Consider the following 55105-nt stretch of genomic DNA (forward strand, 5'->3'; position numbering starts at 1 on the left):
CCGGCGGCCAGAGCCGTCATGCCGAGCCCGATGACCGCGTGCGGGCGGGCGTCGGCCAGGCGCCCGGCCAGGGTGACACCCGCGAACGAGCCGACGCCGAACAGGGCGAGCACCACGGGCACCCAGCCGGCGCCGAAGCCGGTGACCCGGGTGACCAGCGGTTCCAGGTAGGAGAAGGTACAGAAGGTCGCCCCCTGCACGAGTGCCATCACCAGCAGGGTCCCCAGCAGCCGGGGCCTGGCCAGCGCGCGCAGTTCGCTCCGCGCGCTCACCTGCCGCGGTGCGTCGTCGGGCCGGCCGCCGGGGACGGCGACCAGCAGAGCGACGGCGGCCGGTACGGAGACGAGGGCCACGGCCCAGAACGCCGAGCGCCAGCCCCACAGCTCGCCGAGCGCCGCCCCCGCCGGCACACCCACCACGCACGCGACGGTGACCCCGCCCACGACCACGGCGGTGGCCCGCGCCCGCCGGTGCGGGCCGGCCATGGCCAGTGCGGTGACCAGCGCGACCGCCCAGAAGCCGGCGTTGGCCAGCGCCCCCACGACCCGGGTGGCGAGCAGCACCCCGTAACTGGAGGTCAGCGCGCCGACGACATGGGCGGCGACGAAGACGCCGAGGAAGAACAGCAGCGCCCGGCGCCGGGGCCAGCGGCGGCCGGCCAGTGCGGTGAGCGGCGCGCCGACCACCATCCCGACCGCGAAGGCCGAGGTCAGCAGCCCGGCTGCGCCGAGAGAGACGTGCAGGTCCCCGGCGATGCCCGAGAGCAGGCCGGAGAGCATGAACTCCGAAGTGCCCTGGGCGAAGACCGCCAGCCCGAGGACGTAAACAGCGAATGGCATGAGAAGGGAACCCCTTGTACGGAACCGTCGGAGGAACGAGCGGTGTGCAGGGGGATGCGGGCCGCGCCCGTCGTCACGCGCGGAGGGCGCGAGGACGGAGACACGGTGGAGTGTCCGGTATTCGTACGGGACATGAGAGCCGGCCCACACCGCCGCGGACGATCCGGCGATGGCCGACGACGCGACGGGGCGAAGCCCGGTGACCGCTGGGGCCGGGGCTTACGGCGTCACGGACGGGGCCACCGGCGGACCGGCGGCCGGAGTCTGTCGGACTCGGGGCTGGACATGCGTGAGAGCGTACCGCGTCCGTCGGAAGCGGCGGGCGCTCAGAGCTGCACGCGGGCCGCGATCGGGAGGTGGTCGCTGTCCGTCGCGGGGAGGGTCCAGGAGGCAAGGGGTTCGACGCCCCGCACCATGATCTGGTCGATCCGCGCCATCGGGAACGCCGCGGGCCAGCTGAAGCCGAAGCCGTCGCCCGCCGCGCCCTGGGTGGAGCGCATCTGGGAGGTGACCGCGTGCAGCGAGCGGTCGTTCATCGTGCCGTTCAGGTCGCCGAGCAGGACCACCCGCTCCAGCGGCTCGTCGGCGATGGCCTCGCCCAGCGCGTCCGCGCTGTCGTCCCGCTGGTTGGCGGTGAAACCCGCGTTCAGCTTGACCCGTACGGAGGGGAGGTGGGCGACGTACACCTTGACCGGGCCCTCCGGGGTCGTGACCGTGGCACGCATCGCGCGGGTCCAGCCCAGCTTGATGTTGACGGGGCTGGAGTCCGTCACCGGGTACTTGCTCCAGAGACCGACGGTCCCCTGGACGGAGTGGTGCGGGTAGCGGTCGGCGAGCGCGTCCTCGTACGCCGCCACCTTGCCGCCCGGCAACTCCTGCAGGGCCACGATGTCCGCGCCGGAGCCGGCGACCTGCTGGGCGGTGCCCGCGGGGTCGGGGTTGCCCGCGTTGACGTTGTGCGTGGCGACGGTGAGATCGCCGCCGGTGCCCGACTTGTCGTCGAAGAGCAGGCCACCGAAAAGGTTGAGCCAGACCGCGACGGGCAGGACGAGGGCGATCGACGCCGTCGCGGAACGCCGGACGAGACCGAGGACGAGCAGCAGCGGCACGGCCACGCCGAGCCAGGGCAGGAACGTCTCGATGAGGCTGCCCAGGTTGCCCACGGTGTTCGGGATCTCGGCGTGGAAGACCATCACGAGGGTCAGGAGCACCGAGCAGAGCGCCAGGATGATGCCGCGCCGCCAGATGCCCCGGTCGGAGGCCAGTCTGTGACGCAGGGCCCGGAGCCGGGAGCCCGGCCGCGCACCCGCGCCGACGTCTTCGGTGTCCGCCCTGTACGCCTGCACCATTGCGCTCGTCCTCACTGCCTTGCCGTACACATCACCGCGCCTGTCGACCCTAGGCGATGAGCGACGCGGTTCTCGCCGTCGACGACGGCCGTACTGCCACCAGGACGACCGAACCGGACCGGCGAGTTCCGGCCATGATGAGGGAGGCGCGGCTTGTGACAGAACACTCACACAGGGGCAGCCTTCGATTCCACAGCTGTGACCTGGGCCTTCGCCAGGCGCGGCACGAGGCGCCTTCCTCGTCGAGACCTCCGGCCCGTCGCCCGGCGAGGTTCACCGCGCACGGTGGGCGGGCCCACTTCCCCGGAACGCTCGCGGGATGCCACCATGGAAGGGATCCGGGGACGCCGTCAGGGCGCCTCGAGATGACGAAGGAGCCGTTGGCCATGTCGCTTCAGGCTGCGCAGAACCAGCCCGCCACACCTCCCGCGGGCCCCACTCCCGGTGCCGGCAAGGCCCTGTACGGGGGCAAGAGCACCCGCCGCATCACCGTCCACGACATCGCCGCCGCCAGTGAGCGCGGCGAGAAGTGGCCGATGCTCACCGCCTACGACGCGATGACCGCGTCCGTGTTCGACGAGGCCGGGATCCCGGTCATGCTCGTCGGCGACTCCATGGGCAACTGCCACCTCGGTTACGAGACCACCGTGCCCGTCACCATGGACGAGATGGCCATCCTGTCGGCCGCCGTCGTGCGGGGCACCAAGCGCGCCCTCATCGTGGCCGACCTGCCCTTCGGGGCCTACCAGGAGGGGCCGGTCCAGGCCCTTCGCAACGCCACCAGGCTGATCAAGGACGCCGGTGTCGGCGCGGTCAAGCTGGAAGGCGGCGAGCGCTCCCACGAGCAGATCCGGCTCCTGGTCGAGGCGGGGATCCCGGTCATGGGCCACATCGGCCTGACCCCCCAGTCCGTCAACGCCATGGGCTACCGCGTGCAGGGCCGTGGCGAGGAAGCGGCGCAGCAGCTGCTGCGCGACGCGAAGGCGGTGCAGGACGCGGGCGCGTTCGCCGTCGTCCTGGAGCTCGTCCCGGCCGAACTGGCCGCCGAGGTGACCCGCACACTGCACATCCCGACCGTCGGCATCGGAGCCGGGCCCGACACGGACGCGCAGGTGCTGGTCTACACCGACATGGTCGGCCTGACCGGCGGCAAGGTCCCGCGCTTCACCAAGCAGTACGCGAACCTGCGTCAGGTGATGACCGACGCCGCCAGGGAGTACGCCGAAGAGGTCGTCGGCGGCACGTTCCCGGCGGCGGAGCACACCTTCCACTGACGCCCACACGACCACTGCCGCACCACCGACAGCCCGCCGACTTCCCCCATCGGCGGGCTGTCGCCTGTTGTCGGCCCGCTGTCAGCGACATGTCGGTGACTTGTCGGTGGCGGCTGGTCTGATGGTGTCCATGACGCGAAACGACAAGAACCGTGAGCACGGCAGGAACGCCGTCGAGGTGCGGGGGCTGGTCAAGCACTACGGCGAGACCAAGGCGCTGGACGGTGTGGACCTCGACGTGCGCGAGGGCACCGTCCTCGGCGTGCTCGGACCCAACGGCGCCGGGAAGACCACCCTCGTACGCTGCCTGTCGACCCTGATCCTGCCCGACGCGGGGCACGCGGTCGTGGCGGGCTACGACGTCGTGAAGCAGCCCCGGCAGCTGCGCCGCACCATAGGCCTGACCGGGCAGTACGCCTCGGTCGACGAGAAGCTCTCCGGCTGGGAGAACCTCTACATGATCGGGCGGCTGCTCGACCTGCCGCGCAAGAAGGCCAGGTCCCGCGCCGACGAACTGCTGGAGCGCTTCTCCCTCACCGACGCGGCGAAGAAGGCCGCGATGGACTACTCCGGCGGCATGCGGCGCCGGCTGGACCTGGCCGCCTCCATGATCGGCAGCCCGGCCGTCCTCTACCTCGACGAGCCGACCACGGGACTCGACCCCCGTACGCGCAACGAGGTCTGGGACGAGGTACAGCGGATGGTCGCGGAGGGGGCGACCGTGCTCCTCACCACGCAGTACATGGAAGAGGCCGAACAGCTCGCCGGCGAGCTCACCGTCATCGACCACGGAAAGATCATCGCCCGGGGCGGTGTCGACGAGCTCAAGGCCAAGGTCGGCGGCCGCACCCTGCAGATCCGGCCCTCCGACCCCGCCGAACTGGCCGCGATGGCGCAGGCGCTGCGCGAGACGGGTCTCGACGGCGTCGCCGGCGCCCAGGCGGTCCCGGACGAGGGACTGCTCTACGTACCGATCCTCAGCGACGAGCAGCTGACCGCGGTGATCGGGCTGCTCGGCACCCGGGGCTTCTCACTCGCCCATGTCGCCACCGCGCTGCCCAGCCTGGACGAGGTGTTCCTCGCCATCACGGGCGACAAGGCCACCACCGTCACCGACACGATCCCCCAGGAGGTCGCGGCATGAGCACGACGACTCTGACGCCCACCCCCACCGACGCGGCCGCGTCCGCACCGGCCAGGACCCTCCACGACGAGGGCCGGATCGGACTGCGGAACAACCTGCGCCACATCGGGGCGCTGGTGCGGCGCAACCTGCTCCAGATCAAGAAGGATCCGGAGTCGATGTTCGACGCGCTCCTGATGCCGGTCATCTTCGTGCTGCTGTTCGTGTACGTCTTCGGCGGCTCCGTCGGCAGCAGCCTGGGCGGCGACCGGCAGGACTATCTGAACTACCTGATCCCCGGCCTGATGGCGATGATGGGCATGAACATCGCCATGGCGGTCGGTTCGGGTGTCAACGACGACTTCCGCAAGGGGGTCATGGACCGGTTCCGCACGATGCCGATCGCCCGTTCCTCGGTGCTCATCGCCAAGATCGTGGTCGAGCTCGGCCGGATGACGGTCGCCACGCTGATCCTGCTGGGCATGGGCTTCGCGCTCGGCATGGAGCTCCAGGGGTCGGTGCTCGGGCTGGTCGGGGCGATCGCTCTGGCGGCCGCGTTCGGCGCCGCCATCATGTGGATCTTCATCCTGCTCGGACTGAGCATGAAGACGGCCCAGGCCGTTCAGGGAATGGGGATGATCGTGATGATGCCGCTCCAGTTCGGTTCCTCCATCTTCGCCCCGACGCAGACGATGCCCGGCTGGCTCCAGACGTTCACCGACTACAACCCGCTGTCCAACCTGGCCGACTCGGCCCGCGGACTGATGATGGGCGGCCCGCTCGGCAACTCGGTCTGGCTGACGCTCGGCTGGACCGTGGTCATCACCGCGGTGATGGCTCCGCTCGCGGTGTCCAAGTTCCGCAAGAAGTCCTGATCTCCGTTCACTGTGCGCACGCGTCGACGAGGGCGACGGCCTCCTCCAGGGAGAGGCCGACGCCCTCGTCGTACGCCGTCCCGTAAGCGGCGTCCCCGAGAACGCCGCGGACGGCCTCCTCGGCCGCGGTGCGGTTGCCCCGCTCCATCGACGTCGGCACATGCCCCTTCGGCAGCAGCGCCCTTCCGGCGGCCAGCAGCCGCGCCGCCGTGACGGCCCGGCGCTCCCCGCCGAGCCCGCCCAGCGCCCGCGCCACGGTGACCAGGTAGTGCACGTTCATCTGCGGTGCCACGATCTGCGACAGCCGGTCGTCGGACCGTGCCAGCGCCTCCCGGCTCCGGGCCAGGGCCTGCGCGTACAACCCCTCCTGACTGTCCAGCCAGGCCAGACCGCCCAGCACGAACGCCTGGAAGAACTCCACCGTGGACGCGGAGCTGAACTCCTCCTGCAGCGTGACGAGCTGTTCACGGGCCTCGACGGTGCGGTCGGACGCCCCCAGCCACATGGCCAGGAAGAACCGGGCGAACGCCGTCCCCTCGTGCCCCGCGTGCCGCCCCTCGACGAGCACCTCCCGGAAGATCACCTCGGCCTCCGGGCCGCGGCCGAGCTCCACCAGCGCGGCGGCGTACCGGGTGCGGAGCACCAGCACCTGGGCCTTGGCACCGAGCTTCTCCGCGTAACCGATCGCGGCCTGGTAGTCCTCGGCCGCCCGGTCGAAGTCGCCCGTCTTCTCGTTGGCCTCACCGCGCGAGGAGAGCGCCTCCGCCGCGCCCCAGTCGTCGCCGAGACGGCCGAAGATCTCCAGGCTCTCGTCGGCGTCCGCATGGGCCTCGCCCGCCCAGTCGGGACGGTTGGCCAGGACGTTGGCACGCACCTGGAGCGCGGAGGCCAGCTCCCACTCGTATCCGAACTCCCGGCAGGCGCGGACCCTCTCGTCCAGCAGTGCGCGCAGATCCGAGATGTCCCCGGTGAACATGACGGCGAAGAACCAGAGCGAGCCCGGACTGCGGCAGGTCTGCGGCTGTCCCGGCCGGTAGGTGCCGGCGATGACGCGCAGGCGCTCCATGCCCCCCGCGTTCATCCAGGCGTCCATCGCGTCGTCCATGCCGGCCAGCTGGACCAGCGCCACCTCTCTCCGTGCCTCCTCGAGCAGCTCGGGGCCCATGGGAGGGGGCGCGTCGGTGCAGCGCTCGTGGAGGGAGGGCGCGGGGCGGGCGGGCCCGGCGAACGGGTCGGGACCCAGCTCGGCGGCGGCCTCGGCCCACTGCAGGGCATCGCTGCGCAGATCGCGCATCTGCCAGTACCAGGCGAGCGAGAGCACCATGCAGAACGCTTCCTGCTCGTCGCGGGCGGCGATGGCGCGCCGCAGGGCGGTGCGCAGGTTCTCGTAGTCCCGCTGGAGCAGTTCGAGGGCGGCGAGCTGTCCGGCGCCCCGGAGTTCGGGGTCGGTCGTCCGGGCCAGCTCCCGGAAGAACACGAGGTGCCGGCGTTCGACGGCGTCCCGCTCCCCCGCCTCGTCGAGCCGTTCGCCGGCGTACTCACCGACGGTCTCCAGGAGGCGGTAGCGCATCCGGCCGTCCGTGGCGGGGGCGGCCACGACGAGGGACTTGTCGACCAGCGAGCCGAGCACCCCGGCGACGTCGTCGGCGTCCCCCGGCCGGTCCGTGCAGACCGACTCGGCGGCGGCGAGCGTGCAGCCGCCGGAGAAGACCGACAGCCGGCGCAGGGCGGCGCGTTCGTCCTCGTCCAGGAGGTCCCAGGACCAGTCGACGACGGCCCGCAGGGTCTGCTGGCGGGGCAGTACGGTGCGGCTGCCGCTGGTCAGCAGACGGAAGCGGTCGTCGAGGCGGTCGGCTATCTGACGCGGGGTGAGCATGCGCAGCCGGGCGGCGGCGAGTTCGATCGCGAGCGGGAGCCCGTCGAGGCGGTGGCAGATCTCGGCGCAGGCCGCCGCCGTCCGCTCGTCCGCGTCGACCCGGAAGCCGGACAGTGCGGCGGCGCCGCGCTCGGCGAGCAGGCGCAGCGCCATCGGGCCGGGCAGCGGGTCGACCGGCCGGACGAACTCGCCCGGTACGCCGAGGGGTTCACGGCTGGTCGCGAGGACGGTGAGCCCCGGGCAGCGGGCCAGCAGATGGTCGGCGAGGGCAGCGGCCGCCTCGATGAGGTGCTCGCAGTTGTCCAGGAGCAGCAGCATGCGACGCCCGGAGCAGTGATCGGTGAGCCGGGCGAGCGGTTCGCCCGCGCCCCGCTCCGCGGCCCGGAGTTCCTCGGCGCCCGCACCGCGCAGCACGGTCTCGCGGCCGCCGAGGGCGGTGAGGACGGCCTCCGGCACCGCTTCGGGGTCGTCGACCGGTGCGAGCTCGGCCAGCCAGACGCCGTCCGGCCAGGCGGCGGGGCCGACGGCTTCGGCGGCCTCCTGGGACAGCCTGGTCTTGCCGGCGCCTCCGGGGCCCAGGAGAGTGACCAGCCGGGCCCGGGTCAGGTCCTCGCGCAGGCCGGCGATGTCCGTGTCACGCCCCACGAAGCTGGTGAGCCGGGCCCGCAGATTGCCCGGCCGGGCGGCGAGGGGTGCGGCGGGCGCGGAGACCGGGGCGGGCGGGCCCTGGTGCAGCAGCCCGTCGTACAGGGCGCGCAGCGCGGGGCCCGGGTCGGTGCCGAGCCGGTCGGCGAACAGGGTGCGCACCTCGTCGTACGCCGAGAGCGCCTGCGCGGTGCGTCCGGCGTCCCGCAGCGCCCTGATCCGGAGGGCCTGCAGCGGCTCGTCCAGCGGGTGGTCGGCGCAGAGCCCGGCGAGTTCCGGCAGGGCCTCGTCGGCACGGCCCAGTGCGAGGACGGCCTCGACGCGGGTCCGGCGGGCGTCCAGCCGCCTCGCCTCCCAGCGGGCGGCCGCCACGGCGCGGTCCGGCAGGTCGGCGAGGGCCGGCCCGCGCCACAGGGCGAGCGCCTCGTCGAGGACGGTGGCGGCCTTCGCCGCGTCGCCGTCCCGCAGCGCCCGGGCGCCCTCGCCCGTGAGCCGCTCGAAGCGGTGCAGGTCGACGGCGTCCGGCTCGGCGACGAGGCGGTAGCCGTTCGCGGCCGATCCGACCGCGTCCCGCCCGAGCGCCCGCCTGAGCCGGCCCACGAGTGCCTGAAGAGCACCTGGGGCGTCGACGGGCGGGTCACCGTCCCACACCTCGTCGACGAGCACCCCGGCCGGGACCGCCCGGCCGGGGCTGAGGGCGAGCACGGTGAGCAGGGCGCGCAGCCGCGCCCCGCCGAGGGCGACGGGAGTGCCGTCGGAGCGCAGAGCGCGGGTGGTACCGAGGATGCCGTAGTGCACGCGCCCATTGTCCGTGAATGCCTCGCCCTGCGGGGAACTGCCACCCACCTGTGAGACGTTCTCGCGGTGTCACCCGTACTCTCGGGGGCTCCAGCCGCCGTCCAGCCCCAGGAGTGCCGCCGATGACCACCGCGTTCCGCCGACCCAGCGACCGGCGGGTCAGCCCGATCTTCCTCGGGATCGTCGCCGTCATGGCCGTGTCGGGCTGGGCCGTGTGGACGGGCTTCGCGGAGCAGACCGGCTTCGCGGTCTTCCTGTTCGTCACGGCGGCGTGGATCGTCTCGCTCTGCCTCCACGAGTACGCGCACGCGCGCACCGCGCTGCACAGCGGCGACATCTCGATCGGGGCGAAGGGCTATCTGACGCTCAATCCCCTGAAGTACACCCATGCCCTGCTGAGCATCGTGCTGCCCGTGCTGTTCGTGATCATGGGCGGCATCGGTCTGCCGGGCGGGGCCGTCTACATCGAGCGGGGCCGCATCAGCGGGCGCTGGAGGCACAGCCTGATCTCGGCGGCCGGCCCCCTGACGAACGTGCTGTTCGCGGTCGTCTGCACGGCCCCGTTCTGGCTGGGTGCCCTGGACGGCGTCCCGCTGTCCTTCCGCCTCGCGCTGGCGTTCCTGGCGCTCCTCCAGGTGACGGCGGCGATCCTGAACTCCCTGCCGGTCCCGGGCCTCGACGGCTACGGCGTGATCGAGCCCTGGCTGTCGTACAAGGTCCGGCGTCAGGTCGAGCCGTTCGCACCCTTCGGGCTGATCGCGGTCTTCGCGCTCCTGTGGGTCCCGGAGGTCAACGGGTTCTTCTTCGACGCCGTGGACGCGCTGCTGCGTGGCCTGGGCGTCAGCGAGGTCGAGACCTACTGCGGGCTCGACACCTACCGCTTCTGGCAGGAGTGGTTCGGCGACCAGGACCCGGGCTGTGCGCTGATCCGCTAGGGCCTGTCCGACATGCCCCAGGGGCTCACGCCGCTTCGGCGCGTGACTCCGCCTTGTGCCGGCGCAGGTAGAACCACGCCATGTTCGACGAGAGGCCGGTCAGCAGCACCCATACGACGCCGGGCAGGATGCTGCCCTGGACGAAGGAGACCACGGCCGCCACGGCGGTGAGGGCACAGACGATGGTGGCGTAGAGAGCGAGGCGGGGCATGAGGGCTGGTGCTCCTGTCCGGGGATGGTGCGCGGTCCCGTCCAGTGTCCCTCATGCCCGATTCGGCTCCGGGCAGGGCCTCACACGTCGGTGGTGCGCAGCCCCGCGTGTGCCTTGTAGCGGCGGTTGACGGAGATCAGGTTCGCCACCAAGGACTCGACCTGGTGCGCGTTGCGCAGCCGGCCGGCGAAGATGCCGCGCATCCCGGGGATACGGCCCGCGAGCGCCTGCACGGTGTCGGTGTCGGCGCGCGCCTCCCCCAGCACCAGCACATCGGTGTCGATCTCCTCGATCGTCTCGTCCTGGAGGAGCACCGCGGACAGGTGGTGGAAGGCGGCGGTGACCCGGGAGTCGGGCAGCAGGGCGGCGGCCTGCTCGGCGGCACTGCCCTCCTCGGGCTTCAGGGCGTAGGCGCCCTTCTTGTCGAAACCGAGCGGGTTGACGCAGTCGACGACGAGCTTCCCGGCGAGCTCCTCCCGCAACGACTCCAGGGTCTTGGCGTGGCCGTCCCACGGCACGGCGACGATCACGACGTCGCTGCGGCGCGCGCACTCCGCGTTGTCCGCGCCCTCGACGCCGTGGCCCAGCTCGGCGGCGGCGGCCTCGGCACGGTCGGCGGCGCGCGAGCCGATGACGACCTTCTGCCCGGCGCGGGCGAAGCGGTAGGCGAGGCCGCGGCCCTGGGGACCGGTCCCGCCGAGTACGCCCACGGTCAGGTGTGACACGTCGGGGAGGTCCCAGGGGTCCTTGGCAGGGGGCTTGGGGGCGCTGTCGGCGTCATTCGTAGTCATGGCGCCGACACTAGTACCAGGTAGCGGGCCGCACCCTCAGCCCGTGGCTGTGCGACACGCAACACGGCCGGACGTTCCCGTTCGGGTGGATCGCACGCGATCGGGCCGCCGAGGCACCGGGAGAGCGGCATGATGCCGGGCCATGGATGCCGTACGTGTCGCGTTGCTGCGTGAGGTGCTCGCCGGGACGGAGTGGCCGGCGGCGGCCCGGGGGTTCGCCCGGACCCTGCGGGCGTCGGTCGTGCCGCAGGGCGGCGGACTGCTGCTGGTGGGGACCGAGGAGTACGAGCCGTGGCACATGGCCGCGCACCTGGTGGACGAGTCCACCTGGTCGGGCCTGCCGCAACTGCGGCCCACGCTCGTACGCCACCGGGTGGAGCCGGACGACCCGGTGCACCTGGCCGTCGGTCTGGGCCGGATCGAGACGGCCGGGCGCGGCGAGACGCTACTCGTGGTGGCGCCCGAACAGCCGGACGGCGGCCTGCTGGAGCGGGTGCACGACGCGCGGCGCGCGGGGGCGACGGTGCTCGCGCTGGACGGCGGCGACCCGGAGGTGCGGGGCCTCGCCCATGAGGCGCTCACGGTCCGCGACGGCGACGACGTCGACCTGGACACGGTCCAGCACCTGGTCAGCGCGGCCGCCGGGGAGAACGGCGCCCCCTCCCCCCGGGGCCGGCGCACGTTCCGCGACCGCCTCTCCCGCCTCGCCGACCAGCTGACGGCCCCGCCCCCGGCCCGCTGGTGAAGGGCCGCTGTCACGGCGTCATCCGGACATGAGCCCCTAGTCGGGCGCCTCGTCCGTCGGCCGGTCCGTGCGGTCGTGCCACTTCGGGTCTGTCTCCCACTCCAGGTTCCGCTCACGCGCCGTGTCCATCGCGCGCTGGGCCTCCCCCGGGGTGGTGTACGGGCCGAAGCGGTCCTTGCCGGGGCACTCGGGGCCCTCCTCGACCTTTTTGTGCTCCAGGCAGTAGTACCATTCGCCCGGTTTGCCCACCGTGCGCTTCTTGAACAGGGCCATCGCAGGATCCTTTCCTCTCTGCCATGGTGCCCCGGGGGCGCTGGTTAGACTCGCTGACATGTCTGGCCAGTCGCTTCTCGTACCAGGGGAGATCACTCCCGTCCGTTCCGTTCCCGGAAAGATCCGGCGCCCCGAGTACGTGGGGAAGCCCGCCCCCACGCCGTACACCGGGCCGGAGATCCAGGACTCCGACACCGTGGAGCGCATGCGGATCGCGGGCCGTATCGCGGCGCAGGCGATGGAGGAGGCCGCGAAGCTCATCGCCCCGGGGGTCACCACCGACGAACTCGACCGGGTGGCCCACGAGTTCATGGTCGACCACGGGGCGTACCCGTCGACCCTCGGTTACCGGGGCTTCCCGAAGTCGCTCTGCACCTCGCTCAACGAGGTGATCTGCCACGGCATCCCCGACTCCACCGTGCTGCGGGACGGTGACATCGTGAACCTCGACGTCACGGCGTACATCGACGGGGTGCACGGCGACAACAACGCCACCTACCTCTGCGGGGACGTCGACGAGGAGTCGCGGCTGCTCGTGGAGCGCACCCGGGAGTCGCTGAACCGCGCCATCAAGGCGGTGCGGCCCGGCCGGCAGATCAACGTGATCGGGCGTGTCATCGAGTCGTACGCGAAGCGGTTCGGCTACGGGGTGGTGCGGGACTTCACGGGGCACGGGATCAATTCCTCGTTCCACTCCGGGCTGATCATCCCGCACTACGACAGTCCGCATGCGACGACCGTGATGCAGCCCGGGATGACGTTCACCATCGAGCCGATGCTCACGCTCGGCACCCACGACTACGACATGTGGGACGACGGCTGGACCGTGGTGACGAAGGACCGGAAGCGGACCGCGCAGTTCGAGCACACACTGGTGGTGACCGGGACCGGGGCGGAGATCCTCACGCTTCCGTAGCGGGCCGGTTTTACCGACAGACAGTCGGGAACCTGTTGACTTAGGTAAGCCTAAGCAGGAGGATCGCCGTATCGGTGCGCGGCGGCGTGCACAGCTGCTACCGGTGCATACGTTCTGTCCGGACTTCCCGTCCCCCTCGGTCCCCGGAGGCCCGCCTTGGACTCGACCGCCACCACCACGCCTTTCTCGACCCTCATCCGCACCGCTTCGCACGAGCAGCACACGGAGGCCGAGACCTCGGCCTTCATGGGCGACATGCTCGGCGGACGGCTCGGTGTGGACGCCTACACGCGCTACACCGAGCAGCTGTGGTTCGTCTACCGGGCGCTGGAGGACGGTGCGGAGGCCCTGCGCGAGGACCCGGTCGCCGGGCCCTTCGTCCGGCCGGAGCTGATGCGCACGGCCGCGCTGGAGCGCGACCTCACCCACCTGCGGGGCGAGGGGTGGCGCGAAGGGCTGGAGCCGCTGCGCGCCACCGCCGCGTACGCCGCGCGGGTCGCCGAGTGCGCCCGTGAGTGGCCCGCCGGATACATCGCGCACCACTACACCCGTTACCTCGGGGACCTCTCGGGCGGCCAGATCATCCGTGGCACCGCGGAGAAGACCTGGGGCTTCGACCGCAAGGGCGACGGGGTGCGGTTCTACGTCTTCGAGCAGATCTCCAACCCGGCCGCCTTCAAGCGGGAGTACCGGGAGCTGCTGGACGCGGTGAACGCCGACGACCTGGAGAAGCAGCGCATCGTCGAGGAGTGCAAGCGGGCGTTCGCGCTGAACACCGCCGTCTTCCGCGAGCTGGGCGAGGTGTTCCCGCTCAGCGCGTGATCCTGGGTTCAGCGGCCCTGCGGCCCGGGACCGCCAGCCCTGCCTCGTACGCCGTGATCACCGCCTGGATGCGGTCACGGAGGCCGAGCTTGGCGAGAACGTTGCTGACATGGGTCTTCACGGTGTGCTCGCTGATGACCATGGTCGCGGCGATCTCCGGATTGGTGAGGCCACGGGCGAGCAGGCGCAGGGTCTCCGTCTCGCGCGAGGTGAGGGAGTCGAGACGCGGGTCCGGGAGCGGCGGCACCCCGGCGGACGCACCGGTGCAGTGGGCGATGAGTTTGCTGGTGACGGACGGCGAGAGGAGGGACTCGCCGCCCGCGACGACCCGGACCGCGTGGGCGAGGTCGTCGCGCCGGACGTCCTTGAGGAGGAAACCGCTCGCACCCGCGCGCAGCGCCTCGAACACGTACGCGTCGAGGTCGAAGGTCGTCAGGATGATCACGCGGGTCGCGGTGGTGGCGCAGATCTCGGCGGTGGCGGTGAGACCGTCCGTGCCCGGCATGCGGATGTCGAGCAGCGCGACGTCCGGGGCGTGGGTCCGTACCGCCGCGATCGCCTCGGCGCCGTCGGCCGCTTCCGCGACGACCTCGATGTCCGGCTGGGCGTCCAGGATCATCGCGAAGCCGGCCCGGACCAGTTCCTGGTCGTCGGCGACGACCACGCGCAGCGGCCCGTCCCCCGTACCACCGCTCATGACGGGGGGAGGAGCGGGAGGCGGGCGCGGACCCGGAAGCCGGGGCCGTCGGTACGGGGACCGCATTCGGCGGTCCCGCCGCACGAACGCGCCCGTTCCCGGATGTTGATCAGGCCGTGGCCTCCGGAGGGGAGGGGGCGGGCCGGCCGCTGCCCGGTGGCCGCGCCGTCGTCGGTGATGTCGAGCTGCACGATGCCTCGGTCTTCCTGCCAGTGGAGGTGGAGCCGGGCACGGTCGGTGCCCGCGTGCCTGACGATATTGGTCAGCGCCTCCTGGGCGATGCGGAACGCGGCGGTCTCCACGTGCGGGGCGAGCGGAAGTTGGCCGGCCCCGCCAGGCTGCGGGTAGTCGACGGTGACTCCCGAGACGTCGGTCTGGGTGCATGTGACCGAGAGGCCCGATCCGGCGGTCAGCAGGGGCAGGTCGGCGAGAGCGGGCTGAGGGGTGCGCTCGGGCTGCGGAGCCCGGTCCGGGTCGAGCACCTCGAGGATTCCTCTGAGCTGCACCATCGCATCGCGTCCCGCACCCGCTATGGCGTCGAAGGCGCGCTCGGCGCGCACCGGGTCCCTGGCCAGGACCACGGGGCCGGCCTCGGCCTGGACGACCATCAGGCTCACCGCGTGGGACAGGATGTCGTGCATGTCCCGGGCGATCCTGGCACGTTCGGCCAGCGCGGCCTGCTCCGCTTCCGCCCGGCGCTCGCGCTCCAGCCGTTCGGCGTGCGCCCGGCCGGCTGCAGCCGCCCTGCCGAGCGCGTAGCCCGCGACGCACAGCACGCTCATCCGCAGCCCGGATTCGGAGGAGGCCAGCGCGAAACTGCCGAGTACGGTCACGGCGACCACCGTGATCCTGGCCCGACGCCCCGAGCGCTCGGCGACCGAGTGGATCGCCACCAGGGCCGCGTACCAGACCGGTTGGGACGGCACCTCGCCCACGTAGTCGTAGCTGCTGATCGCCGCGAGGCTCACCGTCAGCACCGGTACGGGGTGGTCGCGCCGCCGGTACAGCGGCGCCGCCGAGCCCAGCACGACCAGGACGCCCCAGACGCTCCACGATCCGGCGCCCTCGCCGGCCTGCGCGGCGAAGGGCCAGAGCTGGGCGGCGGCCACGAGGGCCGCGAGCCCGGTGTCGACGGCGCGCGGGGGCAGGGCGCGGAGCCGCTCCCGCACACGGTCCGCCCGCACGCCCGTGTCCGTCCAGGTCACCGCTCCCCCTGAGGTGTCACCGCGCACCGGTCACCGCCGGGCGCCCCGCGTCACGGTCCTCCGCCGCGCCAGGGGCGGCCTGCCGCGACTCCATCACCCGCGCGATCTGTGCGAAGGAGACGGACAGTAGCAGCGAGCCCACCGGGATCAGGTCCTTGTCGGCCAGCGGCATCACCAGGTCGGCGAGGACGAGGAGCGCCGTCCACGGCTTGACCACCCGGACGACGGCCAGCCGCACGACGAGGGCGAGCATGCCCACGTAGAAGAGGTACGGGCCGAAGTCGTAGACGACCGGCGCCACACCGGGCAGTTCCGACACCCGTTCCGTGAACCGGGACATCTCCGGATGGTCCGCGGACACCGCACCGGCCACCAGGTCGATCCCGAACTGCACCAGGAGAACGACGGCTCCGGCCGTCGCCGCCCGGTGCGCCACCGCCGCGACGCGATCGCCCGACGGGGCGAGCGCCCTCAGCCGGCGGAACACCACCACGAAGAGAACCAGGGCCGCGCAGAAGGCCAGGTGCCCGAGAGTCCAGGCGGGGCCGGGGCCTCGCTCACCGTCCTGTCCGTCCGCCATCCGGAACAGGCCGTAGGTGAAGGTGAGCGCGGGCACCGCGAGCATGAGCGCACGACTGTTCGTCATCAGTTCCCCAACTCCAGGGTGATCGCCGGGGCTTCGGTGGGCCCGGCGGGAACACACCCATCCTGGAGCGGGCGGCTCTCCGGCGGATCGCCGGAGCGAGGGATCTCCGTGCTCCACCGAGCGACGGATACGGCCGCCGCCGCGGCTATCGCGTGGCGACGGGGCCTGGCACCAGGACGACGCGGCCCCCGACCTCGATCGTGCCGTCCGGCGCGGGTGCGGTGAGGATCTGGGAGCCGCGTCCCTGTGTGATGTTGAGGGCCCGGCCGAGCTCGGCGCTGAGCAGCATGGCCGCCGCCCCGGTCGCCTCGTCCTCGTCGATGTTGTCGTCGCGCCGCGGGAAGGCCCGTGCCCGTACGCGGCCGGCGGCCTCGTCCTCCCAGGCCCAGACGTAGAGCCGGCCCTCACCGGGCGGCGGGCCCGTCAGCGCCTCGACGTCGGCGACGGAGGCGTACCGCTCCAGCGTCCGCGGGGGCGCCCACTCCGGGCGGGCGGTGATCCAGGTGAACTCGCCGTCCTGGCGGGCCGTCACGTCCCCGACGGGCAGCTCCAGGACCTCCAGGTCGAGCAGCCAGGCCGCGCCGACGAGCGGATGCCCCGCGAACGGCAGCCGCAGCCCGGGCGTGCGGATGTCGACGGTGCCGCGCTCCGGGTCGTCCACGAAGACCGTCTCGCTGAAGCCGAGTTTCCCCGCGAGCGCCTGCCGGGACTCGTTGTCGGGATACCTGCGCCCGTCGCGCACGACGCCCAGCGCGTTGCCGTGGCGGCCGTCCGGGCCGCAGAACACGCGCAGTACGTCGATGCCGTCGGGTACCTCGAAGTCGTTCACCTCCGCATTCAAGCACCGTGCCGGGTCTCCTGACGCCCCAGGGCCGCACCGGCCGGTGTGCCGGTGCGGCCCTGTGCCGTGGCCGGGGACCGGACGGCACGGCGACGGCATCCCCCGCCACCGGAGACGCCCGGTTCCCGAGTGCCGTCAGGCATGGGCCTCACGATGTGCGCGGATGATGTCCGCGTACCGGTGACCACTGGTCTTGACGGTGCGTGTCTGCGTCGGGTAGTCGACATGGACGAGGCCGAAGCGCTTGTCGTAGCCATAGGCCCACTCGAAGTTGTCCAGCAGCGACCATGCGTAGTACCCGGCCAGGGGCGCCCCCTTGCGGACGGCCCGGGCGCACGCTGCCAGGTGCTGCTCCAGGTACCGGGCCCGTTCGGCGTCGTCCACCGCCCCGTCGGGGCCGACGGTGTCGGGAAAGGCGGAGCCGTTCTCGGTGACGTAGACGCGGCCTACGCCGTAGTCGTCGGTCAGCCGCATGAGCAGCGCTTCGAGGCCACCGGCGTCGATCTGCCAGTCCATGCCGGTGCGCGGCACATCGGGCAGCCGGACCTCCCGGGCACGGGGGACGGGGCCTTCCGGGTCGTCGGCGACGGTGACCGGGAAGTAGTAGTTGAGGCCGTGCCAGTCCAGAGGGGTGGCGATGGTCTCGAGGTCCCCCGCGCGCTCGGGCAGTTCGACTCCGTACAGCTCCCGCATGTCCGTGGGGAAACCGCGGCCGTACACGGGGTCGAGCCACCAGCGGTTCGTGTGGCCGTCCATGCGGAGCGCAGCCGCCAGGTCCTGGGGGTCAAAGGACGCGGCATCCACCGTGGAATGGTTGGTCACCAGTCCGACCTGGGCCCCGGGCGCCGCGGCGCGGATCGCCTGGGTCGCCAGTCCGTGCCCCAGCAGCAGGTGGTACGAGGCCCGGACCGCCGCGGTCAGGTCGGTGAGGCCGGGGGCCATCCGGCCTTCCAGGTGCCCGATCCACCCGGAGCACAGCGGTTCGTTCAGAGTGGCCCAACGGGTGACCCGGTCGCCCAGGCGTCCGGCCACGGCGGCCGCGTATGCGGCGAGGTGTTCGGCCGTTTCCCGCACCGTCCACCCGCCCCGGTCCTGAAGGGTCTGGGGAAGGTCCCAGTGGTAGAGGGTGATGTTGGGGGTGATACCCGCGTCCAGGAGGCCGTCCACCAACCGGTCGTAGAAGTCGAGCCCCGCGGCGTTGACCGGTCCGTCGCCGCCCGGAACGATGCGCGGCCAGGCCGTCGACATGCGGTACGAGTCGACGCCCAGCAGCTTCATGAGGGCGACGTCCTCCGGCCACCGGTGGTAGTGGTCGCAGGCCTCGTCGCCGTGGTCACCGTTGGCGACCTTCCCCGGGGTGTGGGAGAAGGTGTCCCAGATCGAAGGCGACCGGCCGTCCTCGGCGACGCCGCCCTCGATCTGGTAGGCGGCCGTGGCCGTGCCCCAGACGAAGTCACGGGGGAAGGCGGCAAGATCTATCGATGCGGTCACAAGGTACCTCGCAGACGTCGAACAGGTGAGGGTGAAGCGGGCGATGAGTACGGCTACTTGACGGCGCCGGCGGTGAGGCCGGTGACGAGGTAGCGCTGGAGGAGCAGGAACCCGGCGACGACGGGCAGGCTCACCACGAGCGAGGCCGCCATGACCTGGTTCCAGTACACGTCGTTCTGCGTGGAGTAGCCCTGCAGGCCGACGGCCAGGGTGCGGGTGGTCTCGTTGGTCATCACGGAGGCGAAGAGGACTTCCCCCCAGGCCGTCATGAACGCGTACACGGCGACGGCGACGATGCCGGGGACGGCCGCGGGGACGATGACCCGGAACAGTGCGCCGAGCGGGCCGCAGCCGTCCACCTTGGCCGCCTCGTCCAGATCCCTGGGCACCGATTCGAAGTACCCGATCAGCATCCAGATGGAGAAGGGGAGGGAGAAGGTGAGGTACGTGATGATGAGGCCGATCCGCGACCCGAACAGTGCGATGCCCGTGGCGTTGCCGATGTTCACGTAGATGAGGAAGAGCGGCAGGAGGAAGAGGATGCCGGGGAACATCTGCGTCGAGAGGACGGTCACCGTGAACACGCGCTTGCCGCGGAAGCTGTAGCGGCTGACGGCGTAGGCCGCGAACACCGCGATCACCACGGAGCAGACGGTCGCCGCCCCGGCGACGATCAAGGAGTTCATGAAGTAGTCGGCGAGGGGGACCGTGTCCCAGATGTCGAAGTAGGGGCTGACGGTCAGGCCCGAGGGGATCCACTGGAACTTGCCGGTCACGTCTTCCAGCGGCTTGAGGGAGCTGGTGATCATCACGAACACCGGCAGGACCACGAAGACGGTGAGAAGCGTGAGGAAGACCCGCCGCGCCCACAGGAACGACTGCGGGGGCGCCATCGGGGAGGGGGCTCGGCGCTGCGCGGTCCTAGGCATCGGTCGCCTGCTTTCCTCGGGACGTGAACAGGAGGTAGAGGCCGGTCACCACGAGCAGGAACAGCAGCAGCAGGACCGACATCGCGGAGCCCGTGCCGAAGTTCCAGGTCTGGAAGGACGACTGGTAGATGTGGATGGAGATCAGGTCCGCCGATGCCGGTGCGGACTTGCCGAACAGGACGAACGGCGTGTTGAAGTCGTTGAAGGTCCAGAGGAACAGCACGAGTACGAGGACCTGGTTGACGGGCCGCAGCGACGGCAGGGTGATGCGGCGGACCTGCTGCCACACGCCGGCGCCGTCGAGCGCCGCCGCCTCGTAGATGTCCCGGGGGACGTTCTGGAGGCCGGCCATCATGATGAGGAAGGCGAAGGGCCAGCCCTTCCACACCGAGACGACGAGCAGGGTGACGAAGGCGTTGTCGCCGATGAGCCAGAACGGCGGGCTGTCCGTCAGGCCGAGCTGGTCGTGGATGACGTGGTTGATGATGCCGTTGTCGCGCTGGAACATGAACGCCCAGGTGATGACCGCGGCGTAGACGGGCAGGGCGTACGGCACGAGGAAAAGCGTGCGCAGGAAGCCTCTGCCGCGGAAGGTCTCCTGCATGAAGATCGCGGCGGCGGTTCCGAGGAACCAGCACAGCCCCACCGACAGCACGGTGAACAGGCAGGTCGTCAGGAACGACTGCACCAGCGCCTCGCCCACCGGGGCGTCGAAGTCGACCGAGACGGCGTAGTTGTCCAGACCGGCCCACGGCGCGGTGGTCCAGTCCCGGATGTAGAACTGGGTGAGCTGCCGGAAACTGACGACGATGCCGATGATCATGGGCACCAGGTGGACCAGCAGTTCGAGGAGCAGGGCGGGGAGCAGCAGCAGGTACGGCAGGCTGACTTTGCGCAGCCGCCCGGAGCGGCGTCTGCGCGGCGCCGCTCCGGGGTCGTTCTTCTCTGCTGTCCGCTCGCCGGGAACGGTGGCGGCGGTTGTGGTCATCGTGGTGTCCGTGCTCACTTCTCGGGCATCTGCTGCTGGGCCTTCTCGAGCTTCGCCCTGACCGATTCGGTGGTCACCGGACGGCCGGCGGCCGCGTCGGCGAAGAGCTCCTTGACCGCCGTGCCGACCACGGTCTCGAACTGCGACTCCGCGGCGACCTGGGGCAGAGCGGTGGCGCTGGTGGCGAGGGTCTCGCGCAGGGGTGACAGCGCGAAGGTGTTGAACGCGTCGTCCTCCTGGGCGGTCTTGACCGGCGGGATGGAGCCGTAGGACTTGTTGAGGACCGTCTGCTCCTCGTCGCTGGTCATGAACTTCACGAACTTCTTCGCGCCGTCGATGTTCTTGGTGTTGTTGAAGACGGCCATGTTGATGCCGGCGACCATGGAGTTGGTGCCCTTGCCCGTGCCGGGCTTCCCCGACATGACCGGGGCGGGCACGACTCCCCACTCGTCCTTCTTCATGCCCTGCGACTCGAAGGTGGCGGCCGCGGTCTGCCACAGCACCATGGCCGTCCTGTCCTTCGCGAAGTCGCTCAGGGACTGGTTCTGCGCGTACTCGGCGTTGCCCGGCGCGACGATCTTGTCCTTGGCCATGAGGTCGACGTACTGCTTGACGGCCGCGACCGCGCCGTCGGACGTGAAGTCGGCCTTGCCGTCGGCGGTGAAGAAGTCGGCCCCGTGCTGCTTCGCGAGGACGAAGACCTGGTGGATGTTGTTGGAGAGGTTGGAGCCCTCGGCGCCGAGTCCCCACTTGCCGTCCTTGGACAGCTTCTTCCCGGCCTCGCTCACCTCGGCCCACGTCGTCGGCGGCTTCTGTATGCCGGCGTCGGCGAACATCTTCTTGTTGTAGTAGAGCGCGTAGGCCATGGAGTACAGCGGCACGGCGGCCGGGTCCTCGCCCCGCACGCCGGTCGAACCGAGGGCGGACTCGACGAAGCGGTCCCTGCCGCCTATCGCCTCGAAGTTCTTCTCGTCCCAGGGCAGCAGCGCACCGGTGGCCTGCAGCGAGGCGGTCCAGGTGTTACCGATGTTCAGGACGTCCGGGCCCTGCCCGGAGGTGGTGGCGGTGAGGATGCGGTTCAGCAGATCACCCCAGGGCACCACCTCCAGCTTGACCTTGATACCGGTCTCCTTCTCGAACTTGTCGAGCTCGGGCTGCAGGACCTTCTTGTCCACTTCGAGGCTGGCGCCCTGGTTCGATGCCCAGTAGGTGAGCGTCTTCGGCTGCTCGTTGGATCCGCCCGCGCCCGACGAACCGCCGCCGCAGGCAGCCGCGGTGAGTACGAGCGAGAGGGTGACGGCACCGACGGCCGCGGCTCGGATTCTTCGCATGACTCCAGGGGCCTTTCAGAAGTGATGGATGTCCGCCGTGGCCCGGGCCGGTGCGACGTTCGCGTCCGACTTCGACCTCAAACCCACAGGACTTAATTTAGGGTGTGAGTTAAACCCCAAGTGAAGGTCGCGTCAAGGGGCGTCACGGCGGTATGTTGCGTGAGTGAGCTTCAAGAAGAGGGGGCAGGGTGAAAGTACGCAGCGGCCGAACGGTGCGTGACCTGCGGCGCGAGAACCGCACCGCCGTATTGCAACGTTTGTATTTCGATGGCCCGTTGAGCCGCTTTTCGCTCGGCCCGCCCACCGGTCTGAGTTCCGGATCCGTGAGCAACGTGGTGGCCGAACTGGTCGCCGAAGGGCTGGTCGAGGAGGCCGGCAGTGTCGACTCCGCAGGGGGGCGCCCCCGGACCCTTCTGCGCATCCGGCCCCAGAGCCGGTACATGATCGGTGTCGACATCGGAGAGACCCGGGTGAGGGTCGAACTCTTCGATCTCGCTCTCACCGAGCTGGCCCGCGTCGAGAAGCCCCTGGCACTCGACGGACCCCGGCGCGTCGACCGCTACGACGTCGGTGTCGTGGTGGGACATGTGCGGGAGGGCATCACCGAGGTCCTGGACCGGGCGGAGATCGCGGCCGATCAGCTCCTCGGCGTCGGCGTCGGCGTGCCGGGCATCGTCTCCAGGACGCCCGAGGACGGCGCCGTCGTGCACGGCCAGACGATCGGCTGGGACGCGGTACCGCTGGAGCGACTGCTGCGTGAGTCGGTGCCGCTCCCCGCGAACGTGCTGTATTACATCGACAACGGCGCCAAGACGCTGGGCCAGGCCGAGATGTGGTTCGGTGCGGGGCGCGGGGCGCAGAGTGCCGTGGTCGTGCTGTTCGGTTCGGGTGTGGGTGCCTGCGTGGTCACCGACGACATGAGCCCCGGCCGGGCCGTCGAGTGGGGGCATCTGACCGTGCGCGTGCGTGGCCGGCGCTGCCGCTGCGGCTCGCTCGGCTGCCTGGAGGCCTACGCGGGCGCCGAGGCGCTGCTGGAGCGCTGGCGGGAGGCGGGAGGGGAGCCCCTCACGGACGTCGACGAGGAGACCGCGCTCACGGCGATGCTCGCCGCGGCCTATCCGGCCGGACAGGGCGACGCCGCCGGACCGGACTCGGACGCCACGGCCCTGGCCGTCCTGGAGGAGACGGCGGAGTACCTCGGCGCGGGCTTCGCCGACCTGATCAACCTCTTCCAGCCCGAGCGCATCCTCGTCGGGGGATGGGCGGGGCTCCAGCTCGGCACCCGTTTCCTGGATTCCGTACGGGCCCACGCGACCTCGTACGCCCTCGCCTACCCGGCCGCACACGTGCACATCGGCCTCGGCACCCTGGGGCCGGACGCGGTCACCGTGGGAGCGGCCGCCCTGCCGCTCGCCGACTTCTTCGAGCGCGGCGGGCGGCAGGAGGAGGCAGGCCCCCAGGAGCAGGCCCCCATGTGGCAGACGACTCTGCGGGACCGGGCCGCGCACAAATGAGACCCACGGCCGGCCCCGCGCCGGGTGAGCGTCGCCGCTCCGGCGGGCGCACACGGGCGCGGGCAGGGCCCGACCGACCCGTGGCGGTGACGGTCGGGCCCTGCCTGTCATGCGGCGCCCTTCGCTTCGGTCAGCTGTAGACGCCGAACTCGTGCAGCGAGTAACCCCAGGCCGTACCCCGGGCCGTCAGCTGGAGCCGTACGTGCCGGGCGGTGGCGGAGGCGTCGATCGTGTCGATGTCCCCGTTGCCCGACGTGGTCGTGTGGACCGTGCGCCAGTTGGTGCCGTCGTCGGAGACCTGCACGTCGTAGGACGTGGCGTAAGCGGGGTCCCAGACCAGCTGGATCTTCCGGAAGGCGGTCCGGGCGCCGAGATCCACCTGGATCCACTGGGGGTCGCTCCAGTCGCTGGCCCAGCGCGTCTCCGTCTTCCCGTCCGTGGCGTTGCCGGCCGGGCACGGGCAGTCACCGTAGGACGCCTGGAAGGAGGAGGCGGTGGCGGGCTTGTTCAGCGCGACGTCGGTGCCGTCCACGGGCGGCGCGACGACCTTGACCGACTTGGTCTCGATCCCGGCGTTGCCGCGGCCGTCCTCGGCCTGGACGTACACCTTCCACACACCGAGCTTCTCGGGCGCGGTGACCGCGAAGGTGCCGTTGCCGGTGGACCGCCACCGGGCCTCCACGAGCCCCTTGTCACCGCTGGCGTAGTTGCCGCTCAGGAAGATCTTGTACTTCACCGGATCGCCGTCCGGGTCCCGGACGTCCGCACGGACCGTGAACTCCTTGCCCGCCGGCGCCGCGGACGCCGGACTGACACCCATGTCCGTGATGACGGGCGGTGTGTTGTCCCCGCTCGTCGAGCCGGCGTACGCCTTCTTCACCGCGTAGTAGGAGAGGCGCTTCAGGCCGTCGGGCAGCAGGTTGAACCAGACGCCGCCGAAGTCGTGCTCCAGCCCGTAGTGGAACAGCGTGGCACCGAGTGCGACCCCCTGGTGTCCGGTGACGCAGCCCCACGCCTTGGTGTAGCCCTCGGCCTTCTGTACGTCGGTGGGCTCGTCGGGTACGCCGTTGGCGTCGTCCGGGACCTCCCATTCACCGGCCGGTCCGCCCTCGGTGATGATGTAGGGCTTGGTGTAGCCGCCCTCCTCCCAGGCGCCGCGGACGTTGCAGATGTCCCCGTAGGAGTTCATCGAGTAGAGGTCGAGGTCGGGGGCGTTGCGCTTGTAGTAGGGCCATGCGCCCGTCCACGCGTCGGTGGAGGTGACCGGGTGGTCCGGGTCGATGGAGTGGATCTTCTTGGCGACGTCGTTGACGAAGGACGTGTAGGCGTTGCGCTGGTTCTCCAACTCGGTGCCGCTGTAGCAGTTCTGGAGGCCGAGCACCGACTCGTTCCCGACGTTCCACATCAGGACACCTGGGTGGCTCTTGTAGGTGTCGACCCACTTCGCGAACTCGGTGAGCGAGGTGCTCTTGTACGCGGAGTCGGTGACGTAGTCGACGCAGCCACCGCTGCCGGGACCGCCGCCGGGCTGGAGCCAGAAGCCGCTGACGACCCGGATGCCGTTGGCCGCGGCCTCGTCGAGCAGGGGCTTGCTGGAGCCGTCGGTGCCCCAGGTCCGGATGGTGTTCACACCCATCGACTTCAGGTCCGGCATGTAGCGGGCGGCGTCCGCGACGGACGGCCCCCAGGTGAGCCCCTTGACCTGGTAGGGCTCGCCGCCGACGGTGAGCTGCCAGTTCCCCTGCGAGCCGGTCACGGCGACCGCGCCCCCGGAGGCCGGCGGAGTGCCGTCACCGTCGCCGTACACCTGGAACTCCCACAACGAGTAGCCGTAACCACCGGAGCGGGCGGTGCCGAGCATCCGGACGTAGCGGCCCGCGCCGGACACGGCGACGTCGTCGGTACCGCCGTCACTTCCCGCGACGGTCTTCAGGCTGCGCCAGTCGGTGCCGTTGTCGGAGGCCTGCAGTTCGTAGTTCCTGGCGTGCGCCGCTTCCCAGGTGAGTACCACACGGCTCAGGTCCCGCTTGCTGCCGAGGTCGACCTGGATCCACTGGGAGTCGCTCCACCGGCTGGCCCAGCGGGTCCCGGTGAGGTCGCCGTCCACGGCCGCGGACGCACCGTACGCCTCGCCTTCGCTGGACGAGGCCGTGGCGGTTCTGCCCTGGGACAGAAGGGTTTCGGCCGCCTGGGCGGGAGGTGCGGCGGTGAGGGTGAGTGACGACGCGACCAGCGCGCCGAGGGCCAGCAGGGGCACCGCGGCACGTCTGCGTGCCGACGCGGGGTGCGGAAGGAGTTCTGACACATCTGCTCCTGGCAGGTCGAGGTGCCGGTCGGCGGAACGTGCGTACGCGGATGCTGACGCCGGCCGGCATGTGGGGAGACGGGGGCGGCTCTGAACGGCGGTGGAGCGAGGGGCGGTAGGCCAACTACGGTCACAGGGAGGCTTCTTGAGGAGTGGGCCTGACGGGAGAGCGCTCTCCGGAACTGTGCCGCGCGCCGCTCGCCCGGTCAAGAACTCGGGCGTGCTTTTCTTTCCACTTCCATTAAGCCCGATGAGTAGTGCCTGGACACGAGATGGCGGCGCGTCAGGAGACGGGAGGCACGCGCTTCCGGTCACCGGGGCGGCCACCTCGAAGGACCGGGCCGCTTCCTGCGCAGTCGGCCGGCTCCCTGAGTGCGGTGAGGCGACCGGCCGCTGACGGCCGGAACACCGGTACGGACCGGGCCCGCACTCGCGCCGCTCCCCGTCCCGGTAGGGTTCAGGCCGTCAGTGCGGATGACGGAGCAGAAGGCGCAGAAGGCGACGGATGACAAGGCTGGGGCGGCTGGCGGCGGGGCTCGCGACGACGACGGTACTGGTCGTGACGGCGAGCGGCTGCGTGACGGTGCACGGTGAACTGGAAGTCGTGCCGGGAGCGACGAAGTCCGAGGCCGCGAAGGCCCTGGAGGACTTCCTCGTCGCGTACAACGAGGCGGACAAGGCATACGATCCGGCGCTCGACGAGGACCGGGTGACCGGTTCGCTCGGCGCGATCAACCAGGCAGGTCTGGCCGCGCGGCAGAAGAACAGTCCGGAGGGCAACGCGGACCACGAGCCCCTGGAGCTGACCGACGCCTCCTACGTCATTCCCAAGAAGGCGGGCTGGCCGCGCTGGTTCGTCGCGGACACGGACTCCAACCGCGACCAGGACGGCGGGAAGCAGGACACCCGGTGGCTGCTGACGTTCGTCCGCACCGCGCCGGACGCGCTGTGGAAGGTCTCCTATCTGGCGGTCGCCTCCGCGTCCGAGATCCCGGAGTTCCGCAAGGACGCGGACGGCTGGGCGGAGCCGGTGCCCTCCGCGGACACGGACGCGGCGCTGGCGACCCCGCCGTCGGAGCTGAGCACCACGTACACGGGCTACCTCAAGGACGGTGCGCCGGACGTCTTCGCTCCGGGGTCGATGACCTCCGGCTGGCGGGAGTCGCGGAAGAACACCCGCAGGGCGGGCTTCTCCTACCAGTACGTCGACCAGGCGCTGGATTCCGGGACGTTCGCGCCGCTGGGACTGACGACGGAGGACGGCGGGGCGCTGGTCTTCTTCAGCAGCAAGCACTTCGAGCGGCAGACCGCGGCGGAGGGACTTCGGCCGACCGTCACCGACGACGTGGAAGCGCTGCTGACCGGCGAGGTGAAGAGCACCCTGACCAAGGAACGGGTCTCCAGCCAGCTGGTCTACGTGCCCAGGAAGGCCACGGGGGGCGCGGGGGACACGAACGGCAAGGTCCGCGTGCTGAACCGGCTGCCGGGTCTGGTCGCGGCGCAGGGCTCCTGAGGCCGTCAGCCGTGACGCGGGTCCCGCCGGGCTGAGCGCGTGAGCCGTTCGGCGAAGGCTTCGACGAGGCCGCGGAGCTCGTCCGGGCGTTCGATGACGAAGGGCCGGTCGAGCGAGGCGAGCACGGCGGGCAGCCAGTCGAGCCGTTCCACGCGCAGTTCGACCCGGGCCCAGCGTTCGGGCTCCGTATCCGCTTCTCCCGCGTCCACGTCTCCCGGCTCCCCGTCTTCAGGTTCCCCGTCTCCCGGGGACGGCGGGTCCTCCACGAGCGCGAGGCCGGCGGGAAGCCGGGCCTGGATGTGCTCGGCCGTGCCCTGGACGCGGAGGGTCACCTCATGCCGGTACGGCGCCGTGGCGAGCGCCGTCAGCAGGCGCTCCGCCGGGTCGGGTCCCTCGGGCGGCTCGAACGAGCCCGGCAGGGTCCTCACGTCCGTGATGCGGTCCAGCCGGAACGTCCGGTCCTCGCCCGCCGTGGGATCCGCGGCCGTCATGTACCACTTGCCCGCGTGGGCGACGAGTCCATGCGGGTGCAGCGTGCGCTCGCTGCGGCGGCCGTCCGACGCGGTGTAGCGGATCGACACCGGCCGGTGGTGGGCCACCGCGTCGGCGACCGGCAGCAGGATCCCGGAGTCCGGGAGGAGCGCTTCGCCGGGCGGAGCGGTGAAGGCGAGGGCACCGAGCAGCGCGTCGAGCCTGAGGCGCAGCCGCTCGGGCAGTACGCGTCGGATCTTGGCCGTCGCGGTGTCGCTCGCCGTGCCGGTGGCGGGGGCCGCTCCGGCCCACCGCCCGCCGACGAGGCCGAGCAGCACGGCGAGCGCCTCGTCGTCGCTCAGCATGAGCGGGGGCATGCGGTGACCGGGGGCGAGCCGATAGCCGCCGTAGCGGCCGCGCACCGACTCGACGGGCACGTCCAGGTCGGCGAGGTGGCCGATGTAGTGCCGCACCGTGCGTTCGTCGACGCCGAGCCGGCCGGCGAGTTCGGACGCGGTCCGGACGCCTCCGGACTGCAGGAGTTCCAGCAGGGTGAGCACGCGGGCGACAGGGCGGGGCATGTCCGGAAGTCTCTCCCACATACCGGGCGGGTTTCGCCCGGTATCGGTCGTAGCGTTCGGTCAGAAGCACCGAACGACCAGGAGAACGCTCATGAACTTCGTCTCTGTCCGCATCATCACGGGCGACATCGTCCGCCTCGTCGACTTCTACGAGCGTGCCACCGGGGTGGCCGCCGACTGGGCGACGGAGGACTTCGCCGAGATCAGGACCGCCTCGGCCACCCTCGCGATCGGCAGCACACGCACGGTCCCGCTGTTCTCACCCGGTTCCGCCGGCCCGGCCGACAACCGGAGCGTCATCCTCGAATTCCTCGTCGACGACGTGGACCGCGTGCACGAGAACCTGACCGGGGTGGTGGAGGAATTCGTCAAGGAGCCCACCACGATGCCGTGGGGCAATCGCTCGCTCCTGTTCCGCGACCCCGACGGCAACCTGGTGAACTTCTTCACTCCGGTCACGCCCGCCGCGGCCGCGAAGTTCGCCCGCTCGGGGCAGCGGCTCAGCGGCTGAGCGGCCAGGCCACCGCATCGTGGTCGAGGTCGCTCGCGTCGGCCGTGTCGGCGTACTGGGCGCAGGCGTCGGTGAGCGTCTCGAGCAGGGTCAGCGGATCGGGCAGCGGGTTCTCCGGGCCACGGATCCAGTGCACGTCCAGTTCCCCGGGGAGCCGTGCGGGCGGCAGGAGGACATAGCTGCCACGGCAGTGCCAGCGGAGCCCGGGATGCTCGTCCATGGTCTCGGGGTGGCAGTCCAGCTCGCAGGGCCACCACTCGTCCTCGTCGTCGGGGGTGCCCCGGGTGGCGGTGAAGAAGAGCATCCGGTCGGTGCCCGACTGGGCCACCGGGCCTACGTCGATGCCGGCGGCGACGAGCCGGTCGAGGGCGGCGCGCCCCGCGGTGAGGGGGACATCGAGGACGTCGTGGACCAGACCCGTCGCGGTGATGAAGTTGGCCAGCGGCTGGTTGGCGGCCCAGCGCTCGATCTGGGCGCTGTCCGTCGTGGACTGCGTCTGCCAGGCGAACGAGAGGGGATGCCGCGCGGGGGTCGGACAGCCGACGCGCTCGCACGAACACCGGTATCCGGAGGGGTGCGCCGCGGGCGAGATGGGCATTCCTGCCTCGGCGACGGCCAGGAGCAGCGCCAGGCGGGCCGCCTCGTCGGCTTCCGGCTGTGGTTTCGGCCGCCGGCGCAGCCACTGGGAAATCCTGCCCTCTGTGCCGCGATAGCGGCCGGAATCGGCGCCCATCTATCCCCTCACCTCAGCGGTTACCTCTCCATGGTCCCACCATCCTGCTCCTGGGGTGGCCAGAGTTACCGAGCGGGGTGCTCGGGCGGTTGCGCAGAGGCCGGCACACCCGTACGGAATGTCATGGAATGTGCCGCCGGGCTCAGGGCTGGACCAGGAGCCCCCGCAGGGTGAGGTCGACGATCTGGTCCGCGTACGCATGGGTGAGCGGAAGGGTCCTGAGCAGCCAGCGGTGGGTGAGCGGGGCGATCAGGAGCTCCAGCGCGATCCGCGGATCGATGTCCGCGCGCACCTGGCCGGCCTCCTGGGCGGCTCGCAGGCGTGTGACATACAACTGGAGCTGCGGTTCGAGCAGATTTTCGACGAATTGGGCCCCGAGGGCGGGATCGTTGAGCCCTTCGGCCGTCAGGGCCCGGGTGGGTGCCGCGCTCACCGGATCGTTCAGCCCGTCGACCGTGGCCCGCAGGACCAGCTTGAGGTCGGCCGCCAGATCACCGGTGTCGGGGATCCCGTACGCGCCGTCCTCGCCGGCCTCGCCCAGCTCCTGCGACCGGCGGGCGCTCTCCTCGGTGAACGCCTCCAGGAGTACGGCCGCCTTCGACGGCCACCAGCGGTAGATCGTCTGCTTGCCGACGCCGGCCCGGGCGGCGATACCCTCGATCGTCGTCTTCGCGTAGCCCACCTCGCCGACGAGTGCGAGCGCGGCGTCACAGATCGCGCGGCGGGAGCGGTCACTGCGACGGCTGGAGTCGGGGGCCTTCTGAGCTGCCATCCGGCCATCCTAGAGCCGGACGGTCCGATACGTATCGTCTTGCGAGCCGTATGTCCTGTCCGCCGCGGCCGACGCCCCGCCCGGGCGAGCGCGTGGCCGCGCGAACCACCCGAACGGATCACAGCGCGACGGCGCGGCACGGCGCACCATGAACTCACGCACACACCCGTGCGCGTCCCACCGTTCCGCGGCCGAACGCCGCCGTTCGCGAGGAGCCTGCATTGACCCGTGACGCCACCCCTCGTCGCTATCTGATGTGCGCCCCGTCCCACTTCGAGGTCACGTACTCCATCAATCCGTGGATGGATCCGTCGAAACCCGTGGATCTGCCCCTGGCCACCACCCAGTGGGAGGACCTGCGCGACCGCTACCGGGCCCTCGGCCACACCGTGGAGCTCCTCACCCCCCGCCCCGATCTGCCCGACATGGTGTTCGCCGCCAACGGGGCCACCGTGATCGACGGCAGGGTGCTCGGCGCCCTGTTCGCCTACCGGGAGCGGTACGCGGAGGCCGAGGCGCACCGGGAGTGGTTCCGGGCCAACGGCTTCACGGAGATCCACGAGCCGGCCCACGTCAACGAGGGCGAGGGCGACTTCGCCGTGACCGCCTCCTACCTGCTGGCCGGGCGCGGCTTCCGGTCCAGTCCGCTCTCCCACGACGAGGCGCAGGAGTTCTTCGGACGCCCGGTGATCGGTCTCGATCTGGTGGACCCGCGCTACTACCACCTGGACACCGCGCTGTGCGTACTGGACGACGCGGCGGACGAGATCATGTACTACCCCGGGGCCTTCTCGCCGGGCAGCCGGTCCGTGCTGGCCCGGCTCTTCCCCGACGCGCTGCTGGCCGAGGAGGCGGACGCCGCCGCACTCGGCCTCAACGCGGTCAGCGACGGACGCCATGTGCTGCTGCCGCAGGCCGCGACCGGGCTCTTCGACCCACTGCGGGACCGGGGCTTCGACCCGGTCCCGATGGATCTGGGCGAGCTGCTCAAGGGCGGCGGCAGCGTGAAGTGCTGCACGCAGGAGCTGCGGGCCTAACGCTCCTCGGGCGGCGGCCAGCCGTCGCCCCACGCGGTGTCCCGGGCGGCGCGGTAGAGCGCGCCGTGCCGCTTGGTGACCGTGGCGCGGCGCAGACCCTCGTCCCGGGTGCAGAGCTCCAGCAGCACCTGCCCCTTGCGGATCTGGGGCCTGCGGACGACCCGCGCGCCGACCGGGTCGGTGGCGAACCTGGTCGCCACGACGTAGCTGAACTTCTCGTCCTCGTGGCTGAGTGAGCCGCCCTTGACCTGCCGGTGCAGCGACGAGCGGCTGACCCGCGCCGAGAAGTGGCACCAGTCGGTGCCGCGCTCGATGGGGCAGGCGTCGTCGTGCGGGCAGGGCGCCGCGACGCTCAGCCCCGCGGCGATCAGCCGGTCGCGGGCCTCGATGATCCGGTCGTATCCGTCGGGGGTGCCGGGCTCCACGATCACCACGGCCTGCGCCGCACCGGCGACGGCGTCCACCAGAGCGGCCCGGTCGGCGGGGGTGAGCTCCTTGAGTACGTAGCTGACGGTGGCCAGGTCCGTGGCGGACGGCGCCGGCGCCGTCCCGATCCTCGCCCGCTCCCAGGCGGCGTCCCGCAGCGCGGGGATGCCGGAGGCCGCGGCCAGCTCACGGCCGAGCGCGAGGGCCGGCTCGGACCAGTCGAGGACCGTCGTGCGCGCCCCGTCCCAGGCCCCGGCGACCGCCCAGGTCGCCGCGCCGGTACCGCCCCCGAAGTCGGTGTGGGTGGCGGGCGACCAGTCCGGCGCGGCCTCGCGGAGTGCGGCGAGACAGGACCGTACGGCCTCGAACGTCGCGGGCATCCGGTAGGCGGCGTAGGCGGCGACGTCCGAGCGGTCCCGCAGGATCGGGGCGTCGGTCGGGGTGGTCCCGCGGTAGCTGGCGATCAGCCGGTCGACGGCCTGAGCGGCCTGCTTCGGGGGCAGCCCGTCGAGCAGGGCGGCCAGCGCGGCACGCAGGGCTTCCGCGGTGGGGAGGGTGGCGTTCACCGCCGAATTGTAGGCGCAGCGGAGTCGAACGGGCCCGGCCGTGGTCGTACGGCCGGGCCCGGCTCCCCGACGGCGGGGCTCAGCCCTTGGCCGGCACCCGTTGCCCGCCCGTGTTCCGCCACGGCCGGCACAGCAGCAGGAAGCACGCCGCCGCGGACAGGGCGCAGACCACCTGCACCACGGCCATGGGTACGGCGGTCTTCTCGCCGGCGATCCCGACGAGGGGCGAGGCGATGGCTCCGATCAGGAACTGCGAGGTCCCCAGCAGCGCGGAGGCGGAGCCGGCCGCGTGCCTGGTGCGCATCAGCGCCTGGGTGTTGGTGTTCGGCATCGCGAGGCCCATGGCGGACATGAGCACGAACAGCCCGGCGGCCACCGGCACCAGGCCGACGTCGCCGAAGACCCCGGACGTCATCAGCAGCAGCGCGACCGCGGCGACCGAGATGACGGCGAGGCCGAAACCGAGCGCCTTGTCCAGGCTGACACGTCCGACGAGCAGCTTGCCGTTGATCTGGCCGACGGCGATCAGCCCGACGGAGTTGATGCCGAAGAGCAGGCTGAAGGTCTGCGGGGAGGCCCCGTAGATCTCCTGGACGACGAACGGGGACGCGCTCACATAGGCGAAGAGCGCGGCGAACGCGAGGCTGCCCGCGACCATGTAGCCGGTGAAGACCCGGTCGGACAGCAGCCCGCGCATGGTGCGCAGGGCGTCGCCGACTCCGCCGGTGTGGCGCTGCGCCGCCGGCAGTGTCTCGTGGAGCCACTTCCAGACGACGAGGGTGAGCAGCACGCCGACGAAGGTGAGGACGACGAAGATGCCGCGCCAGTCGGTGAACTGAAGCACCTGGCCGCCGATCACGGGCGCGATGACCGGCGCGACTCCCGAGATGAGCATCAGGGTGGAGAAGAACCGGGCCATCTCGTCGCCGTCGTACAGGTCGCGTACGACGGCCCGGGAGATCACGATGCCGGCGGCGCCCGCGAGTCCCTGGAGGAGGCGGAAGCCGATGAGGAGTTCCGCCGTGGGGGCGACGGCGCAGATCGCGGTCGCGATCACGTAGACGACCATGCCGAGGAGCAGCGGCTTGCGCCGGCCCCAGCGGTCGCTCATGGGGCCGACGACGAGCTGGCCGAGCGCCATGCCCATGAGGCAGGCCGTCAGGGTGAGCTGGACCGTCGCCGCCGGGGCGTGCAGCGCGTCGGTGACCTCCGGGAGCGCCGGGAGGTACATGTCCATCGAGAGGGGCGGAAGTGCGGTGAGCCCGCCCAGCACGAGGGTGACCAGAATTCCGGCCCGGCGTGCGGTGGTCGTGGCGGCGGCCGGGACATCCGGCGCGGTGGTCGTGGAGGCGGCCGGGACACCCGCGGCGGTGGGGGTGATGGCCGGGGCGTCATGTGCGGCGCCCGTACTGCTCGTCGGTATGTGCTCGTGTTCTTGCTGGGCCCGGCTCACGCCGCTGTCCGGCATCCTTGTCTCCGCTTCGTTGAATCCACATCTATGCTCTCAGCTCAGCCGTAGTGGTCGATACCTTTTTGCGTGGGAGCGGGCGGGCATGAGTGGGACTGTGCGTTGGGGTGTACTGGCGACGGGCGGCATAGCCGCGACCTTCACCGGTGATCTGCTGGCGATGAAGGATTCCGGGGCGGAGGTCGTGGCGGTCGCGTCCAGGAGCGAGGCCTCCGCGAAGGCGTTCGCCGACCGGTTCGGGATCGAGCGGGCGTACGGCAGCTGGGCGGAGCTCGTCGCCGACGACACCGTCGACGTCGTGTACGTCGCCACCCCGCACTCGGCGCACCGGGAAGCGGCCGGGCTCGCTCTGCGGGCCGGCAAGCACGTGCTGTGCGAGAAGGCGTTCACGCTCAACGAGCGCGAGGCGCGGGAGCTGGTGGATCTGGCCCGGGAGCGCGGGCTGTTCCTGATGGAAGCCATGTGGACGTACTGCAATCCGCTCATCCGCCGGATGACCGAGCTGGTGGCGGACGGCGCGATCGGCGAGATCCGCACGGTGCAGGCCGACTTCGGCTTCGCGGGCGACTTCGGCGCCGAACACCGGCTGCGTGATCCCGCGCTGGGCGGCGGCGCGCTGCTGGACCTCGGGGTCTACCCGGTGTCGTTCGCGCAGCTGCTGCTGGGCGAGCCGGACCGGGTGCAGGCGGACGCGCTGCTCTCCCCGGAGGGGGTCGACCTGAACACCGGGATGCTGCTGGGCTGGGACTCGGGTGCCACGGCGCTGCTGAGCTGCTCGATCGTGGGGAACCTGCCGACCGTCGCGTCGGTCACCGGCACGGCGGGGCGCATCGACTTCCCGCAGGGGTTCTTCCACCCGGAGCACTTCCTCCTCCACCGGGCGGGCCGGGAGCCCGAGAAGGTCGTCACGGGCCCGGGCCCCCAGGGCCTGACGGGCATGCAGTACGAGGCGGCCGAGGTGACGCGCGCGCTGCTGGCCGGCGAGAAGGAGTCCCCGCTGGTGCCGCTGGAGGGCTCGCTCGCCGTGATGCGGACGCTCGACGCGGTACGTGACCGTGTCGGCGTCCGCTACCCGGCGGACGACCGCGCCTGACGCGGGGTGCCCCGGGCCGGGCTACGCGGGGGTGAGCCCCGGGTTCCCGGCCTCGGTCACGAAGGAGGCGGCCGTGGCGACCGGCGCGCCGGGTGTGGTGACAGCCGAGACCGTGCGGAAGTCGGCGCGCGCCTGCTCCGTGCCGAGGGTGACGAGCGCGTAGCCGCGGCGGCCGTTGTAGAACTTCATGTGCGGGTTGGCCTGGGTCAGGTTGTTCCAGTTGGCCGGCTTCTCCGAGCCGTCCTTGCCGCTGGCGACCGAGGTGGCCACGATCTCCGTGCCGACGGTCCGGGACGACGGGTCGTCGAAGTCCTTCTTGAGGTCGAAGGCGTAACCGACGTGCACGTCTCCGGTGAGGACCATCAGGTTCTCGACGCCGGCGGCCTCCGCACCGTCCATGACGCGCTTCCGGGAGGCCGGGTAGCCGTCCCACGAGTCCATGGACAGCTTGTAGGCGTCGGTCGGCACGTCGCGCCGCTGGGCGAAGGTGACCTGCTGCGGCACGACGTTCCACCGGGCGTCCGAGGTCTTCCAGCCGTCGAGCAGCCAGCGCTCCTGGGCGCTCCCCGTCATGGTGCGCGAGGGGTCCTCGGACTCCGGTCCGGGGACCTTCCAGCCGTCGCCGTACGCCTGGTTGCTGCGGTACTGGCGGGTGTCGAGGATGTCGAACTGGGCGAGCCGCCCGAAGCGCAGCCGGCGGTAGAGCCGCATGTCGGGGCCGGTGGGGCGCTGCGGGGTGCGCAGCGGCTGGTTCTCCCAGTACGCACGGTAGGCGGCGGCCCTGCGCAGCAGGAACTCCTCCGGGGGGACACTGTTCTCCGGGGTGTCGCCCGCGTAGTTGTTCTCGGTCTCGTGGTCGTCCCAGGTGACGACGAAGGGGTGCGCGGCGTGGGCGGCGCGCAGGTCGGGGTCGGACTTGTAGAGGCCGTACCGCATGCGGTAGTCCTCCAGCGTGAGCGTCTCCCGGTTGTAGTGGTCCGGCAGGACGCGGTCGGTGTAGCCGCGGGCGCCGCCGACGGAGGTGACCGCGTACTCGTAGAGGTAGTCGCCGAGGTGGAAGACCACGTCGACGTCCTCGTCCGCGAGGTGCTGGTAGGCCGTGAAGTAGCCGTCGTGGTAGGCCTGGCAGGAGACGGCGGCCAGGGTCAGGGAGCTGTTGCGGGCGCCGCGGGCGGGTGCTGTGCGGGTGCGGCCGGCGGGGCTGGTCCAGCTGCCCGCACGGAAGCGGTAGTAGAAGGTCCGGTCGGAGTCGAGGCCGTCCACGTCCACGTGGACGCTGTGCCCGAATTCCGGGTGGGCGGTGGCGGATCCGCGCCGGACGACCCGCCGGAAGCGCTCGTCGCGGGCGAGCTCCCAGCGGACCACGACGCGCTCGGCGGGGAGCCCGCCGTCGGCCTCGTACGGGCGGGGCGCGAGTCTCGTCCACAGGAGCACGGAGTCCGGCAGGGGGTCCCCGGACGCCACCCCGAGGGTGAAGGGGTCCTCGGTGATCTTCCGCGCGTCGAGCTCGGCCGCGGCAGCCGTGCCCGCGCCGGGCAGGTTGACCGCGAAGGCCAGTGCGGCGGCGGCACCGGTGACGGTGAGGAAACGACGGCGGCCCACGCCGGAGCCGAGCCGCTGCGCGGCGAGCCGCAGTTCGGCGGAATGGCCGTGCTGTCCGGGCGTCCTGCTGAGCTGTGCGGGTGTCATATGCCCCTCCCCTGCCGGATGTTGTCAGAGGCATTGGAGTGCGGGGCGACGACCGGCCGTTGGCGGGTACACAACATCCTTATGGCGGTGTGATGAGCACCGGGTGCCGGCCGCCGGGAAACCTGCCGTACGCTGCCGGGCCATGAACGCTGAGCAGAGAATCGCTGTCGTCACAGGTGCGGGATCGGGGATCGGCAGGGCCGTCGCCCTCACTCTCGCGGGCGCGGGCTGGACGGTGGCCCTGGCGGGCCGGCGGGCCGCCGCCCTGGAGGAGACGGCGGCCGCGGCCGGCCCGGGCACCACGGTGTGCCTGCCCACCGACGTGAGCGACCCGGAGGGGGTGGCGGCGCTCTTCGCCTCCGTACGGGACCGCTTCGGCCGGCTGGACCTGCTCTTCAACAACGCGGGGACGTTCGGACCGCGCGCGACGCCCGTCGAGGACCTCGCGTACGAGGACTGGCGGACGGTGGTGGACGTCAATCTGACGGGGACGTTCCTGTGCGCGCAGGCGGCGTACCGCCTGATGAGGGAGCAGGACCCGCAGGGCGGCCGGATCATCAACAACGGCTCGGTCTCGGCCCACGCGCCGCGCCCGCACTCCATCGCCTACACGGCGACGAAGCACGCGGTGACCGGCCTGACGAAGTCGCTGTCGCTGGACGGGCGGCCGTACCGGATCGCCTGCGGGCAGATCGACATCGGCAACGCGGCCACCGACATGACGGAGCGGATGAGTACGGGGATCCTCCAGGCCAACGGCGAGGTGGCCGCCGAGCCGGTCATGGCGGCGGACGATGTGGCGCGGACGGTCCTGCACATGGCGGAGCTGCCGCTGGAGGCCAACGTGCAGTTCGCGACGGTGCTGGCGACCGCGATGCCGTACGTCGGCCGAGGCTGAAAGGGGTCGGGGGCGGGACACCGGGCCGCGAGCCGCGAGCCGCGAGCCGGAGGAGCTGTACGGGAATGCGCGGCCGCCTCCCCCGGTTGAGCTGCGACATGAGCGCACACACCGCCGCAGACGTCCTCCGCTACACCGCGTTCTCCGCCGATCCGGGCGGGGGCAACCCGGCAGGGGTCGTCCTGGACGCCTCCGGGCTCGACGACGCGGCGATGCTCGCGGTCGCGGCGGAGCTGGGTTACAGCGAGTCGGTCTTCCTCACCGCACCGGACGGCCGCGGCGGGTACACCGTCCGCTACTTCAGCCCGAAGGCCGAAGTATCCTTCTGCGGCCATGCGACGGTGGCCGCCGCCATCGCGCTCGCCGAGCGGGACGGCCCGGGCGACCTGGTGTTCTCCACACCCGCGGGCACGGTCCCGGTCACCGTCACCCGTGAGGGCGACGAGCTCCGCGCCACCCTCACCAGCGTCGAGCCGCACACCACGGACGCCGCCCCCGAGGACGTGGCGGAGGCCCTGGCCGCCCTGGACTGGCCGGCCGCCGAGCTGGACACCGCACTGCCGGCCCGGATCGCCTACGCGGGCGCCCGTCACCTGGTGCTGGCCGCCGCGACCCGGGAACGGCTGGCGGACCTCTCGTACGACTTCGCCCGGCTGGAAGCCCTCATGCAGCGACTCGGCCTGACGACGGTCCAGCTGGTGTGGCGGGAGTCCGCCACGGTCTTCCACGTCCGCGACCCGTTTCCGGTGGGCGGCGTCGTCGAGGACCCGGCGACGGGCGCGGCGGCCGCGGCGTTCGGCGCGTACGCCCGCGAGCTCGGCCTGGTCCCGCACGACGCCGTCCTCACCCTGCACCAGGGCGCCGACATGGGCCGCCCCGGCACCCTCACCGTCGGACTGAGGCCGGGGGACACGCGGATCAGGGTGTCGGGGACGGGGACCCGTATCGGCTGAGGCCCGAAGCGGTGTGCGGCCGGGGCTCAGCTCGCGTACACACCCGCCCGCGCCGCCACCGCCGCCGCCTCGGCCGCGCGGTCGGCGACCGCCTCGTCGAGGGGGTCGCCGCTGGCCAGCATCCGGTAGTAGAGGGGCGCCGACACGGCCCGGATCACCTCGCGGGCGTCGGTCCCCCGGGGGAGTTCGCCCCGCTCCACCGCCGCGTCGACACAGCCGGCCCACTCCTCGACACGTACGGCGTAGAAGCGGTGCAGGGCCTCGGCCGTCCGGGCGTCGCACGTCGCCGCAGCGACGACGGCGGCGAAGAGAGGGCCCTGGCGCGCGTCGGTCAGCGTGCGCACCACAAGTCGCGCGTTGGACCGGAGGTCCTCGTCCAGCGAGCCCGTGTCCGTACGCGGGACCGACTGCTCCGCCATCTCCGTCAGCAGGTCGGCGACCAGTCCCGCCGCGGTGGACCAGCGCCGGTAGACCGTCGTCTTGCCGACCTCGGCGCGGCGGGCCACCTCGGCGAGGTCGAGCCGGTCGAAGCCGTGCTCGACCAGCGCGTCGCCGGCCGCGCGCAGCACGGCCTCCCGCACCCGTGCCGTACGGCCGCCGGGCCTGACCGTGCCAGGCTCCACATCCCCTGCGTCCACGACATGCCTCCCGTTCCGTCACCGGCCCCGACCAGGAAACAGTACACCTTAACGGGAAAGCGGGGCCGTTAGCACTCGGAGCTCCACCGGGTGAGTCGGGCCCGGGTGACGGAGCGCGGGCGCGGCAGGATGACGGCATGGCACCACCGCTGACCGTTCCCAGCATGACCGCCGGACCCGACTTCGTCCTGCGCCCCTGGGAGATGAGCGACCTTCCCCTCGTCCGCGAGGCGGCGGAGGACGACTACATCCCGCTGGTCACCACGATTCCCACGCCGTACTCCGACGAGGCCGCCGAGGCCTACGTCAGGCGGCAGTGGGACCGGGCCGCCGACGGGGACGGATATCCGTTCACCATCGCGCGCACCAGGGACCGGCGGCCGGTCGGTTCCATCGGGCTCTGGCTCGCGGACGCGGACGCGGGCCGGGCGACCCTCGGCTACTGGATGACGGCCCCGGGCCGTGGCCAGGGCGTCGCGGGAGCGGCCCTGCGCACGGTCACCACCTGGGCGCTGCACGAGCTGGGCATCCCCCGGGTGCAGCTCCTCATCGAACCCTGGAACACGGCATCGGTACGGACCGCCGAGAGCGCCGGCTACCGGCGCGAGGGCCTGCTGCGCGGCTGGCAGGAGATCGGCGGGCGGCGCCGGGACATGCTGATGTACGCCCGGCTGAACGCCGATCGTCCCGCCGATGACCGGTCACCCACCGCGAGCTGAACACCGGACGTTACGATCACGGGCACCGCGGTGGTGCCGCGGGCCGCAAGCCACCGAATCCCCGGGAGAGCCGAGCCTTGTCCGAACCGCGTATCGGCGTGTCCATCGTGACCATGGGAGACCGTCCGCAGCAGGTCGAGGCGCTGCTGGCGTCGGTGGCCATGCAGGACGCGCGCCCCTCCCGCGTGATCGTCGTGGGCAACGGCTCGCCGCTCCCCGACTACAGCTCCTTCCCCGGCCTGACGGGCCTGGCCGGCGGCGTGACCCTGCTCGAACTCGACGAGAACCTCGGCTGCCCCGGCGGGCGCAACGAGGCCCTGGACGCGCTCGCCGCCTACGGCGACGTGGACGTGGTGATCGAGCTGGACGACGACGGACTCCTCGTGGACAAGGACGTGTTCCGCCGGGTCCAGGAGTTGTACGCCGCCGACCCGCGTCTCGGCATCGTCGGTTTCCGCATCGCCGACGAACACGGTGAGACCCAGCGCCGGCACGTGCCGCGTCTCCGCGCCAAGGACCCGATGCGCCGCGGCCAGGTCACCGCGTTCCTCGGGGGCGGCCACGCGCTCTCCATGAAAATGCTCGCCGAGACCGGCCCCTGGCCGGCCGAGTTCTTCTTCACCCACGAGGAGACCGACCTGTCCTGGCGGGCGCTCGACGCGGGCTGGAAGATCCTCTACGAGCCCGCCCTGCTGCTCCAGCACCCCAAGACGTCGCCGGCCCGCCACGCGGTCTACTACCGCATGACCGCCCGCAACCGCGTCTGGCTGGCCCGCCGCAACCTGCCCCTGCCCCTGGTCCCCGCCTACCTCGGCACCTGGATCCTGCTCACCGCGGCCCGCACCCGGTCGGCCACCGGCCTGCGCGCCTGGGCGGCCGGCTTCGCCGAGGGGATGCGCACCGAGTGCGGCGACCGGAACCCGATGCACTGGCGCACGGTGTGGCGGATGACGCGCCTGGGCCGCCCGCCCCTGGTCTGACCGCCTGGGTGCCGGCCACCCGCCGCTCAGCCGGCGGTCGTCCACCGGTACAGCACGTCCGGCTCCTTCTCCTCGTTGCGCGCGCCGTCGTCGTAGGCCTCGGCGACGAAACCGTGCCGCTCGTAGAAGGCGCGCGCGGCGGAGTTGCGCTGGAAGGTGTACAGGCTGAGCTCGCCGCGCGAGGCCTCCTTCACCCGCTCCAGGAGCAGCGTCCCGACGCCCCGGCGCAGGGTGTCGGGCCGAAGATAGAGCTGGTCGAGCTCGTCCCCGTCCAGTGAGGCGAATCCGAGCAGCTCACCCGCCTCTCCCTCGGCCACCCACACCCTGTGGCCGGGCAGCACGCCGTGGGTGATCCACGCGAGCGTGTCCTCGTCGCTGTGCACCCGCGGCAGGTACGGGAGCGCGGCGGCCCGTGAGTCCAGGAAGACCCGGGTGATCGCCTCCGCGTCCCCGGCGGTCGCCGCCCGCAGCCGTACGGATGTGTTCCGGTCCATGCGCCGCTCCCCCGCGTCGGTGAACGAACAGATATAGCAGGGGTGTCGGCCGGAACGGCGGGTTCCGCCGCCGTTCCGGGGCGGGCGTTGCATAATGCCGCCCTGAGGCACCACCGACCGCCCGACCGAGGAGTCCAGCCATGGCTTTGACCCGCACCGAGCGTGAGCAGTTCCTGGCCGAACCGCATATCGGCGCACTGGCCGTGGACGCGGCCGAGGAGGGGCGGGCCCCGCTCACCGTGCCGATCTGGTACCAGTACGCACCCGGCGGCGACCTGTGGATCATGACGGGGCGCGACACTCCCGCAAGGGGACCGCCATCGCCCGGGCGGGCCGCTTCAGCATCATGGCGGACCGCCTCACGCCGACCATCCGCTACGTCTCCGTCGAGGGCCCGGTCGTCGCCACGCTCCCCGCCACCCGTGAGCAGCTGGTGGAGATGGCCTCGCGTTACCTCCCCGCCGAGAAGGTCGAGGGATACGTCGACTTCGCCTGGAAGGAGCACGGCGCACAGGTGGTCGTCCACATGCGTCCCCAGCGCTGGCTCAGCTCGGATCTGGGCCAGGTCTGAGCCTGCGGCGTACGGGCGGCGTGGAGGCGCCGGTTCCGGAAGGTCTTCTTCGAGGCGATCTTGCGGCATAGATCGTTTAGGGTCTGGGCAGCATGAGGGCGCACATGATGAGCCATCAATATGTGGCTCAAAACGTGCACTTCAAGTCAATGGGCGTCATTTTCGATCGCCCGGTCACGGGGCGGGGGCCTGTGAACTGTCTCAAGAGAGGACCCGCCACATGCCGCAGGACGTCACATTCGACCTCCCGTTCAAGACGCCGGTGAGCGAACACCTCGCGTACGCGCGCGAGCACCACCTGCGCTGGGTGTGGGAGATGGGCCTGGTCCGCAGTCAGGCCGGCTTCGAGGAATACCAGTCCTGGGACCTGCCGCAGGCGGCGGCGCGTACGTACCCCTACGCCTCCGCCGACGACATGGTCGTCCTGATGAACTGGTTCTCCCTGGCCTTCCTCTTCGACGACCAGTTCGACTCCGGGAGCCCGGACCGCGCGGACCGCATAGCGGAGGTCGCGCGTGAGCTGATAGCCACACCGCTGCGGCCCGCCGGGACGCCTCCCCGCGTGCTCTGCCCGATCACCCTGGCCTGGGCCCAGGTGTGGGCCCGTCTCTCGGATGGCATGTCCCTGACCTGGCGGACCCGGTTCGCCGCCTCCTGGGGCCGCTTCCTCGTGGCCCACACCGAGGAGGTCGACCTGGCGGCCGGGGGCCGCGCGGGGACGCTCGGTATCGAGGAGTACGCGGAGTTCCGCCGTCGCACGGTCGGCATCCACCACAGCATCGACGCCGGTGAGCGCAGCCGCGGCTTCGAGGTGCCGGCTCAGGTGCAGGCACACCCGCTGATGGTGAGGATGCGGGACCTGGCCGCGGACACGATCGGCTTCATGAACGACATCCACTCCTTCGAGCGCGAGAAGCGCCGGGGTGACGGCCACAACCTCATCGCCGTCCTGCACCGGGAGCGCGGCTGCACATGGGACGAGGCCGCCGCCGAGGCGTACCGGATGACGACGGCGTGCCTCGACGAGTACCTCGCGCTCGAGACGCACGTCCCGGCCATGTGCGAGGCGCTCGGTCTCAGCTCCGAGGAGCGGGCCCAGGTGCGGATGGGCGTGGAAGCCATCCAGCACTGGATCAACGGCAACTACGAGTGGGCGCTGACCTCGGGCCGGTACGCCGCCGCCAAGGAGGGCCCGGCCGCCACGGCGGAGCTGGCGGGCCGGGGATCGCTGGACGATCTGCTCACCGTCTGACAGACGTGTGCCCGCCCGGCCGGAGGGTCCGGCCGGGCGGGCACACGGAGCGGTCAGACCGCGGTGAACTCGACCGGGAGGGTGTCCAGACGCGCTTCCCAGGTGGAGGCGGTCGAGGTGAGTTCGCCGGCGGGCACGGACAGGCGCAGCCCGGGCAGCCGGTGCAGCAGGGTGTCGACGGCGGTCTCGATGATGGCCTGGCCGATGTTCTGGCCGGGGCACTCGTGCGGACCGCCGCTGAACGCCAGGTGCGACTGGTTGCCGTGTACGGAGACACCCGAGTCCGGACGGATCTCCGGGTCGAGGTTGCCCGCGGCGAGCCCGAGCACCAGCAGGTCGCCCTCCTTGATCTGCGTACCGCCCAGTTCGAGGTCCGCGGTGGCGAATCGTCCCGGGAGGACCGCGAGCGGCGGGGTGCTCCACATGACTTCCTCGACGACCTCGGAGACGGCCCGCTGGCCGCTGACGAGCCCCGAGAGACGGGCGGGATCGGTGAAGACCGCCTCCAGCACCCGGGCCAGCAGGTTGCTGGTCGTGGTGTGCGCGGTGATCAGGACCAGGCGCAGATGGCTGAGGATCTCGCCCTCGTCCAGTCCGGCGTCGTGCGCGAGCAGCCCGGTGGTGAAGTCGGGCCCGGGTTCGAGGCGCTTGCGCTCGGCGAGCTCCCCCAGGATCTCCATGATGCGGTCGTTGTGCGCGAGGGCGTCCGGACCGCCCTTGATGACCTGGGCGCAGGAGACCGCGAGGCTGCGGCCCTCGGCGGCCGGGAGCCCGAACAGGCGCGTCAGCACGAGCATCGGCAGGTACTCGGCGTACTCGCCCACCAGGTCGGCACTGCCCTTCCCGGCGAACGCGTCGATCTGCTTGTTCGCGAAGTGCGTGACATGGCGCCGGATACCGCGCCCCGCCAGGGTGTCCAGGTTGTCGGTGACGGCCCGGCGCAGCCTGCGGTGGGGCTCGCCGTCCTGGGAGACGCAGTCCGGACGCCAGCCGAGCATCTGCATCAGCGGCGAGGTGTCCTCGACCTCCCCCTCCTTCCAGTCCCGCCAGATGCGCGAGTCCCGGCTGAACTGGAGGGGGTTGTCGAGCACGCGCCGGCTCTCGCGGTAGCCGAGGACCAGCCAGGCGCGGACGTCCCCCTCCAGGAGAACCGGTGCCACGGCCCCGTGTTCCTTGCGCAGCCGTCCGTAGATGCCCTGCGGGTCGATCGCCGCGTCCGGCCCGTACAGCCGGGTCAGGCCGTCGGCGCCGTGCATGACGGGGCAGCCCCGGGTGGCTTCCGCGTCGTCGGCCGGGTGCTCGGTCATCGGGGCTCCAGAGCGACGGCGGAGCGTGCCTTCAGGTGACGTATCAGCGCGATCAGCACGTCACGACTGGAGTTGCGGTCCCGGGCGTCGCAGGTCACGACCGGCGTGTGCGCGGGGATGTCCAGGGCGTCCCGGATCTCCTCGACCGGATGGTCCTTGGAGTCGGGGAACACGTTCAGCGCGATGACGAAGGGCACGTCCTGCCGCTCCATCTCCTCGATGGCGCGGAAGCTGGAGGCGAGCCGGCGGGTGTCCACCAGCACGACCGCCCCGAGGGCACCCTTGAACAGGCCGTTCCACAGGAACCAGAACCGCTCCTGCCCCGGGGTCCCGAACAGGTACAGCACCAGCTCCTCGTTGATGCCGATCTTGCCGAAGTCGAGGCTGACGGTGGTCTCCTGCTTGTCCGCCACCCCGATCAGGTCGTCGACGTCCACGCTGGCCTGTGTGAGCGTCTCCTCGGTGGTGAGGGGCTTGATGTCGCTGACCGAGCGCACCAGGGTGGTTTTCCCGGTGCCGAAACCGCCGGCGATCATCACCTTCACCGAGCGGGTGCCGCCTCCCGCCGTCTGCCGGTCGGGATGGTCAAAGCCTTTGAAGTCCACTGAGTACCTCCTCAAGGAGCGCGAGGTCGGGCCCGCGACCGGCTCCTGAAGCCGGGATCGGATCGCGGGCTTCCACGCGGCCTGCGTCCAGCAGATCGGCCAGGAGCACCGCGAGAATGTTGAAGGGCAGTCCGAGGTGGGCGCCGAGTTCGGCCACCGACAGCGGATCGCGGCAGCGCCGGAGTATCTCCTCGTGCTCGTGCTGCAGACCGGTCCCGGCCGCGGCACGGGAGCTGATGAGTGTCGCCACGTCCAGGGTCGACGCCGAACCACCCGGTCCGCTGCGCCCCCCGGTGAGGACGTAGTAGCGCTCGAGACCGGGCGGGTCCGTGGGCCGGCGGGGACCACTCATCCAGGATTCTCCTCCAGGCGCGGACTCGTGCCGAGGAGCTCGCCCATCCTCCGCGCCAGATCCCTCATCTGATGGCCGAGCAGGCCCTGGTCGAGCCCTTCCCTGGCCAGCACCCCGAGGTAGGTCTCCACACCGGCCCGCACCACGAAGAGATGGCCGCCGTCGACCTCGATCATCGCCAGGCGGAGCTGTCCCGCGTACGTGGGGAACTGCTCGGCCACCGGCTGGGCGAGGGCCTGCAGGCCCGCGACCACGGCGGCGAAGCGGTCCACGTCGTCGGGGTCGTCCGCGCCGTAGGAGGTGATGGCCTTCCCGTCGCTGGAGGCCACGAGGGCGAAACGTATCTCCCGGATGCTCTCCGTGAGATCGCGGAGCGCCCAGCTCACGTCGGTTCCCTGTTGCGTCATGTGGACTAGTCGCTCTCTTCAGTGCGGTTGGACTCACGGCCGGCAGTCGTCTCGCGGGCGCCCGGGTCGGCGTCCGCGGTCGTCGCCCCTGGTGGAGCACTTTCGCGCCCGGCGGTGGCGAAGGCGGCGAGGCCGGCGAACGAGGAGTCCGGCGGCACGGGGACCACGGACTCGGTGGTCCGGTCGGTTCCGCCCGGCCGGGCCTCCGGCGTGTCCACCCGCCTGCTCCTGCGTCGCGGCAGGCCGCCGGGAGTGGTGTCCATGGCGTCGATGACTTCGGTGCTTTCCACGGGCACGGCGGCCCGGGCCGGCTCGGGGACCGGCGCGGCCCTCTCCACGGCGGGCCTGGCCGGCTCGGTGACGGGGGCGGACAGATGGCTGAAGTACTTGTGGGGAACCACCACGACCACCGAGGTGCCGAGCCACGGCGAGTCCGCGAAGGTGACCCGGATGCCGTAGCGGCGGGCGAGGGCACCCACCACACGCAGGCCGAGGTTGGCGTCCTCCGAGATGCCGCCCAGGCCGGGCCCCTGCGAGGTGCCCGCGATGGCCTGCTCCGCCTCGCGCTTGCGCTCGTCGGTCAGGCCCTTACCGGCGTCCTGGATCTCGATGCCGACGCCGTTGGGCACCTCCTTGCCGGAGACGACCACGGGCTCGGTCGGCGGCGAGTAACGCGCCGCGTTGTCGAGGAGGTGGGCGAAGATCAGGGTGAGGTGGTCCACCAGACCGCCGTCGACACCGAGTTCGGGCAGGTGACGGACCTGGATGCGGTTGAAGTCCTTGATGCGTCCGATGCCGCCGCGGACCACGCTGAGCAGTCGCTGCGGCTCCTGCCACTGGCGTCCGGGCCGGTCCGAACCACCGAGCACGCCGATGCTGGCGGCGAGACAGTCGGCGGGGCCGATCTCCTGGTCCAGTTCCATGAGGCCCTGGGCCACGGCGGGCAGCCGCCCGTGTTCGCCCTGCATCTCGTGGAGCCTGCCGCGCAGCCGGCCCGTCAGCACGTGGATCCGGCTGCCGATGCCGACCACGGCCTGCTCGGCCGACGTGGAGCGGTTCAGCTCCTCCTCCACGGCGAGCAGCGCGGTCCGCTGGACCTTGCGCAGCGCGGCGCGCAGCTCCGGACCCGCATCGGCCTCCTGCTCGGCCTCGGCCAGGATGTCGTCGATGGCCTCGCCGTCCCGCAGCCGCGCGACGGCCTCGGGGAGGTGGCGGTCGCCGAGCCTGACGACGACGGCCTGCTGGAGGGCGAGCCGTTCCTCCGTCGCGCGGGCCCGTTCGGCGATGGCGGTCTCGTACGCCTGGGTGTGCTCAGCGAGCCGGGCCTCGAAGGCGGCCGCCTGCTCGCCCAGCTGAGTCTCCAGGGCGGAGCGCTCGGCCGCGAATCTCTGTTCCCTGCCGCGCACATCCGCGTACAGCTGCTGGGAGTGCTCGGCCTGGGCCGAGCGGAAGTCGTCGTTCGCGCGGCCGAGCCGGGCCCGGGTCCGCACCAGGAGCCGTACGCAGACCGCGCCGGCGACGGTGACCGCGGCCCCCGCGAACGTCGCGGGTATCTGGACCTCATCGGGTCCCGCCACTGCGGTGACAACGGTCCCGGCTCCTAAGGCCAGCGGCATCAGCCACCAGCCGTACCAGGCGACCGGTGTACGTGCCACCGGGGGTGGAGTGGCAAGTTCCATCTGAATCCTTCGAGAGCAACACAATCGAACAGGGGGGAGTCGCGCACACACCGCCACACCACCCGCGAGCGGGCAGCGCGGCGGCGGCCGAGTGAGTTCGAGTCAACTCGCCGCGCCGCAGGGGAGCCTATCGGGTTACGGACGCAAGTGATCAACTCCCCTCCGCATACCGGAAGGTACGGGATCCGCCGCCGGCCGGAACCCGGCGGCGGCCGTGACACCGCCACGGGTGAAGGCGCCGGAACGGGGTAGAGACACGGAGCGGCGGACGGGCCCACCCCTGGCGGGAAACCGACGAATGGCCGGAAAGAGCCTCCGGAGCGAGAGAAGAGCCCTTCGCCCCTGCCGCGTACGGGAGTTCGAGAGGGCAGACGGGCGGGGAGAAGGGGCAGAACCTTCGCACCCCTCCGGGCATCCGATGTGCCCCCGGGTCCGCTGACACGGGGTCCGGCCCGGTCCTATCGTCGACTGGTGGACCTATGGACTTCTTTGGAACCCGCGTCGACCACGGTGGATCCGGGCAGCAGTACGACCGTCCGGCTGCGGCTGCGGAACACCGGCGACGTCGTCGACGAGTACCGCTTCGAGCCCGTAGGCGGCCTCGCCCCCTGGATGGCCGTGGAACCGCAGACGGTCCGGCTCTATCCGGGGACGACCGCGACGGTGGAGCTGAGGATCGCGCCGCCCCGCACCCCCGACGCGACGGCCGGACCGAATCCGTACGCGGTGCGGATCACGCCGACCGAGCACCCCGAGGCCACCACGGTCCCCGAAGGCAACGTCACGATCACCCCGTTCACCGAGCTCAGGGCCGAACTGGTCCCTCCCACGGTCAAGGGGCGTTTCCGGGGCCGGCCCAAGCTGGCCGTCGACAACCTCGGGAACACCAAGCTCACCGCGTCGGTCAGCGGGAGCGACAACGGGGACGCCCTCTCCTACGACATCCGCCCCGGCAGTATCCAGGTCGAGCCGGGCCGCGCCGTCTTCGTCGACGCGACGCTGAAGCCCCGGCAGATCACCTGGTTCGGGTCGAAGGAGCAACGGCCGTACACGCTGGCCGTCCAGAGGTCCGGTGCACAGCCCGTCGACGTGGACGGCACCTACGTCCAGCGTGCGTTCCTGCCGGGGTGGCTCGCCACGGCACTCGGTATCGCCCTGGCCCTCACCATCACGTTCGTCATCATCTGGCTCTCCTACAAACCGAAGGTGAGCAGCCTCGCGACGGAGAAGGTCGCCGACGCCCCGGTCAGCACGCTGCCGCCGTCCGCTTCTCCGCCGGCCCAGCCGTCGCCGCAGGCCGAGTCCAAGGCGCCCACCGTCGAGCCCACGCCGGAGAAGGAGGACGCCGGCGCGGAACCGACGAAGGAACCTGCCGGCGGCGGTGGCGGCGGCGGCGGCGCGGCGCCCGAGAAGAAGCCCGCCCCGGCGCCGGGGTCCCAGATCATCAGCAAGGGCGCCGGGCGGTGCATCGAAGCCACGGGCCAGGTGAACGGCGAGGCCAGGGACGGCACGCATCTGACGGTCTGGGAGTGCAAGGAGAGGGCCAACCAGAAGTGGGAGTTCCTCAACGACGGCACCGTTCGCTCGCTCGGCATGTGCATGGACGTGGCCTGGGGTGCCAAGGAGGACGGCACCGTGATCCAGCTCGCGCGGTGCACCGGGGTCCCGGCTCAGAAGTTCGTCCTGAGCACCGAGGGGGACCTCGTCAACCCGCAGGCGAACAAGTGCGTGGACGCGAAGGACGGCGGCCGCGCCGACGGGGACGCGCTGCGGCTGTGGACGTGCGCGGGAGTGCCTCATCAGAAGTGGCGGCTCGCGGGCTGAGCCGCGCGTTCCGCGTCGCCCCGCCGGATGAACGACGGGTCGACGCGGGCCGGTGACACCGGATCACCGGCGGGCCGAAGAGGTGACAGCGACGGCGTACTCCCGCGCGTCAGTGGCCGGGCGCCCCTCCGGGGCCCGAGGGTGAAGGGGCTGCGCACCGGGTCCGGCCGTGGGGCGGCGGCCGGCCGCGGCTTCCGGGACGACGCCGTGCACCCGTCTCCGGGGAGCCGCGGGCGCGTCCGTTCCCTCTGAAGTGGAGTGATCCGTATGGCTCGGGCCCGCCGTCTGATTCCGGCTCCGCCCTCCGAGGTCTGGCGGCTCCTCTCCGATGGCTACCGCTACAGGGAGTGGGTGAGCGGAACGCGGCAGATCCTCTCCGCCGACCCCCACTGGCCGGAAGTGGGCGCGCGCCTCAAGGTCCGCGTCGGCGTGGGCCCCCTGGTGCTCGACGACACGTGCGTCGTCCGCATCTGCGAGCCGGAGCGCCGTCTGGAGCTGGAAGCGAAGGCGGAACCCTTCGGCGCGGCCCGCATCGCGATGCACCTGATCCCCTGGGCCGAGCACACCCTCTTCCAACTGGACTGGCACCCGCTCCGGGGCCCCGGCACGCGTATGCACGGCCTGCCCGTGGACTACGTCGTCGGTGTCCGCAACGGGGTGATGCTCACGAAGTTCGCGCGCATCGCCCTGCGCGAACACCAGGCAGGCGTTCAGGGCGCGCCGCTCCCCGGCTGACGAGCCGTCTGCCGGGTTCTGCCCACCGGATGGACCGCACCGGCTCGCGATCACCGCCTCGCGGTGGCCAGTGCCGCACGGATGGCGTCCTCACCGGCCGGCCCTTCTCGTTCGAGATCCCACAGTCGTCATACTCTCGGCGTCCTTCCAGAAGACGTGAATCCTTGTCATGTGGCCGACTCGTTGCGACGCGGATTCCCGCCGTCAGCCGACGGAAAAATAGTGGCCGTTGTCCAGATCGGCGAGCAGGCCGGGCCGAGCAGGTTCCCAACCGAGGGTCCGGCGGGTGATGAGATTGGACGCCGGGTAATTCTGCGTGACTATGCTGGCGAGGAATCCGAAGTATCCCGGCACCATCAGTACGTCCTCGGGAATGCTCACGGCGGGCAGGCCCAGACGGCTGCCGACGGCCTCCGCGATCTCGCGGAACGGGATGGCCCCGTCCCCCACCGCGTGCCAGTATCTGCCGGCCGGCCCCTTCTCCAGCGCCAGGCGGAACAAGGAGGCGACATCGCGGGTGTGCACGGCGTTCCACAGGTTCGCGCCGTCTCCGGGGTAGCCGGCGACGCCCTTCTCCTTGGCGAGCGCGATCAGTGTGGGAAGGAAGCCGGTACGGTCGGTCGTGCTGTGCGCGATGTTGGCAATCCGCACGACCGAGGACCGCACTCCCCGCTCAGCGAGGCCGACCACTGCGGTTTCCACGACGTTACGAGCCCGCAGGGTGCCCTTGTACGCGTCTCCGCCGGGAAGGGCCGCGTCCTCCTCGGTGGCCGGCCGGCCCAGATGCTGCCCGGGCGAGCCGATGCTCCCCGCTGCGACCAGCGGCTTCCCGGTTCCCGCCAGCGCCTCGCCGTACGCGAGCATGACCGAGAGCTCCGCGGCGGCCACGGCGTCGATCCCGCCGATTGGAAGCAGATCCTGCCTGTGCGCGACATGGATGACGCCGTCGGAGTCCGCGGCCGCGCGTGGCAGCCGGCGGCTGACGGTCGGCTTCCGGGCAGGCATCGCGGTCATCCCGGCGGCGCGGGCATTCGAGGCCCGGCACCCGGACGTGGTCGTGGACGTTCAGCGGATCGAATGGGGTGACCAGGCCGCGATGCTGCTCGACGGCCGCATCGACGTCGGCTATGTGCGGCTGCCCATCGACGAGACCGGCCTGCGCGTCACCCCGCTGTACACCGAACCGCGGGTGGCCGTGCTGCCCGCCGGCCACCGGCTGGCCGGCGAGAAAGAGGTCACCGAGGCCGACCTGGCCGGCGAACCGCTGGTCTGGCACGCCGACCCGGGCACACAGCCCACCAGACGCCCGCACCCTGACGCCGGGTACCTGGTGCGCGGGGTGGACGAGATCCTCGAGCACGTCGCGGCCGGCCGGGGCATCTCGTTCCTGGCCCGCTCGGCGACCGTGTTCTACTCACATCCGGACATCAGCTACGTGCCCATCCCGGACCTGGCGCCCGACCAGGTGTGCCTCGCCGTGGCGGCATCGCGCAGCTCGTCGGTGGTCGATGACTTCCTCACCGCGGCTCAGGCGATGGCCGAGACCACAGCGGAGTGCGGGAACTATGAGATGTGGCAGCTCGGAGGCGATGCTTTTCCGCAGCACGGTTGAAGCCGCTTCGACCCGAGGCCGGGGAGGGCTCAATGGGACAACCGCTGGTGGCGGCAGACGAGTCGGGCTGTACGCCGGGTTCTGTCGCCCGGTCGCCTCGCGGCGGCCGGGGAGACGGCCATCCATCTAGGACCGGCATTGCTGCCGGCCTCGTGCGGTCTACCCGCGAACTCGGGCGGGCAGCCCTCGGACGTTCGCGCAGGAGCACCGGGGTGCTCCCTCTTGACCTTGCTCCGGGTGGGGTTTACCTAGCCGCCTGAGTCGCCTCAGACGCTGGTGGTCTCTTACACCACCGTTTCACCCTTACCGGGGACCGAGGTCCCCGGCGGTCTGTTTTCTGTGGCACTGTCCCGCGGGTCACCCCGGGTGGCCGTTAGCCATCACCCTGCCCTGTGGAGCCCGGACGTTCCTCGGGAGGATCCGGGGATCCTCACGCGGCCGTCCGCCCGGCTCGTCTGCCGTGGTGACCATGCTACCCGGCGGGGGCGGCGGTGAAGGCCGCGATACCGGCCTCCCAGGCCGCCGAGAGGTCGGCGCCCGGAGGGAAGCGGCCGTTGAGCTCCAGGACCACCATGCCGTGGGCGAAGGCCCAGGCCGCCCTGGCCCGGTCCTCGTCACCCCCGGCGGCACGCAACAGCGGGGCCGCCGCCACGTCCGCCGCCCCCGTGGCGGGGAGGGTGCGGCCCATGGTGAGGAGGTAGAGGTGCGGGTGGGCCAGGGCGTAGGTGCGGTAGGCGGTGGCGAGCGCGGAGAAGGAGCCCGGGGCCGCCGCCTCGGCTGCCGCGAGCACCCCGGCGGTCTCCCGGAGCATCTCGGTGGCCAGCGCCGCCACGACGGAGGACTTGTCCGGGAAGTGCTTGTACAAGGACGGCGCCTTGACGCCCACCCGGTCCGCCAGCCGGCGCATGGTGAGCGCTTCGGCGCCCTCCGCCTCCAGCAGGACGCGCGCGGCGGCGATGATCTGCCGGGGTCTGCCGGCAGCGGGGGCGGTGGCGAGGTCAATCACGCAGGAGACCTTCCCTGGTACGGAGTCGCTACGCGGTCCGCAGCCGAGGACGTGATCGTACGAGATGGGGACAAGCCGTCCTCACTCGGGCGCCAGCGCTCCGCCGGGCCGGAGAAGGCGGCGACGTCGGCAACGCGCAGTGCACCCGGAAGCCGTGCCGGCGGGGTGCCGTCCGCGCAGGTCATGCGGAGGTGGCGGCGAGGCATGCCGTCGAGCCCAGGCCGGGGCGGCGGGCTCGGCATCCCGGTCTCCGGAGCGGGCTCCGGGTGGGCCGGCCCGTACCCTTGCCGGGGGCTCCCACGCACCGCGGAGCCCTGTGCCGTGTGTGAAGGAGAACCCCGTGCTCGTGCTGTTGCCGCCCTCCGAAGGTAAGGCCGCTTCGGGGCGCGGGGCACCGCTGAAGCCGGAGTCCCTGTCCCTGCCGGGCCTCGCCGACGCCCGGGCCGCGGTCCTCGACGAGCTGGTCGAGCTGTCGATGGCGGACGAGGAGAAGGCCCGTGAGGTGCTGGGCCTGACCGAGGGGCTGCGCGGCGAGATCGCGAAGAACGCCGAGCTGCGCACGGCCGGGACACGGCCCGCCGGGCAGATCTACACCGGGGTGCTGTACGACGCCCTCGGCCTGGCCTCGCTGGACGCGGCGGCCAAGCGGCGGGCGGGGAAGTCGCTGCTGGTGTTCTCCGGCCTGTGGGGCGCGGTGCGGGTGGGCGACCGTATCCCGTCGTACCGCTGCTCGATGGGGGTGAAGCTGCCCGGCCTGGGGGCCCTGAACGCCTTCTGGCGGACCCCGATGGCTTCGGTGATGCCGGAGGCGGCCGGGGGAGGGCTCGTCCTGGATCTGCGCTCGTCCGCGTACGCCGCCGCGTGGAAGCCCTCGGGCGAGGTCGCGGAGCGGACGGCGAGCGTGCGGGTGCTTCAGTCCCAGCTGGTGGACGGGGTGGAGAAGCGGTCCGTGGTCAGCCACTTCAACAAGGCGACGAAGGGCCGGATGGTCCGCGATCTGCTGCTGGCAGGGGCCGACCCCAAGGACCCGGCGGAGCTGGTGGAGGCGGTGCGCGACCTGGGCTACGTGGTGGAGGCGCGGGCCCCGGAGCGGGCGGGCCGGCCGTGGGCGCTCGACGTGGTGGTCACCGAGATCCACTGATCCGCGCCCCCGAACCGACGCGACGTTGCAGCATACGCAACGCGCGTTGCGCGGTGTGCGGTTCTCGCGGCAGGATGGCCTCATGACCCCCTCCGTGCCCGCCGCCGTGTCCGCTTCAGTCCTCGACCTCGCCCCTGTCGTCCCCGTCGTCGTGCTGGAGGACGCGGCCGACGCGGTGCCGCTGGCGCGCGCGCTCGTGGCCGGCGGGCTGCCCGCGATCGAAGTCACACTGCGGACGGCCGCCGCCCTCGACTCGATCCGGGCGATCGCCTCGGAGGTCCCCGACGCCGTGGTCGGCGCGGGCACGGTGATCTCCCCGGCGCACGTGACCGCGACCGTCTCGGCCGGAGCACGCTTCCTGGTCAGCCCCGGCTGGACGGACGCCCTGCTGGACGCGATGAAGGCGTCGGGTGTGCCGTTCCTGCCGGGTGTCTCCACGACGTCCGAGGTGGTCGCGCTGCTGGAGCGCGGGGTCACGGAGATGAAGTTCTTCCCCGCCGAGGCCGCGGGCGGCACCGCCTATCTGAAGGCACTGGCGTCCCCCCTCCCCCAGGCCCGCTTCTGCCCGACGGGCGGCGTCTCGCTCGCCTCCGCGCCGTCGTATCTGGCGCTGCCCAACGTGGGCTGTGTGGGCGGCAGTTGGATGGTTCCGGGGGACGTGGTGGCGGCCAAGGACTGGGCGCGCGTGGAGCGACTGGCCGCCGAGGCGTCCGCGCTCGGCGGCCGCTGAGCCCCTACCGCAGGTGCGAGGTGTCGTTGAGGAGCCTCAGCGACGGGTTCCCGTCCGCGTAGTACGCCACCGTCGAGACGGACGCGGGCGAGAGCTCCATGCGGAACAGCGACTCGGGCGGTGCGCCCAGCGCGAGCCGGACCAGGGTCTTGATCGGGGTGACGTGCGTGACCAGGAGCGCCGTGCGGCCCGCGTGACGCGCGATCAGCCGGTCGCGCGTCGCCGACACCCGCTCCGCCACCTCGGCGAAGCTCTCGCCGCCGCCCGTGGGCGCCGCGTCGGGGGATGCCAGCCAGGTGGTGAGGTCGGAGGCGTAACGCTCCCGCACCTCACCGAAGGTGAGCCCCTCCCAGACCCCGAAGTCCGTCTCGCGCAGGCCCTCCTCGATACGGACCTGGAGACCGAGCCTGGCCGCCACGGCCTCCGCCGTCTCACGGCAGCGCCGCATCGGGGAGCTCACGACCTCCTGGACCGTGCCCCGCGCGGCGAACGCCTCCGCCGCGCACGCGGCCTGGTGGCGGCCGGTCTCCGAGAGCTCCGGGTCGCTGCCGCCGCTCCCCGAGAACCGCTTCTCGGGGGTCAGGGCCGTCTCACCGTGCCGCAGCAGGATGAACGTGGCGGGCGCGCCCAGGTCGGGTGCGCTCCCCCAGCCCACCTGCGGGGTCGCGGGCGCGCTCTGCGGAGCCGCCTCCGAGGGGCGGGCGGCCACCATGGCGGCGCGGACCTTCGCCGCGCCCGCGGCCGCGTCGCCGGGCGGTCCCGACCGGGGCGGCGGGTCCGGGACGACGAGCGTGCGCATCGTCTCCATGTCGGCCGTAGAGGCCGCCGGGTCCCACTGCTCTCCCCGCCTGCCCGCGTCCATCGCCTCGTTGGCGAGCCGGTCGGCGTGCTTGTTCTGCTCGCGCGGGATCCACTCGTACGTG

52 protein-coding genes, 1 other RNA gene and 2 pseudogenes (2 of these 55 running past the window's edge) are annotated in these 55105 nt (G+C 71.7%); 23 read left to right on the top strand and 32 right to left on the bottom strand.

What is annotated here, in order from left to right:
* Window positions 1-839 carry the 5' portion of a Cmx/CmrA family chloramphenicol efflux MFS transporter gene (locus ACZ32T_RS02330; protein WP_467273200.1) on the bottom strand. 352 nt of this gene lie to the left of the window's left edge, so the window shows 839 of its 1191 coding nt (coding positions 1-839); its start codon is at window positions 837-839; its stop codon lies beyond the left edge, outside the window.
* 326 nt (window positions 840-1165) lie between these two features.
* A complete protein-coding gene (locus ACZ32T_RS02335; RefSeq protein WP_467273201.1) occupies window positions 1166-2188 on the bottom strand; it encodes an endonuclease/exonuclease/phosphatase family protein in 1023 nt (340 codons plus the stop codon).
* 386 nt (window positions 2189-2574) lie between these two features.
* Here ACZ32T_RS02335 and panB point away from each other — a divergent pair, with 386 nt between their 5' ends.
* The 3 genes from panB (at window position 2575) to ACZ32T_RS02350 (ending at window position 5460) form a co-directional block, all read left to right on the top strand.
* Window positions 2575-3462: a 3-methyl-2-oxobutanoate hydroxymethyltransferase gene (gene panB, locus ACZ32T_RS02340; RefSeq protein WP_467273202.1), complete on the top strand. Its 888-nt coding sequence runs from the start codon at window positions 2575-2577 to the stop codon at window positions 3460-3462.
* Between the two features lie 121 nt (window positions 3463-3583).
* Window positions 3584-4606, top strand: coding sequence for an ATP-binding cassette domain-containing protein (locus ACZ32T_RS02345; protein ID WP_467273203.1), 1023 nt, complete (start codon window positions 3584-3586; stop codon window positions 4604-4606).
* Window positions 4603-5460 (top strand): ABC transporter permease, encoded by an 858-nt coding sequence (locus ACZ32T_RS02350; RefSeq protein WP_467273204.1) that lies wholly within the window; start codon window positions 4603-4605, stop codon window positions 5458-5460. The genes ACZ32T_RS02345 and ACZ32T_RS02350 overlap by 4 nt, the downstream gene beginning before the upstream one ends.
* Before the next feature lie 7 nt (window positions 5461-5467).
* Here ACZ32T_RS02350 and ACZ32T_RS02355 read toward each other — a convergent pair whose 3' ends face one another.
* Window positions 5468-8779 (bottom strand): BTAD domain-containing putative transcriptional regulator, encoded by a 3312-nt coding sequence (locus ACZ32T_RS02355; RefSeq protein ID WP_467364923.1) that lies wholly within the window; start codon window positions 8777-8779, stop codon window positions 5468-5470.
* 122 nt (window positions 8780-8901) lie between these two features.
* On the opposite strand from ACZ32T_RS02355, the gene ACZ32T_RS02360 reads away from it, so the two are divergent.
* On the top strand, window positions 8902-9714 hold the full coding sequence (locus tag ACZ32T_RS02360) for a site-2 protease family protein (protein ID WP_467273206.1): 813 nt from the start codon (window positions 8902-8904) through the stop codon (window positions 9712-9714).
* Window positions 9715-9739: 25 nt separating this feature from the next.
* On the opposite strand, the gene ACZ32T_RS02365 is transcribed toward ACZ32T_RS02360, so the two are convergent.
* Both ACZ32T_RS02365 and npdG read right to left on the bottom strand, forming a co-directional pair.
* Window positions 9740-9925, bottom strand: coding sequence for a hypothetical protein (locus ACZ32T_RS02365; protein ID WP_467364924.1), 186 nt, complete (start codon window positions 9923-9925; stop codon window positions 9740-9742).
* An 80-nt stretch (window positions 9926-10005) separates the two neighbouring features.
* Complete coding sequence (npdG, locus tag ACZ32T_RS02370) at window positions 10006-10716, bottom strand: NADPH-dependent F420 reductase (protein WP_467364926.1); 711 nt, start codon at window positions 10714-10716, stop codon at window positions 10006-10008.
* Window positions 10717-10858: 142 nt separating this feature from the next.
* Between npdG and ACZ32T_RS02375 the strand changes: the two genes are divergently transcribed.
* Window positions 10859-11461, top strand: coding sequence for a hypothetical protein (locus ACZ32T_RS02375; protein ID WP_467273209.1), 603 nt, complete (start codon window positions 10859-10861; stop codon window positions 11459-11461).
* A 36-nt stretch (window positions 11462-11497) separates the two neighbouring features.
* Here ACZ32T_RS02375 and ACZ32T_RS02380 read toward each other — a convergent pair whose 3' ends face one another.
* Complete coding sequence (locus ACZ32T_RS02380; RefSeq protein ID WP_467273210.1) at window positions 11498-11734, bottom strand: hypothetical protein; 237 nt, start codon at window positions 11732-11734, stop codon at window positions 11498-11500.
* A gap of 58 nt (window positions 11735-11792) precedes the next feature.
* Between ACZ32T_RS02380 and map the strand changes: the two genes are divergently transcribed.
* Together map and ACZ32T_RS02390 are read left to right on the top strand one after the other, a co-directional pair.
* Window positions 11793-12650: a type I methionyl aminopeptidase gene (map, locus tag ACZ32T_RS02385; protein WP_467273211.1), complete on the top strand. Its 858-nt coding sequence runs from the start codon at window positions 11793-11795 to the stop codon at window positions 12648-12650.
* A gap of 156 nt (window positions 12651-12806) precedes the next feature.
* Window positions 12807-13472 carry a biliverdin-producing heme oxygenase gene (locus ACZ32T_RS02390; protein ID WP_467273212.1) on the top strand — a complete coding sequence of 222 codons (666 nt, stop codon included), beginning with the start codon at window positions 12807-12809 and terminating at the stop codon, window positions 13470-13472.
* Here the strand turns inward: ACZ32T_RS02390 and ACZ32T_RS02395 are convergent.
* From ACZ32T_RS02395 to ACZ32T_RS02430, 8 genes are all read right to left on the bottom strand, one after another.
* Complete coding sequence (locus ACZ32T_RS02395) at window positions 13462-14169, bottom strand: response regulator (protein WP_467273213.1); 708 nt, start codon at window positions 14167-14169, stop codon at window positions 13462-13464. The genes ACZ32T_RS02390 and ACZ32T_RS02395 overlap by 11 nt on opposite strands.
* The gene (locus tag ACZ32T_RS02400; protein ID WP_467273214.1) at window positions 14166-15374 is read right to left on the bottom strand and encodes a sensor histidine kinase; all 1209 of its coding nucleotides are present in this window, start codon (window positions 15372-15374) and stop codon (window positions 14166-14168) included. Before ACZ32T_RS02400 ends, ACZ32T_RS02395 begins: the two co-directional genes overlap by 4 nt.
* 16 nt (window positions 15375-15390) lie before the next feature.
* On the bottom strand, window positions 15391-16020 hold the full coding sequence (locus ACZ32T_RS02405) for a hypothetical protein (protein WP_467273215.1): 630 nt from the start codon (window positions 16018-16020) through the stop codon (window positions 15391-15393).
* Window positions 16021-16165: 145 nt separating this feature from the next.
* The gene (locus ACZ32T_RS02410) at window positions 16166-16849 is read right to left on the bottom strand and encodes a PhzF family phenazine biosynthesis protein (protein WP_467273216.1); all 684 of its coding nucleotides are present in this window, start codon (window positions 16847-16849) and stop codon (window positions 16166-16168) included.
* A 147-nt stretch (window positions 16850-16996) separates the two neighbouring features.
* Window positions 16997-18352 (bottom strand): GH1 family beta-glucosidase, encoded by a 1356-nt coding sequence (locus ACZ32T_RS02415; RefSeq protein ID WP_467364929.1) that lies wholly within the window; start codon window positions 18350-18352, stop codon window positions 16997-16999.
* A 53-nt stretch (window positions 18353-18405) separates the two neighbouring features.
* The gene (locus ACZ32T_RS02420) at window positions 18406-19245 is read right to left on the bottom strand and encodes a carbohydrate ABC transporter permease (RefSeq protein WP_467273261.1); all 840 of its coding nucleotides are present in this window, start codon (window positions 19243-19245) and stop codon (window positions 18406-18408) included.
* A gap of 28 nt (window positions 19246-19273) precedes the next feature.
* On the bottom strand, window positions 19274-20269 hold the full coding sequence (locus ACZ32T_RS02425; protein ID WP_467273218.1) for a carbohydrate ABC transporter permease: 996 nt from the start codon (window positions 20267-20269) through the stop codon (window positions 19274-19276).
* A gap of 14 nt (window positions 20270-20283) precedes the next feature.
* Entirely contained in the window at window positions 20284-21600 is a 1317-nt protein-coding gene (locus ACZ32T_RS02430; protein WP_467364931.1) for an ABC transporter substrate-binding protein, read from the bottom strand.
* Window positions 21601-21788: 188 nt separating this feature from the next.
* Between ACZ32T_RS02430 and ACZ32T_RS02435 the strand changes: the two genes are divergently transcribed.
* On the top strand, window positions 21789-23114 hold the full coding sequence (locus ACZ32T_RS02435) for an ROK family protein (protein WP_467273220.1): 1326 nt from the start codon (window positions 21789-21791) through the stop codon (window positions 23112-23114).
* Window positions 23115-23244: 130 nt separating this feature from the next.
* Here the strand turns inward: ACZ32T_RS02435 and ACZ32T_RS02440 are convergent, their stop codons facing one another.
* Entirely contained in the window at window positions 23245-25419 is a 2175-nt protein-coding gene (locus tag ACZ32T_RS02440) for a discoidin domain-containing protein (protein ID WP_467364933.1), read from the bottom strand.
* Window positions 25420-25924: 505 nt separating this feature from the next.
* Between ACZ32T_RS02440 and ACZ32T_RS02445 the strand changes: the two genes are divergently transcribed.
* Window positions 25925-26932 carry an SCO2278 family lipoprotein gene (locus tag ACZ32T_RS02445; RefSeq protein ID WP_467273222.1) on the top strand — a complete coding sequence of 336 codons (1008 nt, stop codon included), beginning with the start codon at window positions 25925-25927 and terminating at the stop codon, window positions 26930-26932.
* Between the two features lie 5 nt (window positions 26933-26937).
* On the opposite strand, the gene ACZ32T_RS02450 is transcribed toward ACZ32T_RS02445, so the two are convergent.
* Window positions 26938-27984, bottom strand: coding sequence for a helix-turn-helix transcriptional regulator (locus tag ACZ32T_RS02450; protein WP_467364936.1), 1047 nt, complete (start codon window positions 27982-27984; stop codon window positions 26938-26940).
* 91 nt (window positions 27985-28075) lie between these two features.
* Here ACZ32T_RS02450 and ACZ32T_RS02455 point away from each other — a divergent pair, with 91 nt between their 5' ends.
* Window positions 28076-28495, top strand: a complete 420-nt coding sequence (locus tag ACZ32T_RS02455) for a VOC family protein (RefSeq protein WP_467364938.1) — start codon at window positions 28076-28078, stop codon at window positions 28493-28495.
* Here ACZ32T_RS02455 and ACZ32T_RS02460 read toward each other — a convergent pair.
* Entirely contained in the window at window positions 28485-29228 is a 744-nt protein-coding gene (locus ACZ32T_RS02460; RefSeq protein WP_467273225.1) for a bifunctional DNA primase/polymerase, read from the bottom strand. The two genes, ACZ32T_RS02455 and ACZ32T_RS02460, sit on opposite strands and share 11 nt — an antisense overlap.
* 142 nt (window positions 29229-29370) lie before the next feature.
* Window positions 29371-30000: a TetR/AcrR family transcriptional regulator gene (locus tag ACZ32T_RS02465; protein ID WP_467273226.1), complete on the bottom strand. Its 630-nt coding sequence runs from the start codon at window positions 29998-30000 to the stop codon at window positions 29371-29373.
* A 158-nt stretch (window positions 30001-30158) separates the two neighbouring features.
* Here ACZ32T_RS02465 and ddaH point away from each other — a divergent pair.
* Window positions 30159-31037, top strand: a pseudogene (gene ddaH, locus ACZ32T_RS02470) (dimethylargininase); the annotation flags it as partial.
* On the opposite strand, the gene ACZ32T_RS02475 reads toward ddaH, so the two are convergent.
* The gene (locus ACZ32T_RS02475) at window positions 31034-32029 is read right to left on the bottom strand and encodes a small ribosomal subunit Rsm22 family protein (RefSeq protein WP_467273227.1); all 996 of its coding nucleotides are present in this window, start codon (window positions 32027-32029) and stop codon (window positions 31034-31036) included. The pseudogene ddaH and the gene ACZ32T_RS02475 sit on opposite strands and share 4 nt — an antisense overlap.
* Before the next feature lie 79 nt (window positions 32030-32108).
* Window positions 32109-33497 (bottom strand): Bcr/CflA family multidrug efflux MFS transporter, encoded by a 1389-nt coding sequence (locus tag ACZ32T_RS02480; protein ID WP_467364940.1) that lies wholly within the window; start codon window positions 33495-33497, stop codon window positions 32109-32111.
* Between the two features lie 85 nt (window positions 33498-33582).
* On the opposite strand from ACZ32T_RS02480, the gene ACZ32T_RS02485 reads away from it, so the two are divergent.
* On the top strand, window positions 33583-34590 hold the full coding sequence (locus tag ACZ32T_RS02485) for a Gfo/Idh/MocA family protein (protein ID WP_467273229.1): 1008 nt from the start codon (window positions 33583-33585) through the stop codon (window positions 34588-34590).
* Between the two features lie 21 nt (window positions 34591-34611).
* Here the strand turns inward: ACZ32T_RS02485 and ACZ32T_RS02490 are convergent, their stop codons facing one another.
* Entirely contained in the window at window positions 34612-36279 is a 1668-nt protein-coding gene (locus ACZ32T_RS02490) for an alkaline phosphatase D family protein (RefSeq protein WP_467364942.1), read from the bottom strand.
* 142 nt (window positions 36280-36421) lie between these two features.
* On the opposite strand from ACZ32T_RS02490, the gene ACZ32T_RS02495 reads away from it, so the two are divergent.
* Together ACZ32T_RS02495 and ACZ32T_RS02500 are read left to right on the top strand one after the other, a co-directional pair.
* A complete protein-coding gene (locus ACZ32T_RS02495) occupies window positions 36422-37177 on the top strand; it encodes an SDR family oxidoreductase (RefSeq protein WP_467273231.1) in 756 nt (251 codons plus the stop codon).
* Window positions 37178-37275: 98 nt separating this feature from the next.
* The gene (locus ACZ32T_RS02500; protein ID WP_467364944.1) at window positions 37276-38130 is read left to right on the top strand and encodes a PhzF family phenazine biosynthesis protein; all 855 of its coding nucleotides are present in this window, start codon (window positions 37276-37278) and stop codon (window positions 38128-38130) included.
* Window positions 38131-38156: 26 nt separating this feature from the next.
* Here the strand turns inward: ACZ32T_RS02500 and ACZ32T_RS02505 are convergent, their stop codons facing one another.
* The gene (locus ACZ32T_RS02505; RefSeq protein WP_467273233.1) at window positions 38157-38768 is read right to left on the bottom strand and encodes a TetR/AcrR family transcriptional regulator; all 612 of its coding nucleotides are present in this window, start codon (window positions 38766-38768) and stop codon (window positions 38157-38159) included.
* 137 nt (window positions 38769-38905) lie between these two features.
* Here ACZ32T_RS02505 and ACZ32T_RS02510 point away from each other — a divergent pair, with 137 nt between their 5' ends.
* Together ACZ32T_RS02510 and ACZ32T_RS02515 are read left to right on the top strand one after the other, a co-directional pair.
* Window positions 38906-39487 carry a GNAT family N-acetyltransferase gene (locus ACZ32T_RS02510; RefSeq protein ID WP_467364946.1) on the top strand — a complete coding sequence of 194 codons (582 nt, stop codon included), beginning with the start codon at window positions 38906-38908 and terminating at the stop codon, window positions 39485-39487.
* Between the two features lie 77 nt (window positions 39488-39564).
* On the top strand, window positions 39565-40467 hold the full coding sequence (locus ACZ32T_RS02515; protein WP_467273235.1) for a glycosyltransferase family 2 protein: 903 nt from the start codon (window positions 39565-39567) through the stop codon (window positions 40465-40467).
* A gap of 26 nt (window positions 40468-40493) precedes the next feature.
* Here ACZ32T_RS02515 and ACZ32T_RS02520 read toward each other — a convergent pair whose 3' ends face one another.
* Entirely contained in the window at window positions 40494-40961 is a 468-nt protein-coding gene (locus ACZ32T_RS02520; RefSeq protein WP_467364948.1) for a GNAT family N-acetyltransferase, read from the bottom strand.
* Window positions 40962-41101: 140 nt separating this feature from the next.
* Here ACZ32T_RS02520 and ACZ32T_RS02525 point away from each other — a divergent pair.
* Together ACZ32T_RS02525 and ACZ32T_RS02530 are read left to right on the top strand one after the other, a co-directional pair.
* A pseudogene (locus ACZ32T_RS02525) lies at window positions 41102-41532 on the top strand (pyridoxamine 5'-phosphate oxidase family protein).
* Between the two features lie 220 nt (window positions 41533-41752).
* A complete protein-coding gene (locus tag ACZ32T_RS02530; protein ID WP_467273238.1) occupies window positions 41753-42784 on the top strand; it encodes a 7-epi-alpha-eudesmol synthase in 1032 nt (343 codons plus the stop codon).
* Window positions 42785-42837: 53 nt separating this feature from the next.
* Here ACZ32T_RS02530 and ACZ32T_RS02535 read toward each other — a convergent pair whose 3' ends face one another.
* The 5 genes from ACZ32T_RS02535 to ACZ32T_RS02555 are packed head-to-tail and all read right to left on the bottom strand — an operon-like array spanning window position 42838 to window position 47134.
* Window positions 42838-44091, bottom strand: coding sequence for a cytochrome P450 (locus tag ACZ32T_RS02535; protein WP_467273239.1), 1254 nt, complete (start codon window positions 44089-44091; stop codon window positions 42838-42840).
* Entirely contained in the window at window positions 44088-44696 is a 609-nt protein-coding gene (locus tag ACZ32T_RS02540) for a GTP-binding protein (RefSeq protein ID WP_356707451.1), read from the bottom strand. Before ACZ32T_RS02540 ends, ACZ32T_RS02535 begins: the two co-directional genes overlap by 4 nt.
* Window positions 44677-45048, bottom strand: coding sequence for a DUF742 domain-containing protein (locus tag ACZ32T_RS02545; protein ID WP_356707452.1), 372 nt, complete (start codon window positions 45046-45048; stop codon window positions 44677-44679). Before ACZ32T_RS02545 ends, ACZ32T_RS02540 begins: the two co-directional genes overlap by 20 nt.
* The gene (locus ACZ32T_RS02550; protein WP_356707453.1) at window positions 45045-45455 is read right to left on the bottom strand and encodes a roadblock/LC7 domain-containing protein; all 411 of its coding nucleotides are present in this window, start codon (window positions 45453-45455) and stop codon (window positions 45045-45047) included. The genes ACZ32T_RS02545 and ACZ32T_RS02550 overlap by 4 nt, the downstream gene beginning before the upstream one ends.
* A 5-nt stretch (window positions 45456-45460) precedes the next feature.
* Window positions 45461-47134: an ATP-binding protein gene (locus ACZ32T_RS02555; RefSeq protein ID WP_467364950.1), complete on the bottom strand. Its 1674-nt coding sequence runs from the start codon at window positions 47132-47134 to the stop codon at window positions 45461-45463.
* Window positions 47135-47605: 471 nt separating this feature from the next.
* Between ACZ32T_RS02555 and ACZ32T_RS02560 the strand changes: the two genes are divergently transcribed.
* Together ACZ32T_RS02560 and ACZ32T_RS02565 are read left to right on the top strand one after the other, a co-directional pair.
* Window positions 47606-48958 (top strand): ricin-type beta-trefoil lectin domain protein, encoded by a 1353-nt coding sequence (locus ACZ32T_RS02560; RefSeq protein WP_467364952.1) that lies wholly within the window; start codon window positions 47606-47608, stop codon window positions 48956-48958.
* Window positions 48959-49225: 267 nt separating this feature from the next.
* Window positions 49226-49693, top strand: coding sequence for an SRPBCC family protein (locus ACZ32T_RS02565; RefSeq protein ID WP_467364954.1), 468 nt, complete (start codon window positions 49226-49228; stop codon window positions 49691-49693).
* A gap of 204 nt (window positions 49694-49897) precedes the next feature.
* On the opposite strand, the gene ACZ32T_RS02570 is transcribed toward ACZ32T_RS02565, so the two are convergent.
* Window positions 49898-50707, bottom strand: coding sequence for an NAD-dependent epimerase/dehydratase family protein (locus ACZ32T_RS02570; protein ID WP_467364956.1), 810 nt, complete (start codon window positions 50705-50707; stop codon window positions 49898-49900).
* On the opposite strand from ACZ32T_RS02570, the gene ACZ32T_RS02575 reads away from it, so the two are divergent.
* Window positions 50631-51305, top strand: coding sequence for a LysR family substrate-binding domain-containing protein (locus tag ACZ32T_RS02575; protein WP_467364958.1), 675 nt, complete (start codon window positions 50631-50633; stop codon window positions 51303-51305). The genes ACZ32T_RS02570 and ACZ32T_RS02575 overlap by 77 nt on opposite strands.
* 54 nt (window positions 51306-51359) lie before the next feature.
* On the opposite strand, the gene rnpB is transcribed toward ACZ32T_RS02575, so the two are convergent.
* Together rnpB and ACZ32T_RS02585 are read right to left on the bottom strand one after the other, a co-directional pair.
* Window positions 51360-51759, bottom strand: an RNA gene (gene rnpB, locus ACZ32T_RS02580) — RNase P RNA component class A.
* A gap of 18 nt (window positions 51760-51777) precedes the next feature.
* Window positions 51778-52311 (bottom strand): TetR/AcrR family transcriptional regulator, encoded by a 534-nt coding sequence (locus tag ACZ32T_RS02585; protein ID WP_467364960.1) that lies wholly within the window; start codon window positions 52309-52311, stop codon window positions 51778-51780.
* A gap of 340 nt (window positions 52312-52651) precedes the next feature.
* Between ACZ32T_RS02585 and yaaA the strand changes: the two genes are divergently transcribed.
* Window positions 52652-53452 carry a peroxide stress protein YaaA gene (gene yaaA / locus ACZ32T_RS02590; protein WP_467273247.1) on the top strand — a complete coding sequence of 267 codons (801 nt, stop codon included), beginning with the start codon at window positions 52652-52654 and terminating at the stop codon, window positions 53450-53452.
* 82 nt (window positions 53453-53534) lie between these two features.
* A complete protein-coding gene (eda, locus tag ACZ32T_RS02595) occupies window positions 53535-54182 on the top strand; it encodes a bifunctional 4-hydroxy-2-oxoglutarate aldolase/2-dehydro-3-deoxy-phosphogluconate aldolase (protein WP_467364963.1) in 648 nt (215 codons plus the stop codon).
* A gap of 4 nt (window positions 54183-54186) precedes the next feature.
* Here the strand turns inward: eda and ACZ32T_RS02600 are convergent, their stop codons facing one another.
* Window positions 54187-55105, bottom strand: the 3' portion of a protein-coding gene (locus ACZ32T_RS02600) for a bifunctional RNase H/acid phosphatase (protein WP_467364965.1). Its footprint extends 344 nt past the window's final position; 919 of the gene's 1263 nt are visible here — the last part of the coding sequence; its start codon lies off the right edge, out of view; the stop codon is at window positions 54187-54189.

It is taken from the genome of Streptomyces sp. NPDC023573 (assembly GCF_055559735.1).

What these genes read in the sequence shown, in the direction of transcription:
- ACZ32T_RS02530 (WP_467273238.1), top strand. Translation starts at nt 41,753, where the DNA reads ATGCCGCAGGACGTCACATTCGACCTCCCGTTCAAGACGCCGGTGAGC.
- ACZ32T_RS02445 (WP_467273222.1), top strand. Translation starts at nt 25,925, where the DNA reads ATGACAAGGCTGGGGCGGCTGGCGGCGGGGCTCGCGACGACGACGGTA.
- ACZ32T_RS02375 (WP_467273209.1), top strand. Translation starts at nt 10,859, where the DNA reads ATGGATGCCGTACGTGTCGCGTTGCTGCGTGAGGTGCTCGCCGGGACG.
- ACZ32T_RS02555 (WP_467364950.1), bottom strand. Translation starts at nt 47,134, where the DNA reads ATGGAACTTGCCACTCCACCCCCGGTGGCACGTACACCGGTCGCCTGG.
- ACZ32T_RS02545 (WP_356707452.1), bottom strand. Translation starts at nt 45,048, where the DNA reads ATGAGTGGTCCCCGCCGGCCCACGGACCCGCCCGGTCTCGAGCGCTAC.
- ACZ32T_RS02430 (WP_467364931.1), bottom strand. Translation starts at nt 21,600, where the DNA reads ATGCGAAGAATCCGAGCCGCGGCCGTCGGTGCCGTCACCCTCTCGCTC.
- ACZ32T_RS02500 (WP_467364944.1), top strand. Translation starts at nt 37,276, where the DNA reads ATGAGCGCACACACCGCCGCAGACGTCCTCCGCTACACCGCGTTCTCC.
- ACZ32T_RS02380 (WP_467273210.1), bottom strand. Translation starts at nt 11,734, where the DNA reads ATGGCCCTGTTCAAGAAGCGCACGGTGGGCAAACCGGGCGAATGGTAC.
- map (WP_467273211.1), top strand. Translation starts at nt 11,793, where the DNA reads ATGTCTGGCCAGTCGCTTCTCGTACCAGGGGAGATCACTCCCGTCCGT.
- ACZ32T_RS02575 (WP_467364958.1), top strand. Translation starts at nt 50,631, where the DNA reads ATGACGCCGTCGGAGTCCGCGGCCGCGCGTGGCAGCCGGCGGCTGACG.
- ACZ32T_RS02570 (WP_467364956.1), bottom strand. Translation starts at nt 50,707, where the DNA reads ATGACCGCGATGCCTGCCCGGAAGCCGACCGTCAGCCGCCGGCTGCCA.
- ACZ32T_RS02360 (WP_467273206.1), top strand. Translation starts at nt 8,902, where the DNA reads ATGACCACCGCGTTCCGCCGACCCAGCGACCGGCGGGTCAGCCCGATC.
- ACZ32T_RS02450 (WP_467364936.1), bottom strand. Translation starts at nt 27,984, where the DNA reads ATGCCCCGCCCTGTCGCCCGCGTGCTCACCCTGCTGGAACTCCTGCAG.
- ACZ32T_RS02420 (WP_467273261.1), bottom strand. Translation starts at nt 19,245, where the DNA reads ATGGCGCCCCCGCAGTCGTTCCTGTGGGCGCGGCGGGTCTTCCTCACG.
- ACZ32T_RS02350 (WP_467273204.1), top strand. Translation starts at nt 4,603, where the DNA reads ATGAGCACGACGACTCTGACGCCCACCCCCACCGACGCGGCCGCGTCC.
- ACZ32T_RS02535 (WP_467273239.1), bottom strand. Translation starts at nt 44,091, where the DNA reads ATGACCGAGCACCCGGCCGACGACGCGGAAGCCACCCGGGGCTGCCCC.
- panB (WP_467273202.1), top strand. Translation starts at nt 2,575, where the DNA reads ATGTCGCTTCAGGCTGCGCAGAACCAGCCCGCCACACCTCCCGCGGGC.
- ACZ32T_RS02490 (WP_467364942.1), bottom strand. Translation starts at nt 36,279, where the DNA reads ATGACACCCGCACAGCTCAGCAGGACGCCCGGACAGCACGGCCATTCC.
- ACZ32T_RS02485 (WP_467273229.1), top strand. Translation starts at nt 33,583, where the DNA reads ATGAGTGGGACTGTGCGTTGGGGTGTACTGGCGACGGGCGGCATAGCC.
- ACZ32T_RS02455 (WP_467364938.1), top strand. Translation starts at nt 28,076, where the DNA reads ATGAACTTCGTCTCTGTCCGCATCATCACGGGCGACATCGTCCGCCTC.
- ACZ32T_RS02565 (WP_467364954.1), top strand. Translation starts at nt 49,226, where the DNA reads ATGGCTCGGGCCCGCCGTCTGATTCCGGCTCCGCCCTCCGAGGTCTGG.
- ACZ32T_RS02405 (WP_467273215.1), bottom strand. Translation starts at nt 16,020, where the DNA reads ATGACGAACAGTCGTGCGCTCATGCTCGCGGTGCCCGCGCTCACCTTC.
- ACZ32T_RS02365 (WP_467364924.1), bottom strand. Translation starts at nt 9,925, where the DNA reads ATGCCCCGCCTCGCTCTCTACGCCACCATCGTCTGTGCCCTCACCGCC.
- ACZ32T_RS02495 (WP_467273231.1), top strand. Translation starts at nt 36,422, where the DNA reads ATGAACGCTGAGCAGAGAATCGCTGTCGTCACAGGTGCGGGATCGGGG.
- ACZ32T_RS02480 (WP_467364940.1), bottom strand. Translation starts at nt 33,497, where the DNA reads ATGCCGGACAGCGGCGTGAGCCGGGCCCAGCAAGAACACGAGCACATA.
- npdG (WP_467364926.1), bottom strand. Translation starts at nt 10,716, where the DNA reads ATGACTACGAATGACGCCGACAGCGCCCCCAAGCCCCCTGCCAAGGAC.
- ACZ32T_RS02465 (WP_467273226.1), bottom strand. Translation starts at nt 30,000, where the DNA reads ATGGCAGCTCAGAAGGCCCCCGACTCCAGCCGTCGCAGTGACCGCTCC.
- ACZ32T_RS02335 (WP_467273201.1), bottom strand. Translation starts at nt 2,188, where the DNA reads ATGGTGCAGGCGTACAGGGCGGACACCGAAGACGTCGGCGCGGGTGCG.
- ACZ32T_RS02460 (WP_467273225.1), bottom strand. Translation starts at nt 29,228, where the DNA reads ATGGGCGCCGATTCCGGCCGCTATCGCGGCACAGAGGGCAGGATTTCC.
- ACZ32T_RS02550 (WP_356707453.1), bottom strand. Translation starts at nt 45,455, where the DNA reads ATGACGCAACAGGGAACCGACGTGAGCTGGGCGCTCCGCGATCTCACG.
- ACZ32T_RS02425 (WP_467273218.1), bottom strand. Translation starts at nt 20,269, where the DNA reads ATGACCACAACCGCCGCCACCGTTCCCGGCGAGCGGACAGCAGAGAAG.
- ACZ32T_RS02395 (WP_467273213.1), bottom strand. Translation starts at nt 14,169, where the DNA reads ATGAGCGGTGGTACGGGGGACGGGCCGCTGCGCGTGGTCGTCGCCGAC.
- eda (WP_467364963.1), top strand. Translation starts at nt 53,535, where the DNA reads ATGACCCCCTCCGTGCCCGCCGCCGTGTCCGCTTCAGTCCTCGACCTC.
- ACZ32T_RS02520 (WP_467364948.1), bottom strand. Translation starts at nt 40,961, where the DNA reads ATGGACCGGAACACATCCGTACGGCTGCGGGCGGCGACCGCCGGGGAC.
- ACZ32T_RS02510 (WP_467364946.1), top strand. Translation starts at nt 38,906, where the DNA reads ATGGCACCACCGCTGACCGTTCCCAGCATGACCGCCGGACCCGACTTC.
- ACZ32T_RS02345 (WP_467273203.1), top strand. Translation starts at nt 3,584, where the DNA reads ATGGTGTCCATGACGCGAAACGACAAGAACCGTGAGCACGGCAGGAAC.